At 63.6% G+C, this 55,073-nt stretch carries 58 protein-coding genes and 2 tRNA genes (1 of these 60 running past the window's edge); 37 read left to right on the forward strand and 23 right to left on the reverse strand.

Features of this window, described 5'->3' with window-relative positions; all coding sequences use genetic code 11:
* The 14 genes from AC07Z7_RS02940 to tatC form a co-directional block, all read left to right on the forward strand.
* Nucleotides 1-581: aminotransferase class I/II-fold pyridoxal phosphate-dependent enzyme (locus tag AC07Z7_RS02940; protein WP_494765273.1), on the forward strand; the 581-nt coding region annotated here is incomplete at its 5' end.
* Nucleotides 578-1,216: an imidazoleglycerol-phosphate dehydratase HisB gene (gene hisB, locus AC07Z7_RS02945; protein WP_094286521.1), complete on the forward strand. Its 639-nt coding sequence runs from the start codon at nt 578-580 to the stop codon at nt 1,214-1,216. The genes AC07Z7_RS02940 and hisB, both read left to right, overlap by 4 nt.
* 52 nt (nt 1,217-1,268) lie before the next feature.
* Nucleotides 1,269-1,937, forward strand: a complete 669-nt coding sequence (gene hisH, locus AC07Z7_RS02950) for an imidazole glycerol phosphate synthase subunit HisH (protein WP_252659300.1) — start codon at nt 1,269-1,271, stop codon at nt 1,935-1,937.
* 82 nt (nt 1,938-2,019) lie between these two features.
* Entirely contained in the window at nt 2,020-2,760 is a 741-nt protein-coding gene (hisA, locus tag AC07Z7_RS02955) for a 1-(5-phosphoribosyl)-5-[(5-phosphoribosylamino)methylideneamino]imidazole-4-carboxamide isomerase (RefSeq protein WP_094287966.1), read from the forward strand.
* Between the two features lie 41 nt (nt 2,761-2,801).
* Entirely contained in the window at nt 2,802-3,581 is a 780-nt protein-coding gene (gene hisF / locus AC07Z7_RS02960; RefSeq protein ID WP_094286525.1) for an imidazole glycerol phosphate synthase subunit HisF, read from the forward strand.
* On the forward strand, nt 3,581-4,159 hold the full coding sequence (locus AC07Z7_RS02965) for a hypothetical protein (RefSeq protein WP_494765274.1): 579 nt from the start codon (nt 3,581-3,583) through the stop codon (nt 4,157-4,159). The genes hisF and AC07Z7_RS02965 overlap by 1 nt, the downstream gene beginning before the upstream one ends.
* A 230-nt stretch (nt 4,160-4,389) precedes the next feature.
* Nucleotides 4,390-4,788, forward strand: a complete 399-nt coding sequence (gene hisI / locus AC07Z7_RS02970; RefSeq protein ID WP_199865931.1) for a phosphoribosyl-AMP cyclohydrolase — start codon at nt 4,390-4,392, stop codon at nt 4,786-4,788.
* Between the two features lie 5 nt (nt 4,789-4,793).
* Complete coding sequence (locus AC07Z7_RS02975) at nt 4,794-5,192, forward strand: phosphoribosyl-ATP diphosphatase (protein WP_094286530.1); 399 nt, start codon at nt 4,794-4,796, stop codon at nt 5,190-5,192.
* Entirely contained in the window at nt 5,189-5,575 is a 387-nt protein-coding gene (locus AC07Z7_RS02980; protein ID WP_094286532.1) for a DUF4870 family protein, read from the forward strand. The genes AC07Z7_RS02975 and AC07Z7_RS02980 overlap by 4 nt, the downstream gene beginning before the upstream one ends.
* The gene (locus AC07Z7_RS02985; protein ID WP_252659303.1) at nt 5,568-6,617 is read left to right on the forward strand and encodes a patatin-like phospholipase family protein; all 1,050 of its coding nucleotides are present in this window, start codon (nt 5,568-5,570) and stop codon (nt 6,615-6,617) included. The genes AC07Z7_RS02980 and AC07Z7_RS02985 overlap by 8 nt, the downstream gene beginning before the upstream one ends.
* A gap of 173 nt (nt 6,618-6,790) precedes the next feature.
* On the forward strand, nt 6,791-7,147 hold the full coding sequence (locus AC07Z7_RS02990) for a histidine triad nucleotide-binding protein (RefSeq protein WP_063459820.1): 357 nt from the start codon (nt 6,791-6,793) through the stop codon (nt 7,145-7,147).
* A 106-nt stretch (nt 7,148-7,253) separates the two neighbouring features.
* Nucleotides 7,254-7,493 carry a Sec-independent protein translocase subunit TatA gene (tatA, locus tag AC07Z7_RS02995; protein ID WP_094286536.1) on the forward strand — a complete coding sequence of 80 codons (240 nt, stop codon included), beginning with the start codon at nt 7,254-7,256 and terminating at the stop codon, nt 7,491-7,493.
* Nucleotides 7,494-7,555: 62 nt separating this feature from the next.
* The gene (tatB, locus tag AC07Z7_RS03000) at nt 7,556-8,017 is read left to right on the forward strand and encodes a Sec-independent protein translocase protein TatB (protein ID WP_094286538.1); all 462 of its coding nucleotides are present in this window, start codon (nt 7,556-7,558) and stop codon (nt 8,015-8,017) included.
* A 68-nt stretch (nt 8,018-8,085) separates the two neighbouring features.
* Entirely contained in the window at nt 8,086-8,880 is a 795-nt protein-coding gene (tatC, locus tag AC07Z7_RS03005; protein WP_494765275.1) for a twin-arginine translocase subunit TatC, read from the forward strand.
* Nucleotides 8,881-9,160: 280 nt separating this feature from the next.
* Here tatC and AC07Z7_RS03010 read toward each other — a convergent pair whose 3' ends face one another.
* Nucleotides 9,161-10,312, reverse strand: coding sequence for a S1C family serine protease (locus AC07Z7_RS03010; RefSeq protein ID WP_494765276.1), 1,152 nt, complete (start codon nt 10,310-10,312; stop codon nt 9,161-9,163).
* A 138-nt stretch (nt 10,313-10,450) separates the two neighbouring features.
* Here AC07Z7_RS03010 and AC07Z7_RS03015 point away from each other — a divergent pair, with 138 nt between their 5' ends.
* Both AC07Z7_RS03015 and pdxA read left to right on the forward strand, forming a co-directional pair.
* Nucleotides 10,451-11,212 (forward strand): Nif3-like dinuclear metal center hexameric protein, encoded by a 762-nt coding sequence (locus tag AC07Z7_RS03015; RefSeq protein ID WP_494765277.1) that lies wholly within the window; start codon nt 10,451-10,453, stop codon nt 11,210-11,212.
* A 120-nt stretch (nt 11,213-11,332) separates the two neighbouring features.
* Nucleotides 11,333-12,361, forward strand: coding sequence for a 4-hydroxythreonine-4-phosphate dehydrogenase PdxA (gene pdxA, locus AC07Z7_RS03020; RefSeq protein ID WP_494765278.1), 1,029 nt, complete (start codon nt 11,333-11,335; stop codon nt 12,359-12,361).
* A gap of 140 nt (nt 12,362-12,501) precedes the next feature.
* Here the strand turns inward: pdxA and mscL are convergent, their stop codons facing one another.
* On the reverse strand, nt 12,502-12,933 hold the full coding sequence (gene mscL, locus AC07Z7_RS03025; protein WP_094286547.1) for a large conductance mechanosensitive channel protein MscL: 432 nt from the start codon (nt 12,931-12,933) through the stop codon (nt 12,502-12,504).
* Nucleotides 12,934-13,084: 151 nt separating this feature from the next.
* On the opposite strand from mscL, the gene petA reads away from it, so the two are divergent.
* The 6 genes from petA to AC07Z7_RS03055 all read left to right on the forward strand — a co-directional run bounded on the left by petA (nt 13,085) and on the right by AC07Z7_RS03055 (nt 17,316).
* Nucleotides 13,085-13,684 (forward strand): ubiquinol-cytochrome c reductase iron-sulfur subunit, encoded by a 600-nt coding sequence (gene petA, locus AC07Z7_RS03030; protein WP_015012701.1) that lies wholly within the window; start codon nt 13,085-13,087, stop codon nt 13,682-13,684.
* A 14-nt stretch (nt 13,685-13,698) separates the two neighbouring features.
* Complete coding sequence (locus AC07Z7_RS03035; RefSeq protein WP_094287968.1) at nt 13,699-15,111, forward strand: cytochrome b; 1,413 nt, start codon at nt 13,699-13,701, stop codon at nt 15,109-15,111.
* 17 nt (nt 15,112-15,128) lie between these two features.
* Entirely contained in the window at nt 15,129-15,890 is a 762-nt protein-coding gene (locus AC07Z7_RS03040; RefSeq protein WP_494765279.1) for a cytochrome c1, read from the forward strand.
* 110 nt (nt 15,891-16,000) lie between these two features.
* On the forward strand, nt 16,001-16,612 hold the full coding sequence (locus AC07Z7_RS03045) for a glutathione S-transferase N-terminal domain-containing protein (RefSeq protein ID WP_005794209.1): 612 nt from the start codon (nt 16,001-16,003) through the stop codon (nt 16,610-16,612).
* Nucleotides 16,613-16,663: 51 nt separating this feature from the next.
* Complete coding sequence (locus tag AC07Z7_RS03050) at nt 16,664-17,191, forward strand: ClpXP protease specificity-enhancing factor (RefSeq protein ID WP_094286551.1); 528 nt, start codon at nt 16,664-16,666, stop codon at nt 17,189-17,191.
* A gap of 49 nt (nt 17,192-17,240) precedes the next feature.
* Nucleotides 17,241-17,316 (forward strand) — tRNA-Thr (locus AC07Z7_RS03055).
* 44 nt (nt 17,317-17,360) lie between these two features.
* Here AC07Z7_RS03055 and AC07Z7_RS03060 read toward each other — a convergent pair.
* Nucleotides 17,361-17,660 (reverse strand): hypothetical protein, encoded by a 300-nt coding sequence (locus AC07Z7_RS03060; protein WP_063459831.1) that lies wholly within the window; start codon nt 17,658-17,660, stop codon nt 17,361-17,363.
* A gap of 32 nt (nt 17,661-17,692) precedes the next feature.
* Between AC07Z7_RS03060 and AC07Z7_RS03065 the strand changes: the two genes are divergently transcribed.
* From AC07Z7_RS03065 to AC07Z7_RS03085, 5 genes are all read left to right on the forward strand, one after another.
* Nucleotides 17,693-18,655: a M23 family metallopeptidase gene (locus tag AC07Z7_RS03065; RefSeq protein ID WP_094286553.1), complete on the forward strand. Its 963-nt coding sequence runs from the start codon at nt 17,693-17,695 to the stop codon at nt 18,653-18,655.
* A gap of 126 nt (nt 18,656-18,781) precedes the next feature.
* Entirely contained in the window at nt 18,782-21,535 is a 2,754-nt protein-coding gene (gene secA, locus AC07Z7_RS03070; protein WP_252659311.1) for a preprotein translocase subunit SecA, read from the forward strand.
* 152 nt (nt 21,536-21,687) lie between these two features.
* Nucleotides 21,688-22,917 (forward strand): bifunctional glutamate N-acetyltransferase/amino-acid acetyltransferase ArgJ, encoded by a 1,230-nt coding sequence (gene argJ / locus AC07Z7_RS03075; protein ID WP_494765280.1) that lies wholly within the window; start codon nt 21,688-21,690, stop codon nt 22,915-22,917.
* A gap of 63 nt (nt 22,918-22,980) precedes the next feature.
* The gene (locus AC07Z7_RS03080; protein ID WP_252659312.1) at nt 22,981-23,853 is read left to right on the forward strand and encodes an ATP-binding protein; all 873 of its coding nucleotides are present in this window, start codon (nt 22,981-22,983) and stop codon (nt 23,851-23,853) included.
* Nucleotides 23,831-24,271 carry an NUDIX domain-containing protein gene (locus AC07Z7_RS03085; RefSeq protein WP_494765281.1) on the forward strand — a complete coding sequence of 147 codons (441 nt, stop codon included), beginning with the start codon at nt 23,831-23,833 and terminating at the stop codon, nt 24,269-24,271. The genes AC07Z7_RS03080 and AC07Z7_RS03085 overlap by 23 nt, the downstream gene beginning before the upstream one ends.
* Before the next feature lie 125 nt (nt 24,272-24,396).
* Here the strand turns inward: AC07Z7_RS03085 and AC07Z7_RS03090 are convergent, their stop codons facing one another.
* The 8 genes from AC07Z7_RS03090 to AC07Z7_RS03125 form a co-directional block, all read right to left on the reverse strand.
* On the reverse strand, nt 24,397-24,615 hold the full coding sequence (locus tag AC07Z7_RS03090; protein ID WP_494765282.1) for a DNA gyrase inhibitor YacG: 219 nt from the start codon (nt 24,613-24,615) through the stop codon (nt 24,397-24,399).
* Between the two features lie 65 nt (nt 24,616-24,680).
* Nucleotides 24,681-25,436: a cell division protein ZapD gene (zapD, locus tag AC07Z7_RS03095; RefSeq protein WP_094286576.1), complete on the reverse strand. Its 756-nt coding sequence runs from the start codon at nt 25,434-25,436 to the stop codon at nt 24,681-24,683.
* A gap of 28 nt (nt 25,437-25,464) precedes the next feature.
* Nucleotides 25,465-26,085 carry a dephospho-CoA kinase gene (coaE, locus tag AC07Z7_RS03100; RefSeq protein WP_494765283.1) on the reverse strand — a complete coding sequence of 207 codons (621 nt, stop codon included), beginning with the start codon at nt 26,083-26,085 and terminating at the stop codon, nt 25,465-25,467.
* A 13-nt stretch (nt 26,086-26,098) separates the two neighbouring features.
* Nucleotides 26,099-26,971: a prepilin peptidase gene (locus tag AC07Z7_RS03105; RefSeq protein WP_494765284.1), complete on the reverse strand. Its 873-nt coding sequence runs from the start codon at nt 26,969-26,971 to the stop codon at nt 26,099-26,101.
* Nucleotides 26,971-28,191, reverse strand: coding sequence for a type II secretion system F family protein (locus tag AC07Z7_RS03110; protein WP_494765285.1), 1,221 nt, complete (start codon nt 28,189-28,191; stop codon nt 26,971-26,973). The genes AC07Z7_RS03105 and AC07Z7_RS03110 overlap by 1 nt, the downstream gene beginning before the upstream one ends.
* 20 nt (nt 28,192-28,211) lie before the next feature.
* Complete coding sequence (gene pilB, locus AC07Z7_RS03115) at nt 28,212-29,951, reverse strand: type IV-A pilus assembly ATPase PilB (RefSeq protein ID WP_494765286.1); 1,740 nt, start codon at nt 29,949-29,951, stop codon at nt 28,212-28,214.
* A gap of 130 nt (nt 29,952-30,081) precedes the next feature.
* A tRNA-Pro gene (locus AC07Z7_RS03120) sits at nt 30,082-30,158 on the reverse strand.
* Between the two features lie 39 nt (nt 30,159-30,197).
* Nucleotides 30,198-31,127, reverse strand: a complete 930-nt coding sequence (locus AC07Z7_RS03125; protein WP_494765357.1) for a polyprenyl synthetase family protein — start codon at nt 31,125-31,127, stop codon at nt 30,198-30,200.
* 226 nt (nt 31,128-31,353) lie between these two features.
* Here AC07Z7_RS03125 and rplU point away from each other — a divergent pair, with 226 nt between their 5' ends.
* The 4 genes from rplU (at nt 31,354) to proB (ending at nt 34,427) form a co-directional block, all read left to right on the forward strand.
* Complete coding sequence (gene rplU, locus AC07Z7_RS03130) at nt 31,354-31,665, forward strand: 50S ribosomal protein L21 (RefSeq protein WP_005794184.1); 312 nt, start codon at nt 31,354-31,356, stop codon at nt 31,663-31,665.
* Nucleotides 31,666-31,681: 16 nt separating this feature from the next.
* The gene (rpmA, locus tag AC07Z7_RS03135; RefSeq protein ID WP_005794180.1) at nt 31,682-31,939 is read left to right on the forward strand and encodes a 50S ribosomal protein L27; all 258 of its coding nucleotides are present in this window, start codon (nt 31,682-31,684) and stop codon (nt 31,937-31,939) included.
* Between the two features lie 178 nt (nt 31,940-32,117).
* Nucleotides 32,118-33,188 carry an Obg family GTPase CgtA gene (gene cgtA / locus AC07Z7_RS03140; protein WP_094286588.1) on the forward strand — a complete coding sequence of 357 codons (1,071 nt, stop codon included), beginning with the start codon at nt 32,118-32,120 and terminating at the stop codon, nt 33,186-33,188.
* A 96-nt stretch (nt 33,189-33,284) separates the two neighbouring features.
* On the forward strand, nt 33,285-34,427 hold the full coding sequence (gene proB, locus AC07Z7_RS03145) for a glutamate 5-kinase (protein ID WP_494765287.1): 1,143 nt from the start codon (nt 33,285-33,287) through the stop codon (nt 34,425-34,427).
* Between the two features lie 91 nt (nt 34,428-34,518).
* Here the strand turns inward: proB and AC07Z7_RS03150 are convergent, their stop codons facing one another.
* The gene (locus AC07Z7_RS03150) at nt 34,519-35,193 is read right to left on the reverse strand and encodes an RNA pyrophosphohydrolase (RefSeq protein ID WP_494765288.1); all 675 of its coding nucleotides are present in this window, start codon (nt 35,191-35,193) and stop codon (nt 34,519-34,521) included.
* A 92-nt stretch (nt 35,194-35,285) separates the two neighbouring features.
* Between AC07Z7_RS03150 and AC07Z7_RS03155 the strand changes: the two genes are divergently transcribed.
* Together AC07Z7_RS03155 and AC07Z7_RS03160 are read left to right on the forward strand one after the other, a co-directional pair.
* Nucleotides 35,286-37,028: a proline--tRNA ligase gene (locus AC07Z7_RS03155; protein WP_494765289.1), complete on the forward strand. Its 1,743-nt coding sequence runs from the start codon at nt 35,286-35,288 to the stop codon at nt 37,026-37,028.
* Between the two features lie 2 nt (nt 37,029-37,030).
* The gene (locus AC07Z7_RS03160; protein WP_494765290.1) at nt 37,031-37,735 is read left to right on the forward strand and encodes a lytic transglycosylase domain-containing protein; all 705 of its coding nucleotides are present in this window, start codon (nt 37,031-37,033) and stop codon (nt 37,733-37,735) included.
* A 5-nt stretch (nt 37,736-37,740) separates the two neighbouring features.
* Here the strand turns inward: AC07Z7_RS03160 and paeA are convergent, their stop codons facing one another.
* From paeA to hemA, 6 genes are all read right to left on the reverse strand, one after another.
* Entirely contained in the window at nt 37,741-39,069 is a 1,329-nt protein-coding gene (paeA, locus tag AC07Z7_RS03165; RefSeq protein WP_494765291.1) for a polyamine export protein PaeA, read from the reverse strand.
* Nucleotides 39,070-39,187: 118 nt separating this feature from the next.
* On the reverse strand, nt 39,188-40,195 hold the full coding sequence (locus AC07Z7_RS03170; protein ID WP_291467404.1) for an AAA family ATPase: 1,008 nt from the start codon (nt 40,193-40,195) through the stop codon (nt 39,188-39,190).
* 156 nt (nt 40,196-40,351) lie between these two features.
* A complete protein-coding gene (gene grxD / locus AC07Z7_RS03175) occupies nt 40,352-40,675 on the reverse strand; it encodes a Grx4 family monothiol glutaredoxin (RefSeq protein WP_291467405.1) in 324 nt (107 codons plus the stop codon).
* A 63-nt stretch (nt 40,676-40,738) separates the two neighbouring features.
* Nucleotides 40,739-41,590 (reverse strand): peptide chain release factor N(5)-glutamine methyltransferase, encoded by an 852-nt coding sequence (gene prmC, locus AC07Z7_RS03180; protein WP_291467406.1) that lies wholly within the window; start codon nt 41,588-41,590, stop codon nt 40,739-40,741.
* A gap of 68 nt (nt 41,591-41,658) precedes the next feature.
* Nucleotides 41,659-42,744: a peptide chain release factor 1 gene (prfA, locus tag AC07Z7_RS03185; protein WP_494765292.1), complete on the reverse strand. Its 1,086-nt coding sequence runs from the start codon at nt 42,742-42,744 to the stop codon at nt 41,659-41,661.
* Nucleotides 42,745-42,859: 115 nt separating this feature from the next.
* Nucleotides 42,860-44,191 carry a glutamyl-tRNA reductase gene (gene hemA, locus AC07Z7_RS03190; RefSeq protein WP_494765293.1) on the reverse strand — a complete coding sequence of 444 codons (1,332 nt, stop codon included), beginning with the start codon at nt 44,189-44,191 and terminating at the stop codon, nt 42,860-42,862.
* 71 nt (nt 44,192-44,262) lie between these two features.
* Between hemA and AC07Z7_RS03195 the strand changes: the two genes are divergently transcribed.
* Together AC07Z7_RS03195 and AC07Z7_RS03200 are read left to right on the forward strand one after the other, a co-directional pair.
* Nucleotides 44,263-44,538 carry a hypothetical protein gene (locus tag AC07Z7_RS03195; protein WP_094286607.1) on the forward strand — a complete coding sequence of 92 codons (276 nt, stop codon included), beginning with the start codon at nt 44,263-44,265 and terminating at the stop codon, nt 44,536-44,538.
* Between the two features lie 167 nt (nt 44,539-44,705).
* Complete coding sequence (locus tag AC07Z7_RS03200) at nt 44,706-45,692, forward strand: Bug family tripartite tricarboxylate transporter substrate binding protein (protein ID WP_252659329.1); 987 nt, start codon at nt 44,706-44,708, stop codon at nt 45,690-45,692.
* A 97-nt stretch (nt 45,693-45,789) separates the two neighbouring features.
* Here the strand turns inward: AC07Z7_RS03200 and ugpQ are convergent, their stop codons facing one another.
* The 5 genes from ugpQ to ugpB all read right to left on the reverse strand — a co-directional run bounded on the left by ugpQ (nt 45,790) and on the right by ugpB (nt 50,946).
* Nucleotides 45,790-46,533, reverse strand: coding sequence for a glycerophosphodiester phosphodiesterase (gene ugpQ / locus AC07Z7_RS03205; protein WP_494765294.1), 744 nt, complete (start codon nt 46,531-46,533; stop codon nt 45,790-45,792).
* A 162-nt stretch (nt 46,534-46,695) separates the two neighbouring features.
* On the reverse strand, nt 46,696-47,703 hold the full coding sequence (gene ugpC / locus AC07Z7_RS03210; protein WP_494765295.1) for a sn-glycerol-3-phosphate ABC transporter ATP-binding protein UgpC: 1,008 nt from the start codon (nt 47,701-47,703) through the stop codon (nt 46,696-46,698).
* 71 nt (nt 47,704-47,774) lie between these two features.
* A complete protein-coding gene (gene ugpE, locus AC07Z7_RS03215; RefSeq protein WP_094286613.1) occupies nt 47,775-48,626 on the reverse strand; it encodes a sn-glycerol-3-phosphate ABC transporter permease UgpE in 852 nt (283 codons plus the stop codon).
* Between the two features lies 1 nt (nt 48,627).
* The gene (gene ugpA, locus AC07Z7_RS03220; RefSeq protein ID WP_094286615.1) at nt 48,628-49,509 is read right to left on the reverse strand and encodes a sn-glycerol-3-phosphate ABC transporter permease UgpA; all 882 of its coding nucleotides are present in this window, start codon (nt 49,507-49,509) and stop codon (nt 48,628-48,630) included.
* A gap of 120 nt (nt 49,510-49,629) precedes the next feature.
* Nucleotides 49,630-50,946, reverse strand: a complete 1,317-nt coding sequence (gene ugpB / locus AC07Z7_RS03225; protein ID WP_494765296.1) for a sn-glycerol-3-phosphate ABC transporter substrate-binding protein UgpB — start codon at nt 50,944-50,946, stop codon at nt 49,630-49,632.
* Between the two features lie 298 nt (nt 50,947-51,244).
* Here ugpB and serA point away from each other — a divergent pair, with 298 nt between their 5' ends.
* Together serA and AC07Z7_RS03235 are read left to right on the forward strand one after the other, a co-directional pair.
* The gene (gene serA / locus AC07Z7_RS03230) at nt 51,245-52,474 is read left to right on the forward strand and encodes a phosphoglycerate dehydrogenase (protein WP_094286619.1); all 1,230 of its coding nucleotides are present in this window, start codon (nt 51,245-51,247) and stop codon (nt 52,472-52,474) included.
* A 122-nt stretch (nt 52,475-52,596) separates the two neighbouring features.
* Nucleotides 52,597-55,073, forward strand: partial view of a DUF3683 domain-containing protein gene (locus tag AC07Z7_RS03235; protein ID WP_494765297.1) — the 5' portion only. It continues 1,441 nt past the right edge of the window; 2,477 of the gene's 3,918 nt are visible here — the first part of the coding sequence; the start codon lies at nt 52,597-52,599; its stop codon lies off the right edge, out of view.

Here is a 55,073-nt window from a genome sequence, read left to right on the forward strand (position 1 = left end):
AGGGTACGGTGCAGCGCATCATCGACGCTGCCGGTGCGCAGGGCGGCATCGTGGTGATGGATGAGGCCTACCAGCCCTTTGCCAGCCGCACCTGGATCGACCGCATGCGCGCCGAGCCCGCGCGCAACGCGCATGTGCTGCTCATGCGCACGCTCAGCAAGTTTGGCCTGGCAGGCGTGCGCCTGGGCTACCTCATCGGGCCGTCGGCGTTCGTGAGCGAGATCGACAAGGTGCGCCCGCCCTACAACGTGAGCGTGCTCAACTGCGAGGCCGCGCTGTTTGCGCTGGAGCACGCCGACGTGTTTGCCGCCCAGGCGGCCGAAATCCGTGCCGAGCGTACCCAGGTGATCGCAGCCTTGCGCCAGATGCCCGGTGTCGAAAAATGCTGGGACAGCGAGGCCAACATGATCCTCATCCGCGTGGCGGATTCCGCCAAGGCGTACGAGGGTATGAAAACCCGCAAGGTCCTCGTCAAGAACGTTTCTACAATGCACCCATTGCTGGCCAACTGCCTGCGCCTCACGGTAGGCGCCGCCTCCGACAACGCGCAGATGCTGGCCGCCCTGCAAGCCTCCCTATGACTTCCTCTGCACTCGTCCCCTCCGCTCCATCGGCCGACCCGATGGCCGACCGCATCGCCGAGGTCAGCCGCAACACCGCCGAGACGCGCATCAGCGTGCGCATCAACCTCGACGGCACCGGCCAGGCCAAGCTGCACACCGGCATCGGCTTCTTCGACCACATGCTCGACCAGATCGCCCGCCACGGGTTGATCGACCTCGACATCGACTGCGAGGGCGACCTGCACATCGATGGTCACCACACGGTGGAAGACGTGGGCATCACCCTGGGCCAGGCGTTTGCACGTGCCGTGGGCGACAAGAAGGGCATTCGCCGCTACGGCCATGCCTACGTGCCGCTGGACGAAGCGCTGTCGCGCGTGGTGGTCGACTTCTCGGGCCGCCCGGGCCTGCACATGGACGTGAAATTCACAGCGGGCAGCATCGGCCAGCTCGACACGCAGCTGGTCTACGAGTTCTTCCAGGGTTTTGTGAACCACGCGGGCGTGACGTTGCACATCGACAACCTCAAGGGCGTCAATGCCCACCACCAGTGCGAGACGATCTTCAAGGCCTTCGGGCGCACGCTGCGCGCGGCGCTGGAACGCGACCCGCGCTCGGCCGGTGTCATCCCGTCCACCAAGGGTTCCTTGTGATTTTTATGCATCAAATCGGGCCTCTGCGCCTGATGGGTAAGCGCTAGCAGCTATGAATATGGAAGCAAAAACAGTGGTCGTCGTGGACTACGGCATGGGCAACCTGCGCTCGGTGTCGCAGGCTGTGCAGGCCGCCGCCCAGGGCACGGGCTGGACGGTGCGGGTTACACAGCGCCCGGAAGACGTGCGCGCCGCAGCACGCGTGGTGCTGCCCGGCCAGGGCGCGATGCCCGACTGCATGCGCGAGCTGCGCGAGTCCGGCCTGCAGGAATCGGTGCTTGAAGCCGCTGCCAGCAAGCCCCTTTTTGGTGTGTGTGTGGGCATGCAGATGCTGCTGGACCACAGTGCCGAAGGCGACACCCCAGGCCTCTCCCTGATCCCTGGCGACGTGCGCAAGTTCGACCTGGCGGGCCGTACCCAGGCTGATGGCAGCCGCTTCAAGGTGCCCCAGATGGGCTGGAACCAGGTGCGGCAGATGGAACACGCGGGGGCTGTGCACCCCGTGTGGGCCGGTGTGCCCGACAACAGCTACTTCTACTTTGTGCACAGCTTCTATGCCGTGCCGCAAAACCCCGCCCACTGTGCGGGGCAGGCAGACTACGGCGGTGTTTTCGCTGCGGCCATTGCACGCGATAATATTTTTGCGACGCAATTCCACCCGGAGAAAAGCGCGGAACATGGCCTGGCCCTGTACCGCAACTTTCTGCACTGGAATCCCTGATTCTTTTCTTCTCCACCTTTCCTCCTCAACCACCCCGTTCGGGCAGCGCCGAGATTTGGCCGATCCCCTGAACCCCACCACCATGCTGCTCATCCCCGCCATCGACCTCAAAGACGGCCACTGCGTACGCCTCAAGCAAGGCGATATGGACCAATCCACCACCTTTGGCGAAGACCCCGCCGCCATGGCGCGCAAGTGGGTGGATGCGGGCGCACGCCGCCTGCATCTGGTGGACCTCAATGGCGCCTTCGCGGGCACGCCCAAGAACTACGGCGCCATCAAGTCCATCCTGAAAGAGGTGGGCGACGACATCCCCGTGCAGCTGGGCGGCGGTATCCGCGACCTGGACACCATCGAGAAGTACATCGACGGCGGCCTGCGCTACGTGATCATCGGCACGGCAGCCGTGAAGAACCCCGGCTTCTTGAAGGATGCCTGCAGTGCCTTCGGCGGCCACATCATCGTGGGCCTGGACGCCAAGGAAGGCAAGGTCGCCACCGACGGCTGGAGCAAGCTCACCGGCCACGAAGTCGTGGACCTGGCCAAGAAGTTCGAGGACTGGGGCGTTGAATCCATCATCTACACCGACATTGGCCGCGACGGCATGCTCTCGGGCATCAACATCGACGCCACCGTCAAGCTGGCCCAGGCGCTGACCATCCCCGTGATCGCCTCGGGCGGCCTGTCGAACATGGCTGACATCGAGCAGCTGTGCGCGGTGGAAGGTGAAGGCGTCGAAGGCGTGATCTGCGGCCGCGCGATCTACAGCGGCGACCTGGACTTTGCCGCTGCGCAAGCGCGGGCTGACGAGTTGAATGGGTAACAACCCCCGGGGCGGCAGCGCCGCCCCATTGGACATCTGACATGCTTGCCAAACGCATCATTCCCTGCCTCGACGTCACCGGAGGCCGCGTGGTCAAGGGCGTCAACTTTGTCGAACTGCGCGACGCGGGCGACCCGGTCGAGATCGCTGCGCGGTACAACGCGCAGGGCGCCGACGAACTCACGTTTCTGGACATCACCGCCACCAGCGATGGCCGCGACCTGATCCTGCACATCATCGAGGCCGTGGCCAGCCAGGTGTTCATTCCCCTGACCGTGGGCGGCGGCGTGCGCACCGTGGAAGATGTGCGCAGGTTGCTCAATGCGGGTGCCGACAAGACCAGCTTCAACTCGGCCGCCATTGCCAACCCCGACCTGATCAACGCCGTGTCGGCCAAGTATGGCGCGCAGTGCATCGTGGTCGCCATCGACGCCAAGCGCCGCCAGGGCGACGACCTGGCCGCGCGCGGCGAGGGCTGGGATGTGTACAGCCACGGCGGGCGCAAGAACACCGGCCTGGACGCCATCGCCTGGGCCACCGAAATGGCGCGCCGGGGTGCGGGCGAAATCCTGCTGACCAGCATGGACCGTGACGGCACCAAGTCCGGCTTTGACCTGGCCCTGACGCGTGCCGTGAGCGATGCCGTGAGCGTGCCCGTGATCGCTTCGGGCGGCGTGGGCAACCTCGACCACCTGGCCGATGGCGTGCAGCAGGGCGGGGCGGATGCGGTGCTGGCCGCCAGCATCTTCCACTACGGCGAATACACGGTGGGCCAGGCCAAGGCCCGCATGGCTGAGCGCGGTATCCCCGTACGGCTGTGATGGCTGTTCCGTTCGCAGGCCTGCGCCGGCTGCTGACGGTGGCGTTGGCTGGCGCGGCCACGGCGCTGCCTGCTGCGGCCCAGGTGCCACCCCCGTCGTACGCGAGCTTTTCCGAGCGCCTGCCTTGTGTGCACCGCATTGGCCGGTGTTTTGACGCCACCATCGGCGGCAAGCCGGTGGAGGTGATTGCCGACAAGGCCGAATTCGACAAGCTCAAGGCCCTGCTGCAAACGCTCAACAGCAATGTGCGCGATGTGCACTGGGTCGTGCGCGACCCCGTGCCGGGCGCCCAGGCGCTGGACGTGGCAACCCGCGCCACCACCCTGGGCCTGCCCCATGTGGGGGACGAGAAGGAAGAGCCCGACGTGATCGTCTATGCCCTGGATGGCCAGGACCTGGAGAGCGAGTCCGAACTGGTGGCGAATTCCAGCGTGCGCATCAATGGCCAGCCGGTGGTGACGCAGCAGGAAACCCTCACGCAAGACTTCCTGCCCCCGGGCCGCTACGCCTTCGCCATCAAGTACCTGGGCCGCAAGAACTGGGACCGCAAGTGGGTCTTCCTGACGGTCGCGCGGTGAGTGAGGAAAATCGGCTTCTCCGCGCTCTGGGTAAGCGTTTATAGCTATTGTTTTTGAGTGGATGTGCGGCAGGCAGCGCGGCAGCGCCAAGGGCCGCGTACCCACAGCCCGGTGGATTTCTATTGCTCATTTTTTAGTAGCTGCTTGCGCATGGTGGTCGCGCCCAAAGGGCCAAAATGACCTCAAACCCGCACCCTGGGCGCACGGGCTCTCCAGGCAAATCGCCGACAATCCCCGCCATGAACTGGCTCAACGAAGTGAAATGGGATGCGCAGGGCCTGGTGCCCGTGATTGCGCAAGAGCAGGGCACGGGCGACGTGCTGATGTTTGCCTGGATGAACCGCGAAGCACTCGAAAAAACGGCCGAACTCGGCCGCGCCGTGTACTTCAGCCGCTCGCGCGGCAAGCTGTGGTTCAAGGGCGAAGAGTCGGGCCATGTGCAGACGGTGCATGAGATCCGCCTCGACTGCGACAACGACGTGGTGCTGCTCAAGGTCACCCAGCTGGGCCACGAACCCGGCATTGCCTGCCACACCGGCCGCCACAGCTGCTTTTTCAGTGTGCTCAAGGACGGCGCCTGGACGCCGGTCGATCCGGTCTTGAAAGACCCCGAATCCATCTACAAGTAAGCCCCATGAGTTCCAACGATTCCCTCGCCCCCGCGTCGCAAGACGCGCTCGCGCGTTTGGCCGCCGTCATTGAAAGCCGCAAGCCGGCCAACGGTGGCGACCCCGAGAAGAGCTATGTCTCGCGCCTGCTGCACAAAGGGCCGGACGCGTTCCTCAAGAAGATCGGCGAAGAGGCCACCGAGGTGGTGATGGCGGCGAAGGACGTGGACCATGGTGCGGACAAGTCCACGCTGGTGTACGAGGTGGCCGACCTGTGGTTCCACTCCATGGTGGCGCTGGCCCACTACGGTCTTGCGCCCGCCGATGTGCTGGCCGAGCTGGAGCGCCGCGAAGGCACCAGCGGCATTGAGGAAAAAGCCTTGCGCAAGGCGGATGCGCGTGCCAGCCAGGAGGGTTCTTCATGAGCGATATCGTCGATGTGCAGACCAACGACCAGAAGGCCCAGAGCCTCAAGAACATCGGCTGGGTCAGCTATGTGCTGCACCTCATCGTGGCCGTGGGAGCGGTGCTGCCGGGTACGCAGGCCAGCGCACTGCTGCTGGTGATTGCGCTGGTGATCGATCTGGTCAAGCGCGGTGATGCAGAGGGCACCTGGCAGGCCAATCATTTCTCGTGGCGCATTCGCTCGACGATCTGGGTGGGCGTGCTGTACATCGTGACTGCGCCCCTGTGGCTGCTGCTGATTGCGCCGGGCTGGATTGCCTGGGGCATCATTTCGCTGTGGTTCCTGTACCGCATCGTGCGCGGAATGCTGGCCATGAGCAACAACCGGGCGGTCGATGCCTGAAGCCCCCGCAGCGCCGCTGTCGCGCCTGAACCTGGCCTTGCAGGGCGGTGGTTCGCACGGCGCGCTGACCTGGGGCGTGCTGGACGCGCTGCTCGAAGACGGGCAGTGGCACTTTGACGGCGTGAGCGGTACCAGCGCTGGCGCCATGAATGCCGTGGCCCTGGCATACGGTTTTGCCAAAGCCGCCAAGGAGCACAAAGACCCGCATGAGGCGCACCAGGCTGGTTGCCAGCAGGCGCGCGATACCCTCACCCGCCTGTGGGAGGGGGTGGGCACGCTGGGCAGCCTGATGTGGGGCTCGCCCCTGTCGGCCGCCAACCCGATGATGGGGTTGATGCGCCAGTGGCTCTCGCCCTACCAGACCAATCCGCTCGATATCAACCCGCTGCGCCGCTTGCTGGAGCGCGAGGTGGACTTTGACCTGCTGTGCTCCGAGCGCCGCGCCATCACTGCTGCGGGTGGGCCCAAGGTGTTTGTCTGCGCCACCAATGTGCGCACCGGGCGCGGCGAGATCTTCTCGGGCCCCCGCCTCAGCGCCGATGCGGTGATGGCCTCGGCCTGCCTGCCGCTGCTGTTCAAGGCGGTGGAGATCGACGGCCAGCACTATTGGGACGGCGGTTATTCAGGCAACCCGGCGCTGCACCCGCTGATCTACCAGACCGAAACCTCTGACATCCTGCTGGTGCAGATCAACCCCATCGAGCACCTGGAGCTGCCCCATTCCGGCCCTGAGATCATGGAGCGCATGAACGAGGTCACCTTCAACGCCAGCCTGCTGGCCGAGATGCGCGCCATCGAGTTCGTGCGCCGTCTGCTGGCCGAGGGCAAGCTGGACCCGCGCCGCTACAAGAGCGTGCGCATGCACCGCATCGACGGCGGTGCCGTGCTCGCGCCCTTTGGGGCCGACAGCAAGACCCGCGCGGACCTGCCTTTTGTGCGCAAGCTGTTCGCCCTGGGCCGCACGGCGGGCCAGGAATGGCTGCAGGCGCACCGCAAGGACGTGGGCGTGCGGCCCACCATCAAGATCGCTGAAAATGCGTGATGCTCCCCCTGAGCCGCTGCGCGCCTTCCCCCTCGCCTTCGGGAGGGGGACGCCGCCCGTGGCCTGGCAAAGCCAGTTCCACGGTGGCGCTGGCTTGGGGCGCGCCGGTTGCGACGGCTTTGGGTGGTGAGAAGCGGCCGGTGAACCATTAACTTCGTTCTGACATTTTTCCCATGCACGATCCGAACTGCCTCTTCTGCAAAATCATCGCGGGCCAGATTCCTTCGAAGAAGGTCTATGAGGACGAAGAAATCTTCGCCTTCCACGACATCCACCCCTGGGCGCCGGTGCACTTTTTGATGGTCCCCAAGCTGCATATCCCTTCGATGGCCCAGGTCACTGCCGAGCATGCGGGCGTGCTGGGGCGCATGATGGCGCTGGCCCCGAAGCTGGCGCTGGAACAAGGCTGCAACCCGTACCCCGAGGGTGGCTTTCGCGTCGTGGTAAACACGGGTCTGGAAGGCGGGCAGGAAATCCACCACCTGCACATTCATGTGATGGGCGGCCCCCGTCCGTGGCTCAAAGGCTGACCCAGACTGACGGCGCAAGCCGGTAGTTTCCCGCTGGGGAGCGCGTGCGCCGAACTCCGGTCACAGCCCCCGTCTAAAATGGTTGCAATTCGTTAGGAGATATTCCATGGGCTCTTTTTCCATCTGGCACTGGCTGATCGTGCTGCTGATCGTTGTGATGGTGTTCGGCACCAAGAAGCTCAAGAACATGGGCTCCGACCTCGGAGGCGCCGTGAAGGGCTTCAAGGACGGCATGAAGGACGGCTCTTCCTCCGACACCGCCGCAACGCCCCCGGCCGGCCAGGTGGCCAACAGCCAGGCCGCCGACAAGACCACCATCGATGTTGAAGCCAAGCAAAAAAGCTGAGCCGGCGTGTCTGCTGACCTGCACACGCTGTACTCTGTTGTGCCTTTGCGCCTGATCCATCCATGATTGATATCGGCCTGTCCAAGATGGCGCTGATCGGCGCCGTGGCGCTGATCGTCATCGGCCCCGAAAAGCTGCCGCGCGTGGCCCGCACCGTGGGCACGCTGCTGGGCAAGGCCCAGCGCTACGTGTCCGACGTGAAGGCCGAGGTCAACCGCTCCATGGAGCTGGACGAACTCAAGAAGATGAAGGACACGGTGGAGAACGCGGCGCGTGATGTGCACAACTCCATCCAGACCAGCGCCAGCGAGTTCGAGAAGGACTGGGCCGAAGCCACCGACACGGCCAGCGCGGCCCTGAACGAGCAGACCACCGTGGTGCCTGCCTACAAGCACCCGGGCAAGAACTGGCGCCTCAAGCGCGGCGCTGTGCCCCAGTGGTACAAGGCCAAAAGTGGTGTGCGCACCAAGGCGCAGTCGGGCGCTGCGCGCGTGGCCCGCTTCCGTCCCCAGAAATTCCATTGACGATGGCGCCGCGCGGCCCCCTGTGCGCGGCGCTGCATGGGCGCCCGGTGCGCCCCTGAAAACCCACCATGTCCGACACCCCCACCAAAGAAGACGAACTGGCCGGCACCGAGCAGCCGTTTGTGCAGCACCTGATGGAGCTGCGCGACCGGCTGGTCAAGGCGATCATCGCCATCGCCATTGCGGCGGCGATCCTGTTCTTCTTCCCCGGCCCCGGCGCGCTCTACGACTTCCTGGCGGCGCCCCTGGTGGCGCACCTGCCCAAGGGGGCCACGCTGATCGCCACCTCGGTGATTTCGCCGTTCATGGTGCCGCTCAAGATCTTGCTGATGTCGGCCTTCTTGCTGGCGCTGCCGTTTGTGCTGTGGCAGGTGTGGGCCTTTGTGGCGCCCGGCCTGTACTCGCACGAGAAGAAGCTGGTGCTGCCGCTGGTGATCTCCAGCACATTGCTGTTCTTCGTCGGCGTTGCGTTCTGCTACTACCTCGTGTTTGGCCAGGTGTTCGCGTTCATCCAGAGCTTTGCGCCCAAGAGCATCACGGCTGCACCTGATATCGAGGCCTACCTGAGCTTTGTGCTCTCGATGTTTCTGGCCTTTGGCCTGGCGTTCGAGGTGCCGATCGCTGTGGTGGTGCTGGCCCGCATGGGCGTGGTCAGCGTGCAGAAGCTGCGCGAGTTCCGCGGCTATTTCATCGTGATCGCGTTTGTGATCGCCGCCATCGTCACGCCGCCCGATGTGGTGTCGCAGCTGTCGCTGGCCATCCCCATGTGCATCCTGTACGAGGTGGGCATCTGGGCCGCGCAGATCTTCATCAGGCACACCAAGGCGCCGGAAGAAGCGGAAGAGTCCGCATCGGCTTCCTGATTCTTTCCCTGGCTTTCTGAAGCGTTTGTTCGTGCTGGCGGCGCGCAATGCACCAGCGGGGCAGGGCCATCAACAGCGAGAGAACCTGGTCTGCGCTTCTTGCGCGATCCTAATGGCCAGTTTCATGGGTGAAATTGGCTGCTTTCGCGCATCCATAAACGGATAGCTGCTATATTTTGTGTAGCGTTTTGGTGCGCTGATGGTATGGCTGTGACCACCTGTGCGACAGTGGGCGCCTTGGCGCGAAGCGAGCCCGAGGGCCCGCCCGCCACCTCTCCGTTTACCGCCGGATGTTCCGCTGCTGCGGCCGGGGGCGCACGCCGGGGTTGATGCTCAGCTCCACCAGCTTGTCCCCCCGCTGCACGTTGAAGGCCGAACTGGTACCCGGCTTGAGGGCGGCCACGGCGCTCAGCAGCTCGGACACATTGCCCACGTTCTTGCCATCCACCCGCACGATCACATCGCCGGGTCGCATGCCGGCCTGGGCGGCGGGGCCGTCCTGCAGCACGCCGGTGATGATCACGCCCTCGGTGGCCTTCTTCACGCCAAAGGTTTCGGCCAGCTCGGGCGAGAGCTCGTTGGGCTCCACACCGATCCAGCCGCGTTTGACCTGGCCGTCCTTCACGATACCGTCGAGCACCATGCGCGCCGTGGACACCGGAATGGCAAAGCCAATGCCCATGCTGCCGCCCGAGCGCGAGTAGATCGCGGTGTTGATGCCCATCAGGTTGCCGTTCACGTCCACCAGTGCGCCGCCCGAGTTGCCGGGGTTGATGGCCGCATCGGTCTGGATGAAGTTTTCAAACGTGTTGATGCCCAACTGGCTGCGGCCCAGCGCGCTCACGATGCCGCTGGTCACGGTCTGGCCCACGCCGAAGGGGTTGCCGATGGCCAGCACCTGGTCGCCCACGTCCAGGCCGTCGGAATTGCCCAGCACGATCACGGGCAGCTTGTCGAGTTCGATCTTGAGGATGGCCAGATCGGTGTCGGGGTCGGTGCCGATCACGCGCGCACGGGCGCGGCGGCTGTCGGTGAGAGTGACTTCAATCTCGTCAGCACCCTCGACCACATGGTTGTTGGTGAGGATGTAGCCATCGGGGCTCACGATCACGCCGCTGCCCAGGCCTGCCTGGGCCTGGCTGCCCTGGTCGCCAAAGAAGAACTGGAACCAGGGGTCGTTGCTGCGCGGGTGGCGCACTTCCTTGCTGGTGTTGATGCTGACCACAGCGGGCGCGGCCTTGCGCGCTGCAGCACTGAAGCTGCCCGCTGCGGGCTGGGAGGGCGGCGTGGCGGGCGCTTCCAGCAGCGCAATACCGGCCCCGGAGCGTGTGGTGCCCCGGCCCAGCCAGTCGGGTTGCAGGGTGGCAACAACAAAATAGGCCGCAACGAACACCGTCACGGTCTGGGAAAACAGCAGCCAGAGTCGTTTCATGAAATTCACGTCCCGATGAACGTACAGGTGGTGGGTAGGGAGGGGCCGGGGGGGCTTGCACCAGGGCAGCGCCAGGCCGTCTCCCTGGGCGGCATTGTCCCCCATGTGGGGGCATGGGCTGCGCGCGACAATAGCGGCATGAGCATTTCACGCCACCAACTTTTGCAGGCATTCGACGGCCTGCTGCAGCCCGAACGCTTCAAGGACTACGGCCCCAACGGCCTGCAGGTCGAGGGCAAGGCCGAGATTCAGCGCGTGGTGAGCGGCGTGACCGCCAGCCGTGCCCTGATCGAGGCTGCGATTGCGGCCCGCGCAGACGCCATCTTTGTGCACCACGGCTTGTTCTGGCGTGGGCAGGATGGCCGCATCACGGGCTGGATGAAGCAGCGGCTGCAACTGCTGCTGGCGCACGACATCAACCTGTTTGCCTACCACCTGCCGCTGGATGCCCATGCCGAACTGGGCAACAACGCGCAACTGGGCCGCGTGCTGGGTTTTGCCGCCGATGCGCGGTTTGGCGAACAAGACCTGGGCTTCTCCGCCCCAGCGGTTTTTGACGACGGCCAGGCCCTGGCCGACCATGTGGCGCAGGCGCTGGGCCGCGCCGTGACGCTGGTGCAGCCCGAGCCGGACGGCGCTCAGCGGCCCATCCGCCGGGTAGCCTGGTGCACAGGGGGCGCCCAGGGGTACTTCGAGTCGGCGATTGCAGCGGGTGCCGATGCCTTTATCACCGGCGAAATCTCCGAACCCCAGGCCCACCTGGCGCGCGAGATGGGTGTGAGCTTCATTGCCGCCGGGCACCATGCCACCGAGCGCTACGGTGCCCCTGCCATGGCCGCCCATGTGGCGGCGCAGTGCGGTCTGGAGCACCAGTTCATCGAAATCGACAACCCTGCGTAGGCGCTCGCCCCGCCCTGTACCCCTGTCGGTGCGATACGCTGTGCGGGGTTTTGCTCACTAATTCATAGCTACTCGGGCTTGCTGATAGCGCGGTAGTGGCACAAAAGGCTTCAGAAAACCATGCACACCATCGCCATCACCCAGGGAGACCCCGCCGGTATCGGGCCTGAGATCGTGGCCAAGGCCTTCCGCGACGCGCCCGAGCTGCTGCGCCATTGTTTTGTGGTGGGCGACGTGGCCACGCTGCGGCGTGCGGCCCAGGCCATTGCGCGGCCGGGTGTCGGGGGCTTGCCGGTGGCGCAGATCAGTGCGCCACACGAGGCACTGGCCATGCCCCCGCGCTGCGTGCCCGTGCTGCCGGTGCCGGGCATTCCGGGCCCCCAACCTTGGGGCCAGGTCAGTGCTGCAGCAGGCCGGGCCGCAGCCGACGCGGTGGTCTGGGCGGCCCGTGCGGCCTTGCGCGGCGACGTGGCGGCGTTGGTCACTGCGCCCCTGCACAAGGAGGCGTTGTCTGCTGCGGGCGTGGATTTTCCGGGGCACACCGAGCTGCTGCAGGCCGAGGCCGCCGCCCACCAGGGCGTGCCGCTGGCCCGCATGCCCGTGCGCATGATGCTGGCCAACGACGAGCTGCGCACCGTACTGGTCAGCATCCATGTGTCGCTGCGCGACGCGATTGCGGCGGTGACGCTGGACAACGTGCTGCAGACGCTGCAGATCACCCACGCCGCACTGTTGCGCAGCCTGGGCCATGTGCCGCGCATGGCGGTGGCGGGGCTCAATCCCCATGCGGGCGAGGGCGGCCTGTTTGGCCGCGAGGAACTGGAGGTGATCGCCCCGGCCATCGCAGCTGCGCGCGCCCAGGGGCTCGATGTGCATGGCCCGTTTGCGCCTGACACGGTGTTCATGCGCGCGCGCAACACGCCGCAGCGTGTGGGCGAATTCGATGTGGTGATCGCCATGTACCACGACCAGGGGCTGATCCCGGTGAAGTACCTAGGCGTGGACAAGGGGGTGAATGTGACACTGGGGCTGCCCCTGGTGCGCACCAGTCCCGACCATGGCACGGCCTTTGACATTGCGGGGCAGGGCGTGGCCGATGCCGCCAGCCTCATCGAGGCGGTGCGCATGGCGCGCCAGCTGTCCGCTTAGCGCTCCTGCACCTGTTTTGCAGTGACCCATGGGCTGCTAGCCGCATGCAGCCTATGCCACTGGCGCGGCCAAGGCGAGTGCCCCCGCGCAAGGGCCGCCCCGCCGCGCCGGGGGGAGGCGCGAAGCGACCCAGGGGTTGTTTACTTCTTCAAGCTGTCCCGGATCTCGCGCAGCAGCACGATGTCCTCTGCGGGAGCGGCGGGTGCCTCGGGAGCAGGGGCGGGGGTTTCGCGCTTGAGGCGGTTGATCTGCTTGATCATCATGAAGATGATGAACGCCAGGATCAGGAAGTTGACGGCCACCGTCAGAAAGTTGCCATAGGCAAACACCGGCACGCCGGCTTTCTTGAGCGCATCCAGCGTGGTGCCCGTGCCCGGCGGAATCGTGCCCAGCACTACAAACAGGTTGGAAAAATCCAGCTTGCCGAACACCAGGCCCACCACCGGCATGATGAGGTCGGACACCACCGAATCCACAATCTTGCCGAAGGCGCCGCCGATGATGACGCCCACGGCGAGGTCCACCACATTGCCCTTGACCGCGAATTCCCTGAATTCTTGCATCATCCCCATGTTGTTGCTCCTTGTATGAACGGATGTTGATGCGGGAGTATTGCTCAGCTCAATGGGCTGTCAAGACAGGCGGTCGCGTTGAAATAACCATTTTCACTCCGCTACAATTCGCGGTTGACCCCAATCTAGCGATGATCAATCGAGGATCCCCATGAGTGACACTCCAATCGACTCCAGCAAGCGGACGTGGATCATCACGTCAGCATGTGCTGGTGCGGTGGGCGGCGTGGCAACTGCCGTCCCTTTCGTGAGTACCTTCCAGCCCTCCGAGCGCGCAAAAGCCGCCGGGGCTGCGGTAGAGGTGGATATCTCCGCCCTCAAGCCGGGAGAAAAAGTCACCGTGGAGTGGCGCGGCAAGCCCGTCTGGATCATCAAGCGCACCCCCGAACAGCTGGCCGAGTTGCCCAAGCTCGACGGCCAGCTGGCTGACCCCAAGTCCGAACGCAAGCCGTCCGAACTCACCCCGGAGTACGCTCGCAACGAAGCGCGCTCCATCAAGCCCGAGATTTTTGTGGGTGTGGGCATCTGCTCGCACTTGGGTTGCTCGCCCTCCGATAAGTTCCAGCCCGGTGCCCAGCCTTCGCTGCCCGACGACTGGAAGGGCGGCTTCCTGTGCCCTTGCCATGGCTCCACGTTTGACATGGCTGGCCGCGTCTTCAAGAACAAGCCCGCACCCGACAACCTCGAAGTGCCCCCCCATATGTACTTGTCCGATACGCGCCTGCTGATCGGTGAAGACAAGAAGGCTTGAAGGAGCACGACGACATGGCTGAATTCAAGGAAATCTCTCCCAACGCCTCGGCGGGCGCCAAGGTCACGAACTGGTTCGAGAACCGCTTCCCGACCGCGTTCGACGCCTACAAGGTGCACATGTCGGAGTACTACGCTCCGAAGAACTTCAACTTCTGGTACATCTTCGGCTCGCTGGCATTGGTAGTGCTGGTGATCCAGATCGTGACGGGCATCTTCCTGGTCATGCACTACAAGCCCGACGCCAACCTGGCGTTCGCGTCGGTCGAGTACATCATGCGCGATGTACCCTGGGGCTGGCTGATCCGCTACATGCACTCCACAGGCGCCTCCGCGTTCTTTGTGGTGGTGTACCTGCACATGTTCCGTGGCCTCATTTACGGCAGCTACCGCAAGCCGCGCGAGCTGGTCTGGATTTTCGGCTGCGCCATCTTCCTGTGCCTGATGGCCGAGGCTTTCATGGGCTACCTGCTGCCCTGGGGGCAGATGTCCTACTGGGGCGCCCAGGTGATCGTGAACCTGTTTGCCGCCATCCCCTTCATCGGCCCCGACTTGGCGCTGCTGATCCGTGGCGACTACGTGGTGGGCGATGCGACGCTGAACCGCTTCTTCAGCTTCCACGTGATCGCCGTGCCACTGGTGCTGCTGGGTCTGGTGGTGGCGCACTTGCTGGCGCTGCACGATGTGGGTTCCAACAACCCCGATGGCGTGGAAATCAAGGGCCCCAAGGCGCCCAAGGATGCCAATGGCAAGCCGCTGGATGGCGTGCCTTTCCATCCCTACTACACGGTGCATGACATCTTCGCGCTGAGCATGTTCCTGATGGCATTCACGGCCGTGGTGTTCTTTGCACCCGAGTTCGGTGGCTACTTCCTCGAATACAACAACTTCATCCCTGCGGATCCGCTCAAGACTCCCGCGCACATTGCCCCGGTCTGGTACTTCACGCCTTTCTATTCGATGCTGCGTGCCATCACCACCGAGATGATGTACGTGCTCGTGCTGTGCGTTGTCGCTGGCGCTGGTTTCGGCGTGCTCAAGGCCAAACTGCCCAGCTTCGTGAAGGCGGGCATCGCCGGTGCGGCTGTGGTGGTCATCGCCATGATGCTGTCCATCGACGCCAAGTTCTGGGGTGTGGTGGTGATGGGTGGTGCTGTGGTCATCCTGTTCTTCCTGCCCTGGCTGGATCACAGCCCCGTCAAGTCGATCCGCTATCGTCCTGACTGGCACAAGTACCTGTATGGCATCTTCGTGATCATCTTCCTGATCCTGGGCTACCTCGGTGTGCAGCCGCCATCGCCGATTGGCGAGCGTGTGTCGCAAGTGGGAACGCTGTTTTACTTCGGCTTCTTCCTGCTGATGCCCTGGTGGAGCCGCATCGGCGAAGCCAAGCCCGTGCCCGACCGCGTGACCTTTGTGGCGCACTGAGCCTGGAGACAACAACAATGAAGAAAATCATCCTCACGTTGATCGCCGCTGTGGGCTTGGTCGCTGGTGCAGCCCAGGCTGCTGGTGGCGACACCATCGCCTGGGACAAGGCGCCCAACAAGACCAATGACCTGGCTTCGCTGCAAAACGGTGCCAAGGTGTTCGTCAACTACTGCCTGAACTGCCATTCGGCAGCCTTCATGCGCTTCAACCGCCTGCGCGACATCGGTTTGACCGAGCAGCAGATCAAGGACAACCTGCTGTTCACGACCGACAAGGTCGGCGAAACCATGAAGGCGTCCATCGATCCCAAGCAGGCCAAGGAATGGTTTGGTGCCAACCCGCCTGACCTGACCGTGATCGCACGTTCGCGCGCCGGCCACGGCGGCACGGGTGCCGACTACCTCTACACCTTCCTGCGCACCTTCTACCGCGACGAAACCAAGGCCACGGGCTGGAACAACCTGGCCTTCCCAAGCGTGGGCATGCCCCATGTGCTGTGGGAAATGCAGGGTGACCGCCGTCCCGTGTTTGAAGAGCGCGAGAGCCACGGCCACAAGACCCAGGTCTTCAAGGGCTGGGAGCAGATCAAGCCCGGTACGATGACCCCGCTGCAGTTCGACCAGACCGTGGGTGATCTGGTGAACTATCTGCAATGGATGGGCGAACCTGCCCAAAACACCCGCGTCCGAGTGGGCGTGTGGGTGCTGATCTTCCTGGGTGTTTTCACCGTCATTGCCTGGAGGCTGAACGCAGCCTTCTGGAAGGACGTGAAGTAAACAGCACGAGCCGCAAATCCTTGACAAGGCGCCCCCCGGGGTGCCGCTGGATTGTTTGCAGAGTGGGCGCTTTGGGCTCCCACTCTTTTGATTTTTAGGAGCCTCCCACCATGATGGTGCTTTACTCGGGTACGACCTGTCCCTTCTCCCACCGCTGCCGCTTTGTCCTGTTTGAAAAGGGCATGGACTTTGAAATCCGCGATGTGGACCTGTACAACAAGCCCGAAGACATCAGCGTGATGAATCCGTATGGCCAGGTGCCTATCCTGGTCGAGCGGGACCTGATCCTGTATGAGTCGAACATCATCAACGAGTACATCGACGAGCGCTTCCCCCATCCGCAGCTGATGCCTGGCGACCCGGTGGACCGTGCCCGTGTGCGCCTGTTCCTGCTGAACTTCGAGAAAGAGCTGTTCGTGCATGTGAACACGCTCGAATCGCGTGCGACCAAGGGCAACGAAAAGGCCCTGGAGAAGGCCCGCGCCCATATCCGCGACCGCCTCACGCAGTTGGCTCCCGTGTTCCTCAAGAACAAGTACATGCTGGGTGACAACTTCTCCATGCTGGACGTGGCCATCGCGCCGCTGCTGTGGCGCCTGGACTACTACGGCATCGATCTGTCGAAAAATGCGGCGCCGCTGCTCAAGTACGCCGAGCGCATCTTCTCGCGTCCGGCCTACATCGAGGCGCTGACGCCTTCCGAGAAGGTCATGCGCAAGTAATCTGCGGCCTGCCTACTTCCTTTTCTACCCACGCAGCAGCCATCCATTGACATGACCGCACAGGAATCGACCTCCACGCGCCCTTATCTCATTCGTGCCCTGTACGAGTGGTGCACGGACAACGGGCTCACGCCCTATGTGGCCGTGCGCGTGGACGACTCCGTGCAGGTGCCGCGCGAGTATGTGAAGGATGGTGAGATTGTCCTGAACATCAGTTTTGATGCCACGAGCGCGCTGCAGCTGGGCAATGATTTCATTGAGTTCAAGGCCCGCTTCGGTGGCAAGCCCCGTGAAATCCTGGTGCCTGTGGGCCGGGTGATCGCGATCTATGCCCGTGAAAATGGCCAGGGCATGGCCTTCCCTCCGCCGGTGGATATGTTGGCGGGTGGGGATGTTTCCCCCGTGCTCGCATCGGCGCCTGTGCCAGCGGGTCCTGCGGCTGCAGCGACCGCATCGCCAGAGGACCGGGTGGTTCAGCTGGTGGGCAGTGACGATGGCGCCAAGGATGACGGGGGCGATGCCCCCAGGCCACCCCCGGCAGCGGGCGGTGGACGTCCCTCCCTCAAGCGCGTCAAGTAGCGCTGCTTTCGATTTTGAGGTGGCATTTACAGGATAGAATGCCGCCTTCGCCGGTTTAGCTCAGTTGGTAGAGCACCCGCCTTGTAAGCGGTAGGTCGTCAGTTCGATTCCGACAACCGGCACCATTTTTCTTGCTTTCTTCTGCATTCCCTGGTTCTGGCGGCCGCCGTCAGGTTTGAACTTTCAGGCGAATCGCGTTAACCTCCCACCCCCGACTGCGCAGATGCGCCTGCAACGCAGGCAGCAGTTGGCGTATTTTTGCCGCTGCGGCATTGCTCTTGACCAGCAGGCACCAGCTGTCTCCATCGATGGGGCCGGCCTGGATGGCTGGACGCAAGGTTGCAGGTATCAGCAATTCAATGGCCTTGAGCCGATCACTGGAGTCGCGTGTCAGTGCTGTAAGCCTGGCCAGCGTGGGGGATTCCGCGCTGGCTTGCTGCACGGTGACAGCGTGGTGGCGGCGATTCATGGTGTGGCGTCTTCGGGCGTGGGGAATTCGTAGTGCATTTGATTATCACGGACGCCCGGCTGGCGCGCAGCAGGGCCATTCATCTGTCCGGCACCCGTCTGCTCTTGGCGGGCTTGGCGCTGTCGTTGTGCCTCATGCTGGTGGCGGCCACGCTGTACCACTGGGTTTTTCTGAAGGGCGCGCGCGAAGGCTGGCCGATTGTCGGCTCCCTGGTGCGGCTGGTGGTCAAGGACGAGTTTGCGGAACGCGACCGCTTCATGCGCGCCAATCTGGATGCCATGGCGCGCCGCGTGGGCGAGATGCAGGCCCGCATGGTGCAACTGGAGTCGCTGGGGGAGCGTGTGCTGGGCCTGGCGGGCATGGCACCCGGGGATATCCAGAAGGCTGACGCACGCGGCGGAGCGCTGGTGAGCGCCCACAACCTGTCCATGGAAGAGCTGCAAACCACCCTTGACGAGCTGGAGCGGCTGACCAACCAGCGAGTGGACTTGATGACGGTGCTCGAATCCCGTTTGTTCGACCAGCACATCCGCAAGAAGATGGTGCCGACCCATGCACCGGTCACCGGGCGGTCTGCGGGATCGGGCTTTGGCTGGCGCCTGGACCCGATCACCGGCCAGTCGGCCCTGCACACCGGGCTGGATTTTCAGGCCGACACGGGAACGCCTATTCTGGCGGCTGCAGGGGGGGTCGTCGTGACGCAGGAGTACCACCCCGCTTACGGCAACATGATCGAGGTGGACCATGGCAACCAGCTGGTGACGCGTTATGCCCATGCCTCCCGTACCCTGGTGAAGCAAGGGGACATCGTGCGCCGGGGGCAGAAGATTGCAGAAATCGGGACGACCGGACGTTCCACGGGACCCCATCTGCATTTCGAAGTGCTCGTGCAAGGGGTTTTTCAGGATCCTCAGAAGTTCCTGAGCGCCGGGGGCACCACGACCAATGCGCAGGTGGCGGCTGCGCAAGGGGCTGCCCCCACACCGGGCAGGTAAAATCGCGGGTCCGGTGTTCATTGCCTGGGTTGCAAACCTGGCCAAAGGACCCACCTGAACTCAATTCATCTTAGGGATTTCGGTCGCTTGGCGCGCTGATTGCAGCGGGCAAGCGGTCCTGTTCGCATGGCCACCAACTTCCTCACCAAAATATTCGGCAGCCGCAATGACCGGCTTCTCAAGCAGTACCGCAAGACGGTGTCCCGCATCAATGCGATGGAGCCCGAGTACGAAAAGCTGTCGGACGAGCAGCTCAAGGCCAAGACGCAGGAGTTCAAGGAGCGCGTAGCCAAGGGCGCGTCGCTGGACGACATCCTCCCCGAAGCCTTTGCGGTGGTCCGCGAAGGGTCCAAGCGCGTCATGAAGATGCGCCACTTCGATGTGCAGATGCTGGGCGGCATGGCACTGCACTACGGCAAGATCTCCGAAATGCGCACGGGTGAGGGCAAGACGCTGACCGCCACGCTGCCGGTGTACCTCAATGCCCTGTCGGGCAAGGGCGTGCATGTGGTGACGGTGAACGACTACCTTGCCAACCGCGATGCGCAGTGGATGGGGCGTCTGTACAACTTCCTGGGCCTCACGGTGGGCATCAACCTGCCCAACATGCCCCGCGAGCAGAAGCAGGAGGCCTACCGCGCCGACATCACCTACGGCACGAACAACGAATACGGCTTCGACTACCTGCGCGACAACATGGTCTATGAGGCGCAGGACCGCGTGCAGCAGGGGCTGAACTTTGCCATCGTGGACGAGGTGGACTCCATCCTGATCGATGAGGCGCGCACGCCCCTGATCATCAGCGGCCAGGCCGAGGACCACACGGCGACCTACGTCGCCATGAACAAGGTGGTGCCCCTGCTGGTGCGCCAGGAAGGCGAAGCCGACCCCCGCACGGGCGAGGGCGTGACCAAGCCCGGCGACTTCACGGTGGACGAGAAGAGCCACCAGGTGTTCCTGACCGAACAGGGCCACGAGACCGCCGAGCGCGTGCTCGCCAGCCATGGCCTGATTGCCGAAGGCGCCTCGGTGTACGACCCGGCCAACATCACGCTGATGCACCACCTGTATGCAGCGCTGCGTGCCAACCACCTCTACCACCGTGACCAGCACTACGTGGTGCAGAACGGCGAGATCGTGATCGTGGATGAGTTCACCGGCCGCCTGATGTCGGGCCGCCGCTGGAGCGAAGGACTGCACCAGGCTGTCGAAGCGAAAGAAGGCCTGAAGATCCAGGCCGAGAACCAGACGCTGGCGTCCATCACCTTCCAGAACTATTTCCGCCTCTACAGCAAGCTCGCTGGCATGACCGGCACGGCCGACACCGAGGCCTATGAATTCCAGGAAATCTACGGTCTCGAAACCGTGGTCATCCCACCCAACCGCCCAAGCAAGCGCGACGATCAGCTGGACCGTGTGTACAAAACCACACGCGAGAAGTACGAAGCCGCCATCAAGGACATCCGCGAATGCCACGAACGTGGCCAGCCGGTGCTGGTGGGCACCACGTCGATCGAGAACTCCGAGATCATCGACCAGCTGCTGAACAAGGAAGGCCTGCCGCACCAGGTGCTCAATGCCAAGCAGCACGCCCGTGAGGCCGACATCGTGGCCCAGGCGGGCCGTGCCGGCATGATCACCATCGCCACCAACATGGCCGGCCGTGGTACTGACATCGTGCTGGGCGGCAACATCGAGAAGGATGTGGCGGCCATTGAGGCCGACGAGTCCTTGTCCGAATCCGACCGTGCTGCCAAGGTGGCCGCGCTGCGCGAGCAGTGGAAGGTGGACCATGAGAAGGTCAAGGCCCTGGGTGGTCTGCGCATCATTGCCACCGAGCGCCACGAATCCCGCCGCATCGACAACCAGCTGCGTGGCCGCTCGGGCCGCCAGGGCGATCCTGGCTCGTCGCGCTTTTACCTGAGCCTGGACGATTCGCTGATGCGCATCTTCGCGGGCGACCGCGTCAAGGCCATCATGGACCGCCTGAAGATGCCCGATGGTGAAGCCATTGAAGCGGGCATCGTGACGCGTTCCATCGAGTCGGCCCAGCGCAAGGTGGAAGCCCGCAACTTCGACATCCGCAAGCAATTGCTGGAGTATGACGATGTGGCCAACGACCAGCGCAAGGTCATTTACCAGCAGCGCAACGACATCCTCGACGCCTCCGATCTGTCGGACGTGATTGCCGCGATGCGCGAGGACTGCATGACCGACCTGGTGCGCCAGTACGTGCCGGTGGAGTCCGTGGAAGAGCAGTGGGATCTGCCTGCGCTGGAAAAGGTGCTGGCTGAGGAATGGCAGGTGGCGATTGCGCTGCAGCAGGAAGTGCAGGGCGCGAGCAGCGTCACCGACGACGAAATCCTGGAGAAGGTGCTGCAGGCTGCCAATGCCTCGTTCGATGCGAAGGTGGAACAGGTGGGCCGCGACAACTTCACGCAGTTCGAGCGCGTGGTGCTGCTGCAGAACTTTGACTCCAACTGGCGCGACCACCTCTCTGCGCTGGACTACCTGCGCCAGGGCATCCACCTGCGCGGCTATGCACAAAAGCAGCCCAAGCAGGAGTACAAGCGCGAAGCCTTTGAGCTGTTCCGCCAGTTGATCGACCAGGTCAAGAACGAGGTCACCAAGATCCTCATGACCGTGCAGATCCAGTCCCAGGCCCAGCTGGACCAGGCCGCACAGGACATGGAAAGCCGCGCCGAGAGCATCGCCAACGTCACGTACACCGCCCCCACCGAAACGGGCGAGGTGGAAACCACGGTGGATGCACAAACGGTGGGCCAGGCCCTGCCGGAGGGCATCCGCGTGGGCCGCAACGACCCCTGCCCTTGCGGCAGCGGCAAGAAGTACAAGCAGTGCCACGGCAAGCTCGCTTGATTTCCTGATCCACACAACACGGGCTTCGGCCCGTGTTTTCATTGGCGCGCCACGGTTTTCCGGATAATCGGCCGCAATCTTCTTTGACGGATGCAGAGGCTGTGTAGCCACCATGCATCTGACCCCTCCCTCCGATAGAAAGGCCCCGTCCCATGCCTGTGAATCTTGTTGCCCCCGTTGCCGCCGACCTGCACCCGATTGCCGGTGTTCGGATTGGTGTGGCCGAAGCCGGTGTCCGCAAGGCCAACCGCAAGGACCTGACCGTGTTCCTGCTGGACGAAGGCGCCAGCGTGGCGGGCGTGTTCACCCAGAACCGCTTCTGCGCGGCCCCGGTGCAGATCAGCCGCGACCACCTGAGCAGCGGTCAGCCGATCCGAGCGATGGTCATCAACACCGGCAACGCCAATGCAGGCACGGGCGCGGATGGTCTGGCGCGTGCGCGCTCCACCTGTGTTGCGCTCGCACGCCAGCTGAGCGTGGCGCCCGAGCAGATCCTGCCGTTTTCCACCGGCGTGATCATGGAGCCCTTGCCCAATGACCGCATCGAGGCAGGCCTGCCCGCTGCGATTGCCGATGCCCAGCCCGGCCACTGGGCCCGCGCCGCTGAAGGCATCATGACCACGGACACCCTGCCCAAGGCCTTCTCGGCGCAGGCGCAGATCGGCGGCACCACGGTGTCCATCACCGGCATCAGCAAGGGCGCGGGCATGATCCGCCCCAACATGGCCACCATGCTGGGCTTTCTGGCCACGGACGCCTGTGTGGCACCTGCTGTGATGCAGCAGCTGGCGCGCGAGCTGGCCGATGGCTCCTTCAACCGCGTGACCATCGACGGCGACACCTCGACCAACGACTCCTTCGTGGTCGTGGCCACCAACAAGGCCGCGCATGCGCCCATCACTTCGCTCGACAGCGCCGAGGGCCAGGCCCTCAAGGCGGCGATGCTGGCGGTGTCGCAGAAACTGGCCCAGGCCATCGTGCGTGATGGTGAGGGCGCCACCAAATTCATCACCGTGCGGGTGGAGGGCGGCAAGACCGGCGACGAATGCCGCAAGGTGGCCTATGCGATTGCCCATTCGCCCCTGGTCAAGACCGCCTTCTTTGCCAGCGACCCGAACCTGGGCCGCATCCTGGCCGCTGTGGGTTATGCGGGCATCGACGATCTGGACCAGACCGGCATCGACCTGTACCTGGACGACGTGCATGTGGCCGTGCAAGGCGGTCGCAACCCCGCCTACCGCGAGGAAGACGGCCAGCGCGTGATGAAGCAGGCCGAGATCACCGTGCGTGTGCTGCTGGGCCGTGGTGATGCGGTGGACACGGTATGGACCTGCGATTTCAGTCATGAATATGTGACGATCAACGCGGACTACCGCTCCTGATTCACTGCAATACTCCTGATTTGATAGCTACTGACGCATGATGGACGCGCGGTAGATGCCAAAATGAACCAGAAATTTGAACATCTGATCGAGCGTGCCGAGCAGCTCATCGCCCGCATCGAATCCGTGCTGCCTCAGCCGCTCTCTGCGCCCGACTGGTCGGCCGCCATTGCCTGGCGCTACCGCAAGCGCAGCAGCGGCCACGGCACCCTGGAGCCGGTGCGCCATGTGGCCGCGATGGCGCTGGCGGACCTCAAGGAAATCGACCCCCAGAAGGAAAAGATCGAGCGCAACACGCAGCAGTTTGTGCGAGGCTTGCCCGCCAACAACGTGCTGTTGACCGGCGCACGCGGCACCGGCAAGTCCTCGCTCATCAAGGCCTGCCTGAACGCCTATGCGGCGCAGGGCCTGCGCCTGATCGAGGTGGACAAGGCGGACCTGACCGATCTGCCCGACATCGTGGACGTGGTGTCCGCACGGCCGGAGAAATTCATCGTCTTCTGCGACGACCTGAGCTTTGAAGATGGCGAGCCCGGCTACAAGGCGCTCAAGTCCATCCTCGACGGCTCGGTGGCGGCTGCCACGCCCAATGTGCTGATCTACGCCACCAGCAATCGGCGCCACCTGCTGCCCGAGTACATGAAGGAGAACCTCACCTACACCCACACCGAGGACGGCGAGGTGCACCCCGGTGAAGTGGTGGAAGAGAAGATCTCCCTGTCAGAGCGTTTTGGTCTGTGGGTGAGCTTCTACCCCTTCAGCCAGGAGGAGTACCTGACCATCACGGCGCAATGGCTGTCGTCGCTGGGGGTTTCTGCTTCGGCCATCGCGGCTGCGCGGCCCGAGGCCCTGGTCTGGGCGCTGGAGCGGGGTTCGCGCAGCGGCCGCGTGGCCTACCAGTTTGCGCGTGACTATGCGGGGCGCCACAGTGGCTGAAACAACACGCAAACACACCGAGGTGGCGGTGGGCATCCTGCTGCGCGAGGACGGTGCCATGCTGCTGTCCACCCGCCCGCCGGGCAAGCCGTACGCGGGCTACTGGGAGTTTCCGGGCGGCAAGCTGGAGGCGGGCGAAACGGTGGAAGAGGCGCTGCGCCGTGAGCTGATCGAGGAACTGGGCGTGACCATCGGCCCGGCCACGGTCTGGAAGGTCACGGAGCACGACTATCCCCATGCCCTGGTGCGTCTGCACTGGTGCAAGGTCTGGGCGTGGACGGGGGAGTTCGAGATGCGCGAAGGCCAGTCCATGGCCTGGCAGCAGATGCCGTTGACGGTGGAGCCGGTGCTGCCCGGCGCTTACCCGGTGCTGCAGTGGCTGGCCGAGGAGCGGGGCCTGGAATTCACGCCCGAATAAACCGTCGCGGCTGCTTGCTGTCGGCGCGGCGGAGACAGTTTGCTATTAAATATATAGCTTGAAAGTGTTTGCTGTCAGGCGGCAGCGACCATTTTTGGTCAATGTTTTGGCTGGGTGCCGGCGTATCAGTGCTGCTGGCGCGGGTCGCCGTATTGGGCGTCCGCAGGCGGAGCTTCGGCGGGCATGCGGAAGTCCTCGCTGGCCCAGGCGCCCAGATCGACCTGCTTGCAGCGCTCGCTGCAAAAAGGGCGGTAGGCATTGGCGGGGCTGTATACGCTGTCGCCCCCACAGCTGGGGCAGACCACGGTGCGTGCAAAGGATGTGGTGGATGTGGAGCGGGTCATGCTTGTGGGCGAATCAAGGTGGTGCTCGCCTGGTCACCAGGATGGTTCACTGAAAGTATCCGGACTCAGGCGCACAGCGTGAGTTCAAACGCTGCATCCTCGTTGCAGGCGTGCAGGCGGCCATCCCCTTCGAGCCGCATGAGCCGCACCGAAACAATCAGCCGGTTTCCGCTGATCTCGGGAATCAGGTTCAGGCCCGGGTCCATGCGCAGCCGCAGCAGCTGGAAGGTGCGGCCTTGCGGCAGGTTCTGCTGGAACTGGCCACGTTCTGCTGCCACCTTCTGGGGGACACCCGAATCGCGCAGCAGCTTGAGCAGCACATAAATCGATTCGGCCAGTGGCGCGAGCGTGGACGCCCATTGCTCCAGCGCCTGCTGCCGCACGTCGGGGGCGTGGTGTTGCCATGCATAGTAGGCCGGCAGATCGAACCCGCAGGTGCCGCCGGGAATGCCGATGCGGCTGCGGATGCTCATCAGCCAGTCGTTCTCGGTCAGTGCATGGCCTGACTTTCCATTTTGCCCATTCAGTGCGGTGAAGCACCGGTCGAGCTGGGCGATCACTGCATCCAGCGCGGCCTCGGAGATGGAAGGGTTGCCACGGTAGCTGTCGAGCTGGTGCTTGTGTTTTTCGATGTCCTTGAGCACGTCCGACTTCAGGTCGGCCCGGGCTGCCACATCCATGATCTCGAAGATCGTGACCAGCGCAAAGTGGTGGTCGAGTGCATGGGCGCGGGGGATCAACTCCCCCAACCGGCGGAACAACTGCTCAAGCCGCAGATAGGTTCTGAGACGCTCGTTAAAGGGGTATTCGTAAAGGATCACGCTGGCGGGTTCCTGGGGCTCTTGTGCATCATAGCCCGAACAAGGCGGCTACCTGCCGCACCTGGGCCTGCAATGCGGGCAAGGTGTTGTGGGGCCCGTTGGCAATCACGATATCGGCGACCGCACGGCGCGCGTGCCGGGTGGCCTGCGATGCAATGATGCCCCGCACCACGTCAGGGGCGAGGCCACTGCGGTGCATGACACGCTCAATCTGGGTCTCCACAGGGCAGTCCACCACCACCACGGCATCCAGCTGGCGGGCCCACCGGCCGGACTCCGTCAGCAGCGGAATATCGTGCACGATCAGGCGGGAACCTGCCGCAATGGCCTGTTGCGTCTGCACAAGGCTGTGGCGGGTTACCAGCGGGTGCACGATGGCCTCCAGCTGCGTGCGTGCCTCAGGCTGGTTGAAGGCCAGCTCGCGCATGCGCGAGCGGTCCAGCGCCCCTGAGGCATCCACGAAGGCCGCACCGAATGTGCTGCGGATGGCGTCCATGGCATCCCCGCCGGGGCCGGTAACCGCGCGCGCTATCTGGTCTGCGTCGATCATCGTGGCGCCCAGCGAGGCGAACATGCCGCCCACGGTGCTTTTGCCACTCCCAATGCCGCCGGTCAGGCCCAGGCGCACCGGGCACCTTTTGTTTGCCATGGTCGGGAAGGGGCTACAGGCCCAGGAGATTCAACACGGTGTTGAGGATGGCATTGGGGCCAAACACCATCGCCGTCAGCCCTGCACCCACGAGGAAGGGACCAAACGGTATGTAGCCCCCTTCGCGCAAGCTGCTGAAAATTTTCATCGCGATACCGATGACGGCGCCAATGATCGACGACATCAAAATGATGGGCACCAGCGCCTGCCATCCAAACCAGGCGCCGAGTGCCGCGAACAGCTTGAAGTCGCCATACCCCATGCCCTCCTTGCCCGTGGCCAGCTTGAAGCCCCAATACACCAGCCACAACGACAGGTAACCGGCCGCAGCTCCTGTCACGGATGCGTGCAGCGGGACGTTCGTCCACTGGAATGCCGCCGAGAGCAAGCCCGCCCAGAGCAAAGGCAGGGTGATATCGTCCGGCAACAGGGTGGTGTCCCAGTCGATGAATGCCAAGGCCACGAGTGCTGCGGAAAAGCCGCACCACGCAAAACCGACAGGGGTCACCCCCCAGCGGTATATGCAGAAGAAGAACAGCGCCCCGGTGAGCAACTCGACCAACGGGTAGCGGGCGCTGATCGGTGCTTTGCAGGCCGAGCAGCGGCCCCGTAAAAAGAGATAACTCAGGACGGGGACATTTTCATACCACTGAACCACATGTCCGCAAGCGGGGCAGCGTGACCGCGGGGTCATCAGGTTGAAGGGGGCCTGCGTGCCTGCAGGAGGCTCCTTGCCCTGTTTCTCTGCCTCCAACTGGGCCAACTCCGCCGCCCACTGCTGCTCCATCATCTTGGGCAACCGGTAAATGACCACGTTCAGAAAACTGCCGATCAGCAAGCCCAAGACGCCGCCCAGGCAGGCGCCCCCCCACACCTCGAACTCCATTACACGACCTGACCGAGCTTGAAGATGGGCAGGTACATGGAAACCACGATTCCGCCAATCAAGGTGCCCAGGAACACGATGATGATGGGTTCCATCAGACTGGACAGGCCAGCCACCATGTCGTCCACTTCCGACTCGTAGAAATCGGCCGCCTTGCCGAGCATGTGGTCAATGGAGCCGGATTCTTCCCCGATGGCGCACATTTGCAGCACCATGGACGGGAAGATATTGGCATTGCCCATCGCGGCGGTCAGGCTGGTGCCGGTGGAGACTTCCTGCTGAATCTTGTCGGTGGCCATGGAATAAACGGAGTTCCCTGCGGCGCCTCCTACCGAGTCCAGCGCTTCGACCAAGGGAACGCCTGCCGCGAACATGGTGGCCAGGGTCCGGGTCCAGCGTGCAACGCAAGACTTGTCGATAAGTGCTCCGAAAATGGGCATGCGCAGCAGCAGGCGATCCATGAACATTTGCATCTTTTCATTGCGTCGCCACGCCTGCATGAAGAAGAAAAAGCCACCGCCTATAACGCCAAAAATCAACCACCACCACTTCACGAAAATCTCGCTGATAGCCATCACAAACAGTGTAGGGGCGGGTAAATCTGCGCCGAATGACGTGAAGACCTCTTTGAATGCGGGAATCACAAAAATCATGATCACTGTTACAACGACAAAGGCAACAATGATCACGGATATCGGGTACATCAAGGCCGATTTGATTTTCGACTTGATGGCCTCAGTTTTCTCCATGTAGGTGGCGAGTCGATCCAGAAGCGCTTCCAGAATACCCGCAGCTTCCCCCGCCTCGACCAAATTGCAGTAGAGGCTGTCAAAATACATTGGATACTTGCGGAAGGCCCCATTCAGCGATGTGCCTGTCTCAATGTCTGCACGAATATCGTTCAATAATTTGGTAACGCTGGCATTGGTGTTGCCTCTTCCAACAATATCGAAAGCCTGCAACAGAGGAACACCAGCCTTCATCATGGTTGCCAGCTGCCTGGTGAAAAGCGCAATGTCTTTGGGCTTGATTTTCTTGCCAGAACGCATCCGGCGTTTTTTGATCTTTGTCGGGAAAACGCCTTGGCGTCGCAAGGTGGCCTGAACCTGATTTTCTCCCACCGCACGGATTTCCCCACGCACGATTTTTCCATGGCGGTCTTTGCCCTCCCACTCGAAGACAAAATCCTTGATATCTCTTTTTGATGCTACGGTAGCCATACTGCCCTCGTCAGTGGGTGCTATTCGTTGGTAACTGCCAAAACCTCTTCGAGAGAGGTCAGGCCGAGCTTGGCTTTGTGGAGTCCGGATTCGCGCAGCGAACGCACACCTTCAGCCCGGGCTTGCTCCGCAATTTCCAGGGCACTTCCATCGCGAAGAATGATGCGCTGTATATCTTCAGACACTGGCATGACCTGGTATATACCTACCCGGCCTTTGTACCCGTTGTTGCAGGCAGAACAGCCAACAGGGCGGTAGGTGACCCAAGAGCCATCGAGGTCCTCTTCTTTGTACCCTGCCTCCACGAGCGTTTCGTGGGGAATATCAGCAGGTGTCTTGCAGGCTGGGCAGAGCCTGCGCGCCAGTCGCTGTGCCGTGATCAAGATCACGCTGGATGCGATATTGAAGGGCGCTATGCCCATATTGCGCATGCGTGTCAGCGTCGTGGGTGCGTCGTTGGTGTGCAGGGTGGACAGGACCAAGTGACCGGTCTGGGCCGCCTTGATCGAGATGTCGGCAGTCTCCAAGTCCCGGATTTCCCCCACCATGATGATGTCGGGATCCTGGCGGAGAAAGGATTTGAGCGCGACTGCAAATGTCAGGCCGGCCTTCTCATTCACATTGACCTGGTTGACGCCAGGCAGATTGATTTCAGAAGGGTCTTCGGCGGTCGCAATATTGACGCCCGGCTTGTTGAGCAGATTCAGGCAGGTATAAAGAGAAACGGTCTTGCCAGAGCCCGTGGGCCCAGTCACCAAGATCATGCCGTAGGGGCGACCAATGGCCTGAAGAAGTCGCTCCTTCTCGACAGGCTCGTACCCCAATGCGTCAATGCCCAGTTTTGCACTGCTCGGATCCAGAATACGGATCACAATTTTTTCACCAAACAAGGTGGGCAACGTGCTGACGCGGAAATCAATGACTCTGTCGGGGCCGACCTTCAGCTTCATCCGACCATCTTGCGGAACCCGCTTTTCCGAGATGTCCAGGCGCGAAATCACTTTGATGCGCGAAGCCAGCTTGTCCTTGATCGCAATCGGGGGTGATGCTATTTCGCGCAACTCCCCATCAATTCGGAAGCGGACACGATACTGATGTTCATAGGGTTCAAAGTGCAAATCGGATGCCCGCATATTGAAGGCATCCAATAGCATCTTGTGAAGGAACTTGACGATAGGTGCGTCTTCGACCTCTGTGATGCCAGTATCGGCTTCCTCGGGGGCGTCTTCAATCGAGACATCGTCAAACTCGAAATCACCGCCTCCACTCACCAGCGTTTCCATGGACTCGCTGGTGGATTTGGAGGTCACATCTACCAGGCGACTCAGTTTGTCATACTCGGCGATAATCCAATCCACCCCCATCTGGGTGGTAAATTTGATTTTTTCTGCAGCTTCTTGATCGGTGGGATCTGCAGTCGCAACAATCAGCCGGTTGTTGCGCTTGCTGAGCACTACAACGCGATAAGCTTGGCAGATTTTGTTGTCCAGCAGTTCCTTGGGCAGGCGCAATGGATCAATTGCATCCAGATCAAGCAGTGGTGCGCCAAAGACGGCAGAAACCGTGTGCGCCAAATCGGCCGCCGATACCGCACCAGAACCTGTCAATTCGGCGATAAAACTGGTGCGGCTGATTTGTGATTTTTTGTAAATGTCCTCGGCTGACTTTTGCGTCAGCTTGCCGGCAGACATCAACGCCCGACCCAGTCCGGGGAGGGCGACTGCAGAGGCTTCTTTAGGGACAGTATCAACAGCGGCCATGTAACCGGTAATGTGTTAGGTTTGGAAAAGAAACCATCCTATCATCACCGATTGCGCAGGGGGTGTACAGCGCTGGATATTGGTAACTGCGCCACAGGCAGCGCGAATGTGTGTTTGGGTGGTGGATTTATGGTCGGGGTGAGAGGATTCGAACCTCCGGCCTCTACGTCCCGAACGTAGCGCTCTACCAGGCTAAGCTACACCCCGTTGATTGCATAGCACCCATCTGCGGGTGTAATGCGCACCTCAGTTGCGCCGCGCGAGCAACTGAGCGGCCAATTCTAGCAAGCCCTTTGCATAGGCATTGGCGGGAAGCTGCTCAGCGGCGGCCATGGCCCGACGGGCCTCTGCAAATGCAGCTGCCCGAGTAACGTCCAGGGCGCCAGTGGCGCGGACGATTTGGATGATTTCGCTCAACTGTTCTGTTGATCCCTGTTCGATGGCTCGGCGAACAATGAGTGCTTGGCTGGGGGTGCCTCGCTCCATGGCAGCAATCAATGGCAGCGTGGACTTCCCCTCCCGGAGGTCGTCCCCCAGGTTCTTGCCCATTTCAGCTGCGTCACCGTCGTAGTCAAGGACGTCATCAATGATCTGAAAAGCAGTGCCGAGAGCTTGTCCGTAGGTGGAGCATGCTTCCTCGATCTCAGATGTGCTGTTGGCCAACACAGCTCCCAGTCTGGCGCTGGCTTCGAACAGCTTGGCGGTTTTGGAGCGGATCACGCGCAGGTAGCCCGCCTCATCCAGGGAGGCGTCGTGCATGTTCATGAGCTGAAGCACCTCCCCCTCGGCGATCACGTTGGTGGCTTCGGAGAGGATTTCCATGATCCGCATGCTTCCCGCTTCCACCATCATCTGGAAGGAGCGGGTGTGCAGGAAGTCCCCTACAAGCACGCTGGCGGGGTTGCCGAATGTCTCATTGGCCGTAGGGCGTCCCCGGCGCAGTGTGGAGGCGTCCACCACGTCATCGTGCAGCAGCGTGGCCGTGTGAATCAGCTCGACCACCGCTGCGAGGCTGAACCGGTGGTCGCCGCGGTAGCCCAGGGCGCCGCATACCATCAGCAGCAGCGCAGGCCGCAGCCGCTTGCCGCCAGCAGCGATGATGTACTGCGATATCTGGGCAACCAGCGGCACGCTGGACGTCAGGCGCCGCTCAATGACCTTGTCGACCTCGTGCATGTCCTGGGCAACGAGCGTGAGGGGAGAGGCTGCGGGGGCGGTATGGTCAGTCAAGATGGCGGTCACAGAAAGTGCCCGGATTATAGGAAGACCTGACAGGGGCCATCGCTGTCTGACTGGCGCGCGTTGCGCCAGGCTTCAAGAGGGCTGGACCTGCGATGCGTGATGCGCTACAATCTCTGGCTCTGCAGAAATCCGTCTGCGGAACTCATATCAAGAGGTCAACATGTACGCGGTCATAAAAACCGGCGGCAAGCAGTATCGCGTTGCTTCCGGCGAAAAAATTAAAGTAGAACAGATTGCTGCGGACGTAGGCCAGGAGATCGTGATCGACCAGGTTCTGGCTGTCGGCAACGGCGCTGAACTCAAGGTTGGTACGCCCCTGGTGTCCGGCGCAACCGTGAAAGCCACTGTTGTGGCCCACGGCAAGCACGACAAGGTGCACATCTTCAAGATGCGCCGTCGCAAGCACTATCAGAAACGCCAAGGCCATCGCCAGCAGTTCACCGAACTGCAAATCGGTGCGATTGCTGCTTAAGCGAAGGAGCTAAGTCATGGCACAGAAAAAAGGCGGCGGCTCTACGCGAAACGGGCGCGACTCCAAGCCAAAGATGCTGGGTGTCAAGGCGTTCGGTGGTGAATTGATCAGCGCTGGCTCGATCATCGTGCGCCAGCGTGGCACACGTTTCCACCCTGGCACCAACGTTGGCGTCGGCAAGGACCACACCTTGTTCGCCCTGGTGGACGGCCATGTGTCGTTTGGCACCAAGGGTGCATTGTCCAAGTCCACGGTCAATGTGACTCCCGCCTGAGGATTTTTCCTCCGGCAAGCAACGAAGCCCCGCTTTGCCGGGGCTTTGTTGTTTGGTCTGTACGGGTGGCTCTCGCATGCCATCTGCCTGCGGCGCCTGGAAGGCGTTCCGCTGTTCCGCCACAATCGGCGGTTGGTTGCCGGTTTGCACGGCGGCCCTTTTGTAAACTGGATATTCCATGAAGTTCGTCGATGAAGCCTTTATTGACATTGCAGCCGGTGACGGCGGCAATGGCTGCGTGTCGTTTCGGCACGAAAAATACAAGGAATTTGGCGGACCCAATGGCGGTGACGGGGGGCGGGGCGGGCATGTGTTTGCTGTTGCCGACCCCAACCTGAACACCCTGGTGGACTTTCGCTACTCGCGCCGGCACGAGGCCAAGCGCGGTGAGCATGGCATGGGCTCGGACATGTTCGGCGCCGCAGGGGCCGACATCACCTTGAAAATGCCCGTGGGCACCATCATCACCGACGCGGAAACGGGGGAGGTGCTGTATGAGTTGCTCACCCCGGGCGAAGTGATCACCATCGCCAAGGGCGGGGATGGCGGGTTTGGCAACCTGCGCTTCAAGAGCGCCATCAACCGTGCGCCCCGCCAGAAGACGCCGGGCTGGCCGGGTGAAAAAAAGAACCTCAAGCTGGAGCTGAAGGTGCTGGCCGATGTGGGTCTGCTGGGCATGCCGAATGCTGGCAAGTCCACCTTCATCACGGCGGTTTCCAATGCGCGTCCCAAGATTGCGGACTACCCCTTTACCACCCTGCACCCGAATCTGGGTGTGGTGCGCGTGGGGCCCGAGCAAAGTTTTGTGGTGGCAGACATCCCTGGCCTGATCGAAGGCGCGTCGGAGGGGGCGGGACTGGGCCACCAGTTCCTGCGCCACCTGCAGCGCACCCGCCTGCTCTTGCACATCGTCGATCTGGCGCCGTTCGATGATGCGGTGGACCCGGTGGCGCAGGCCAAGGCCATCGTCAACGAGCTGAAGAAGTACGACCAGCAGCTTTACAACAAACCCCGCTGGCTGGTGCTGAACAAACTGGACATGGTGCCGGACGACGAGCGCGAGGCGCGTGTCAAAGATTTTGTGAAACGCTTCAAGTGGAAGGGGCCGGTGTTTGAGATTTCTGCGCTGACGCGCGAGGGCTGCGAGTCTCTGATCCATGCGATCTTCCGCCATGTGCAGTCGGAGCAGCGAACGGAAAACGAGCCCGTGGAAGTCGATCCCCGTTTTGCTGGAGACGCGCCCGCGTGATGCAAGAGGCTTCTGGGTCTTTTGCCTGATTGCTATATTTTTAATAGCTGCTAGCGCTTGATGGGTGCGCGGTAGTAGCCAAAAATGATTCAAACAATGGTTTCCAGCGTATTGCGAGATGCCCGCCGCATCGTGGTCAAGGTGGGCTCCAGCCTTGTGACCAATGAAGGTCGTGGCCTGGATGAAACGGCCATCGGTGAATGGAGCCGCCAACTGGCGGCCTTGGTGCGCGGCGATGGCGGGGTGGCGCGTGAGGTCGTGATGGTGTCCAGCGGCGCGATCGCCGAGGGCATGAAGCGCCTTGGCTGGACCACACGACCGCAGGAAATCCACGAGCTGCAGGCCGCCGCCGCCGTGGGGCAGATGGGCTTGGCGCAAATGTACGAAACCAAGTTGCGCGAAGAGGGCATGGGCAGCGCCCAGGTGCTGCTCACCCACGCCGACCTGGCTGACCGCGAGCGCTACCTGAACGCGCGCTCCACCTTGCTCACGCTGCTGCGCCTGGGCGTGGTGCCGGTGATCAATGAGAACGACACGGTCGTCAACGACGAAATCAAGTTTGGCGACAACGACACCCTAGGGGCGCTGGTGGCCAATCTGGTCGAGGCCGATGCGCTGATCATCCTCACGGACCAAAAAGGGCTGTACACCGCCGACCCGCGCCGGGACCCTGCAGCGCAATTCGTGCACGAAGCCAAGGCAGGGGATCTGGCCCTGGAGGCCATGGCCGGAGGCGCGGGGTCGAGCATCGGCAAGGGCGGCATGATCACCAAGATACTGGCGGCCAAGCGTGCCGCAGGCTCGGGCGCGTCCACCGTGATCGCCTGGGGGCGGGAGCCTGATGTGCTGCTGCGCTTGGTCAAGGGCGAGCCTCTGGGGACCCTGCTGGTTGCACAAACCCAGAAAAAACAAGCGCGCAAGCAATGGATGGCGGACCACCTGCAGCTGCGCGGCTCCGTGGTGGTGGATGCCGGGGCTGCTGCCAAGGTGCGCGACGAAGGCAAGAGCCTGCTGCCGATTGGCATGACGGCGGTCGAAGGGGACTTCTCGCGCGGCGACGTGATTGCTGTGCGGGATGCCTCCGGGGTCGAGATCGCGCGGGGCTTGGCCAACTATGCGGCCGCCGAAGCGCGCCTTCTGTGTCGCAAGCCTTCGACCGAATTTGAAAAACTGCTGGGCTATGTGGCCGAGCCGGAGATGGTGCACCGGGACAACCTGGTGCTGGCCGTGGGCGCGTGATTGCCGGATTGCTTTAGCGTTGTGCGCACAGTCGCCCAAGCCATAAAAAATGCCTGCTCATTGCAGGCATTTTTGTTGATGGACGCGGAGATCAGCGGGGTGTGGTGGTCAGCGGTGGAATCCCGTCCAGTTCACCCGGCATGCTGTTTTGCGGGTCGGGGTCAAAACTGGCGCCAGGGGGGAGTTCCATGCCCGGGTTGATCAGCATGGACCCCGTGCGGTACATGCCCGTCCCCGTATGCTCACCTTCTCGTGTCCGCATGCCGCTGCGCAAGTAGCGGTTGCGCTGTTCATGCCGAGGCAGGTAGCGTGCCAGCTCGGTCAGGGCCATTTCATAGACCCCCCGCTTGAACTCGACGACCACGTCCAGAGGCACCCAGTAGTCATTCCAGCGCCAGGCATCGAACTCGGGGTGGTTGGTCGCTCGGAGATTCAAGTCCCAGTCGTGGCCCACCAGTTGGAGCAGATACCAGATTTGTTTCTGGCCCTTGTAATGTCCGCGCGCGTCGCGGCGGATGTACCGGTCAGGCACCTCATAGCGCAACCAGTCCCGTGTGCGGGCCACCACGCGCACGTGGTCAGGCAATAATCCCACCTCTTCGTGCAGCTCCCGGAACATGGCTTGCTCGGGGGTTTCGCCCCGGTCAATGCCACCCTGCGGAAACTGCCAGCTGTGGGTGCGTATGCGCTTGCCCCAGAACACCTGGTTTCTCTGGTTGAGCAGGATGATGCCGACGTTCGGCCGAAAGCCGTCCCGGTCAAGCATAATCAAACCCCAAATTTTTAAACTGTGTCCATTATGCACGGCGCCTAGCGCGCAGCAAGTGGACTGCTCTGATCCGCCCGAAATCGATCCCGATGAAAGCCTCCCAATTCTTTATCTCCACCCTCAAGGAAGCCCCGGCCGACGCAGAAGTGGTCAGCCACAAACTCATGATGCGGGCAGGGCTGATCAAGAAGCTGGGCGCTGGCATCTATAACTACATGCCTCTGGGCCTGCGCGTGATCCGCAAGGTGGAAGCCATCGTGCGCGAAGAGATGAACCGCGCGGGCGCCGTGGAGCTGACCATGCCCGTGGTGCAACCTGCCGAGCTGTGGCAGGAAACAGGCCGCTTTGACAAGATGGGCCCCGAGCTGCTGCGCATCCAGGACCGCCATGGCCGCGACTTCGTGGTGCAGCCCACCAGCGAAGAAGTGATCACTGACATCGCGCGCCAGGAACTCAAGAGCTACAAGCAGCTGCCGAAGAACTTCTACCAGATCCAGACCAAGTTCCGCGATGAGCGCCGCCCACGCTTTGGCCTCATGCGCGGCCGCGAGTTCATCATGAAGGACGCCTACAGCTTCGACCGCGATCAGGCGGCCGCCAAGGCCAGCTACCAGGTGATGGCCCAGGCCTACCGCCGCATTTTTGACCGCTTCGGCCTGACCTACCGTGCCGTGGCGGCCGACAGCGGTGCCATCGGTGGCGACCTGTCCGAAGAGTTCCAGGTGATCGCCGCCACGGGTGAAGACGCCATCGTCTACTGCCCGCAGAGCGATTACGCCGCCAACATGGAAAAGGCCGAGGCCCTGGCGCCTGCCGGTCCACGCCCAGCGCCCGCCAAGGCCATGGAAAAGACGCCGACGCCTGGCAAGAGCACCTGCGCCGACGTGGCCGAGCTGCTGGGCGTGCCTTTGAGCACCACCGTGAAGTCGCTGGTCCTGGCCACGGACGAAACCAACGAGGCCGGCGAGATCGTCAAGAGCCAGGTCTGGCTGCTGCTGCTGCGTGGCGACCATGACATGAACGAGATCAAGGTCGGCAAGGTGCCCGGCTTGGCGGGTTTCCGGTTTGCCACGCTCTCCGAGATCGAGGACCACTTTGGCTGCAAGCCCGGCTACCTGGGCCCCATCGGCCTTCAAAAGCCGCTCAAGATTGTGGTGGACCGTGAGGTGGCCGTCATGGCCGACTGGATCTGCGGCGCCAACGAGGTGGATTTCCATATCACCGGCGTGAACTGGGGCCGCGACCTGCCCGAGCCCGATGCCGTGGCCGACCTGCGCAATGTGGTGGCGGGCGACCGCTCCCCCGATGGCAAGGGCGAGTTGGCCATCGAGCGCGGCATCGAAGTGGGCCATGTGTTCTACCTGGGCACCAAGTACAGCAAGGGCATGAATGCCACCTTCCTGGGTGACGATGGCAAGCCCGCTTTCTTTGAGATGGGCTGCTACGGTATTGGCGTCACGCGCCTGCCCGCCGCCGCCATCGAGCAGAACCACGACGAGCGCGGCATCATCTGGCCCGACGCGATCGCACCTTTCACGGTGGTGGTCTGCCCCGTGGGCATGGACCGCAGCGAGGCCGTCAAGGCTGCGGCCGAGCAGCTTTATGCCGACCTGCTGGCCGCCGGTGTGGATGTGATCCTGGACGACCGTGGCGAGCGCCCCGGCGCCATGTTTGCCGACTGGGAGCTGATCGGTGTGCCGCACCGCGTGACCATTGGCGACAAGAGCCTCAAGGAAGGTGTGGTCGAGTACCAGCACCGCCGTGACACGGCCGCGACCAAGGTGGCGGTGGCTGACATCCTGGCCCATGTGAAGGGCCGCATGGTGGTATGAGCATGAGCGAGGAGCGGAGCGCCAACGCATCCCCCACGGCCCGCCCCGTTGCGGTGGCTGGCCTCTCGCGGCGCACGTGCCTGGTTTCAGCAGCCTCGATCGCGGCACCTGCAGCCTGGCTGGCCGCGCCGCAGGCGGCACATGCGGGGGGGCAGCTTGAAGAGCCCCTGATGGACTCCGTGCGCACGGCGCTTAGTTCGGCTATTGCCAACCAGGCACCACCCGAGCCCGAGTTCTTCACCACCGAAGCCCGTCTGCACTACCTGCGCTGGCTGGGTACCCAGAGCGACCGGCTGCGCCGCCGCAAGCCCGAGTGGGAGGTGCGGCGCGATTTTCTGCAGACGGTCTGGTACGAGTCCAAACGTGCGGGGCTCGATGTATCGCTGGTCCTTGGGCTCATCCAGGTGGAGAGTGGGTTCCGCAAGTTTGCCGTGTCCAGCGTGGGCGCGAGGGGCTACATGCAGGTCATGCCGTTCTGGACGCGGGTGATCGGCGATGGCGATGCCAGCAAGCTGTTCCACATGCAGACCAACCTGCGTTTTGGCTGCGTGATCCTGCGCCACTATATCGACCGCGAGCAGGGCGATCTTTTCATGGCCCTGGGGCGCTACAACGGCAGCCGTGGCCGCTCGCCCTACCCCGATGCGGTGTTTGGCGCCCAGCGCAACTGGGCGTTCATTGACAGGCCCACAGCGCCTGCCGCCTGACGGGGTTACGCCTGAGCCGCAGGCGGGCTGCTGCTATTGCTGCCGGTGGGGCTCAAGCGTGAGACCATGACTTGGTCGATGCGGTAGCTGTCCACATCCAGCACCTCGAATTTATAGCCGCCCCAGCTCACGCTGTCGGTGCGGCGCGGTACGCGGCGCAACATCACCATCAGGAAACCTGCCAGGGTTTCGTACTCCCCGGTGTGCGGCAGTTCGTCGAGCGACAGCGCGTGCAGCACGTCCTCAATGGAGGTGACGCCGTCGATGAGCCACGAGTCCTCATCGCGCCGCACGATCTGTTCTTCGTCTGCGGGGCCCACCAGATCGCCCATCACCGTGCTCATCACGTCGTTCAGGGTCACGACTCCCACCACCAGGCTGTATTCGTTCACGATGACGGCAAAGTCCTCGTGTACCTGGCGGAACTGCTCCAGCACCTCGGACAGGGTGAGCCGGTCGGGCACGATGAGCACCTTGCGCACCAGGCTGTCGTCGGCCAGCGAAATGGGCTGGTTGTTCAGCACGCGCTGGAACAGGTCCTTGGCGTCCACATAACCCACCACATGGTCGATGTCGCCCTCGCACACGGGGTAGGTCGAAAAGGGCTCGGCCGCAATGCGCAGCCGGATGACGGAGTCGGGCTCATCGCGCAGGAAGAAGGCCACCCGGTCGCGCGGCGACATGGCGCTGGACACGGTGCGTGTGTCCAGCTCGAACACATTGGTGATGACCTGCTGCTCCCGCGCGGCCAGCACCCCGGCACGGGCACCGGCCTCCATCATTGCCAGGATGTCGTCGGAGGTGATGCGGTCGTCGCGCAGCGACGACAGCCCCAGCACGCGGAACAGCGCATCTGCCCCGCGGCTGTAGAACCACACCAGTGGGCGCAGCAGCGTGGTGCACCAGGCCATGGGCTGCGCCAGGCGCACCACCAGCCGCTCGGGCTCGGCCATGCCCAGGCGCTTGGGGAACAGGTCGGCAAACAGGATGAACAGCGAGGTGATGACCAGGAAGGACACCAGGAACCCCGCCTTCTCTGCGGTCGATTCGGACAGCCACAGCCTGAGCAGCGCGGTGAAATGGGGGCTCAGCGCCCCCTCGCCCACGATACCGCCCAGGATGGCCACGGCGTTCTGGCCCACCTGCACCACCGTGAAATAGTCTCCCGGCTGCTCCTGCATGCGCAGCACGCGGTCTGCGCGTGCATCGCCTTCGTCGGCCATCTGCCGCAGCCGCAGGCGGCGGGCGGCCGCGAGCGAGATCTCGGCCATGGAGAAGAAGGCACTGGCTGCAATCAGCAGCCCGATGACGAAGAGGCTTTGGGACAGGGTCATGGGAGGGACGGGCGGCGCAGGCTAGGGCACAGCGGCCACCCGAGTGTATCTGCGCGCCCTGCGGGCGGACACCGGCTGCGCACCGCCCGTGAAGGCGGCCGGCAACCACGGGCAGCCGCTACTGCACGAAGCCGATGCGGCTGCGGCCCGAGGCCGCCTTGGGCAGATCGGTAATCTCCACCGTGCTGCGCCGGTCCAGCCGCGCATTGCCAAAGCCCGTCATCAGTGCCCTGCGCATTTCGCGCGGCGGCATCTGGGCCAGGTGGTCCAGCACGTCGTCCAGGGGTTCCGGGTCCAGCAGGCGGCCCCAGTCATGCCCCGCGCGGATGCCGACGTACAGGTTGCGGGCGATGGTGCGCGCCTGCTCCAGCGTGGGCGCCTCCACCTCGAACACGTTCATGCGGTTCAGGATGGGGTCGGGAATGCCACGCGTGTCGTTGGCCGTGGTGATCCAGATCACCTGGCTCGCGTCGATGGCCACCTCGGCAAACTCATCGGTAAAGCTCTGGGCGGTGTCGTATTCGAGCAGGCTGTACAGCGCGCCCAGTGGGTCATACTGCGCATCGGTGCTGGCCTTGTCGATCTCGTCCACCACGATGACCGGGTTGGCATACTCGCCCTCCACCAGGGCCTCGAACACCTTGCCCGGGCGGGCTCCTTTCCATTGCGCCGACGACCCCGACAGCAACCAGCCAGCGGTCATGGAACTCATCGGCAGCAGGTTCATGCCCGTGCCCAGCAGCTCGGCCAGGTGGCGTGCAAAGTGCGTCTTGCCGATACCGGGCGGGCCCAGCAGCAGCATGGGCGTGACCTCCAGGCCATCACTGCTGTCCTGCGCCAGCGCCACATGGCGCTTCACATCGTCCAGCACCTCGGTGAAGTTGGGCAGCTGCTCGTACAGGCTGGCCATGTCGGGCACGCCCGAGGGTTTGACCTGAAAACGCTCCGGGCCACGCTCCAGCATGCGTTCGTACACGGTGCGCAGGGTTTCGTATTCGCGCTGATTGCCGGACTCTTGCAACCGGGCCAGCTTGCGTTCCACATCACCCGGATGGAACACATTGCGCATCTGGGCCACCGGCAGGCGCAGGGCGGGGGACTGGGGAACAAGGCTATGGCTGGTCATTGCATGCTCCTGTGATGGTTACGTCACGCAACCATTCAAGCACACAACATGCCCGCTGCTCCACCGGAAAAGCCCCCGATTGGTGCAGCTGTTGCAGGCAAACAAAAAGGCCGCCCGAAGGCGGCCTGATGGCGGGTGGTGCAATGGCCGTGTCGATCAGCCTTCGGTGCCCAGCACCTGCTTGAGTTCGCCCGACTCGTACATCTCCATCATGATGTCCGAGCCGCCGATGAACTCACCCTTCACGTACAGCTGCGGAATCGTGGGCCAGTTGCTGTATTCCTTGATGCCCTGGCGGATTTCGTCGTCTTCGAGCACGTTGACGGTGACCACGCTCTTGGGGTCCACGCCGCAGGCCTTGAGGATCTGGATCGCGCGGCCCGAAAAACCGCACATGGGGAAGCTGGCGCTGCCCTTCATGAACAGCAGGATGTCGCTGGATTTGACGAGGGCGTCGATGCGTTGTTGGGTGTTGCTCATGGGTAAAACTCCTTGAATGGGGCTGGCGGGCAGAGGGTGGCAGGGTGCCCGCAATGGGATGGATTATTTCACTGTCTGCGCCAAGGGCCACTGCCCCCCTGTGCAACGCGCAATGCCAGCGAGGTCATTGCGGCTTTGCACCTGGGCAAAGCCCTGGGCGGCCAGCAGCGCTTGCACCGCCGCTGCCTGGTCGTAGCCATGCTCCAGCAGCAGCCAGCCGCCGGGGCGCAGGTGGGCGGGCGCCTGGGCCGCGATGGCTTGGATGTCGTCCAGCCCGTCGGCGCCGCTGGCCAGGGCCTGCAGCGGCTCGTGCGTCAGCGCTGCCAGGTGCGGATCGGCGCTGGGGATGTAGGGGGGGTTGGAGACGATGGCGTCGAACGGGCCCTGCACGCCCGCCAGCCAGTTGGCTTGCTGGAACTGCACGGACAAACCCAGCCGCTGGGCGTTGGCCTGGGCCACGGCCAGTGCATCGGCGCTGGCATCCACCGCCAGTAGCTGGGCGTTGGCGCACTGGCTTTGCAGCGCCAGCGCAATGGCGCCGCTGCCGGTGCCCAGGTCCGCCACGCGCGGCGATGCCAGTGGGGCGATGATTTCCAGCGCCCAGTCCACCAGGGTTTCGGTGTCAGGGCGTGGGTCCAGAACGCGGGCGTCTACCTGCAGCATCAGCCCATAAAACTCCTTGCGCCCCGTCAGGTAGGCCACGGGCTCGCCCACTGCGCGGCGCTGGCACAGGGCGATGAAAGCGTCGTGGGTACCGGGCTCCAGCGTGTCGGTGTCATGCGCCAGCAGCCAGGCGCGGCCAGCGTCGGGGCGGCCCAGGGCGTGCAGCAGCAGTAGCTGGGCGTCAATGCGCGGCAGTCCCAGCGTGTGGGCCTGGGCCAGGGCTTGTGCCAGGGTGGGGGTTGTCTGGTTCACTATGAATTTAATAGCTGCCTGCGCTTGCTGGATAAGCGCGGGAGGCCCTTTTTTTTAAAGATCTGTGGTCACGCCACACTCATCTCCAGCTCTTCCAGTTGTTCCGCCTCGCGCGCATGTTGCAGCGCCTGCAGCACGTCGCCCAGGTCGCCTTCCATCACCTGCAGCAGTTTGTACAGCGTGAGGTTGATGCGGTGGTCTGTGAGCCGCCCCTGAGGGAAGTTGTAGGTGCGGATGCGGTCGCTGCGGTCGCCGCTGCCGATCAGGCCCTTGCGCAGCGCGGCTTCCTTGGCGGCGCGCTCGCTGCGTTCTTTCTCCTGGATGCGGGCCTGCAGCACCTGCAACGCCTTGGCCTTGTTGCTGTGCTGGCTGCGGCCGTCCTGGCACTCGGCCACGATGCCGGTGGGCAAGTGCACCACGCGCACGGCCGAGTCGGTCTTGTTGATGTGCTGGCCGCCCGCGCCGCTGGCGCGGAAGGTGTCGATGCGCAGGTCGGCCGGGTTGAGCTTGATGGCCTCGTGCTCGTCGGGTTCGGGCATCACTGCCACGGTGCAGGCGCTGGTGTGGATGCGGCCTTGCGTCTCGGTGGCGGGCACGCGCTGCACGCGGTGGCCGCCGGATTCGAACTTGAGCGCGCCATATACGTGGTCGCCCTCGATGCGCAGCACGATTTCCTTGTAGCCACCCAGCTCGGCGGCGTTCTCGCTCACCACCTCCACCCTCCAGCCCACGTTGGCGGCGTAGCGGGTGTACATGCGTGTGAGGTCGCCCGCGAACAGGGCGGATTCGTCGCCGCCCGTGCCCGCGCGGATTTCGACGAAAGCGTTGCGCGCATCGTCCGGGTCCTTGGGCAGCAGCAGGCGCTGCAGTTCGTCTTCCAGCTGCAGAAGTTCGGCCTCGGCACTGGTGATTTCTTCCTGCGCCATCTCGGCCATGTCGGGGTCGGCCAGCATCTCGCGCGCGCCGGCCAGGTCGGCCTCGCGCTGCTGGTAGCGGGCGTAGCGGCCCGCCACCTGCGTGACCTCGGCATGCTCGACGGAGATGCGCCGGTACTGCGCCATGTCGCTCATGATGTCTTCGCGCGAGAGCAGAAAGTCCAGCTCGCCCAGGCGCTGTGCGTAGCGCTCCAGCTGGCTTCGGAGGAAAGGTTTCATGGAATTCTGGAGAAAATGGGTGCTACCAGTTTGGTAGCTATTGACGCTTGTATATCAGGCGCCAGGGGCCGATTTGGCTTGAAATCGGGGCGGGCAGGGGAGCGGGCGAGCGCCGCTACAGCCCGTTGTTGTTGGGGGTCTTGCTCTGCGCGCGCAGGAACAGGCGCGAGACGGTCTGGGCTGTCTGGGCGCGCATCTCGGCGTCACCCGCGCGCAACTCGGCCAGGGTGCCGTGCAGCATCTTCTGCGTGAGGCCGCGCGAGAGTGCTTCGAGCACGGCATCCACATCCTCGCCCTTGGCCAGCAGCTTCTTGGCGCGGGCGATCTCCAGCGCGCGCCACTCGTCCGTCTGGGCGTTGAGCTGCTGGATCAGCGGCACCACGCCCCCCTCGGCAGCGGCGGGGCTGCGCAGCTCCATCCAGTGCATGAAGCTCTGCACGCCGGCGTCGATGATGGCTTCGGCTTGGGCCACGGCGGCCTGGCGGTTGGCCTGCGCTGTCTGCACCACGGTGGCCAGATCGTCTACGGTGTACAGGTACACGTCGCCCAGGGCTTTCACCTCAGGCTCGATGTCGCGTGGCACGGCCAGATCGACCATGAAGATGGGGCGGTGGCGGCGCTTCTTGAGTGCGCGCTCCACAGCGCCCAGGCCGATGATGGGCAGGCTGCTGGCGGTGCAGCTGATGACGGCGTCGAACTCGTGCAAACGCTCGGGCAGGTCGGCCAGACGCATCACCTCGCCGCCAAAACGGGTGGCGAGCTTTTCGCCGCGCTCCAGCGTGCGGTTGGCAATGGCGATGGCCTTGGGGTTCTTCGCGGCGAAGTGCGTGGCGCACAGCTCGATCATTTCGCCCGCGCCGACGAACAGCACGCGGATCTTGGAAAGGTCTTCAAACAGCTGCCCCGCCAGGCGCACGGCGGCGGCGGCCATGCTGATGCTGTGTGCGCCGATTTCGGTGCTGCTGCGCACCTCCTTGGCCACGGCAAAACTGCGCTGGAATAGCTGGTTGAGCGTGGTGCCCAGGGCGCCAGCCGTTTCGGCGGCACGCACAGCGTCCTTCATCTGACCCAGGATCTGGGCTTCGCCCAGCACCATCGAATCGAGCCCGCTGGCCACGCGAAAGGCGTGGCGTGCGACCAAGCTGTCTTCGAGCGTGTAGGAGTGCGAGCGCAGCAGTGCGGGGCTTACGCCGCCGCTGTGGGCCAGCCAGCCCAGCGTGTGGTCCATGGCAGGCTCGTCGCCCGCGCAGTAAATTTCGGTGCGGTTGCAGGTCGAGATGATGGCGGTCTCGACCCCGGGGTGGCGGCTGGCACCGCCGCCAGAGTGGCCCAGCGACTGGCGCAAACCGTGCAACGTGGGAGCGATCTGGTCGAGCGCAAACGCGAACCGGCCGCGCAGGTCGAGCGGCGCGGTGGTGTGGTTGATGCCGAGGGCCCAGACTGCCATAGCCGCCAATTATAAAATTGTTGGCCCGGACAGGTGGCCTTGCCTGTTCATGCCTTGATTTGGGTCAATTCATGGGTCCCCTCGACATCCTCAACCATCTGCTGAACTTTGTGGCGCCCGCCGCCTTTGTGGCCCTGCTGCTGGTGCTGGGCGGGCGGCTGCTGGGCGCCAAGGGGGGCGCCCTGGCGGGCTGGCGCCAGTGGGCGGCGGTGTTTGTGGTGGGGCTGGTGGTGCTGGCCGCAGGCTTGGCGCTGTGGGGGCGCGACGGCAAGATGCTGACCTATGCCGCGCTGGTGGTGGCCACCGCCACCTGCCAGTGGGTGCTGGTGCGGGGCTGGAAGGGCTGACTGCCCTGGGTGTCCTGCCGGGCCGTGGGGCCGCAAATCGTGGCTTGGGATGCCCGTGTTTTCAGGGAGTTTGCAGGGGCCGAATGCCGATGAGAATCGGGGCGTAGCCCGAGGGCGCGCGCAACGCGCGGCAGGCACTTATTTCCCCCAACCCTGGAGACACCCCAATGAAATCGAAAATCGCGCTGAAAACCTGCTGGGCCGTGGCGGCTGGCCTGCTGCTGTCGGTGGCGGCATCGGCGCAGACCGCTGCCAGTTTTCCCTCCAAGCCGGTGCGCATCGTGGTCGGCTTCCCGGCGGGTGGTCCGTTGGACCAGCATGCACGCCTGCTGTCTGACCGGCTGCAGGCCGTGCTGGGCCAGCCGGTGGTGATGGACTACAAGGCAGGTGCGGGTGGCACCGTGGGGGCGCAGGATGTGATGAAGGCCCCTGCCGACGGCCACACCCTGATGCTGGCGAACACGGGCGTGATGGTGATCAACCCGGCGCTCTACAGCCGCCTGCCTTATGCCACGCTCAAGGACTTCACGCCGATTGCGCGCACTGCCATGCAGCCGCTGGCGCTGCTGGTGAACCCCAGCGTGCCTGCCAAGAACCTGCAGGAGTTCATGGCGTACGCCAAGTCGCGGCCTGGCCAGGTCAACTTTGGCTCGGCGGGCAACGGCGGCATCAGCCACCTGGTGCCCGAGATGTTCAAGACCGCCACGGGCCTGTTCATGGTGCACATCCCCTACCGGGGCAGTGCGCCCGCGTTCACCGACCTGATGGGTGGGCAGGTGCAGTTCATGGCCGAGAGCATTCCGCAGGCTGCTGCGTACCACAAGCAGGGCAAGGTGCGCGCCCTGGCCGTGACCAGCAAGGAGCGCAACCCCGCGCTGCCCGATGTGCCAACGGTGATCGAGAGCGGCATCAAGGGCTTCGAGGTGGTGGGCTTTTACGGCTTTCTGGCCCCGGCAGGCACGCCCAAGGACGTGGTGGCCAAGCTCAGCGATGCCTTCGGCCAGGTGATGCAGTCGCCCGATGTGAAAAGCCGCATGGTGAGCCAGGGCGCCGACCCAGCGTTTCTGGGCGCGGATGATTTTGCGAAGTTCCTGGCCGCCGAGATGCCGCGCTGGGCGGATGCGGTGAAGAAGTCAGGCGCGAAGCTGGACTGACCCCCTGAGGCGCTGCGCGCCTTCCCCCTGAAGGGGGACGCCACCCCTGGCCCGGCGAAGCCGGTTCCACGGTGGCGCTGGCTTGGGGTGGGGTTCTTTAAGCCGTGGCGGGAGAGAAGAAGTCCACGCGGTCGGTGATGATGCCGTCCGTGCCCAGTGCGATGAGCCGCTGTGCGGCCCAGTCGTCGTTGACGGTGTAGCTGAGCGTGCGCATGCCCAGGCCCTTGACCTGGGCTACCAGGGCTGTGTCCCACAGCGCGTGGTTGCAGACGATGGCCACGCAGCCCAGCCGCTGGGCCACGTCGGCCCAGCCGTCCCACAGGGTGTCGAGCAGCAGTGCGCGCGGGATGTGCGGCGCGGCGGCCTTTGCACCCTCCAGCGCCTCGGGCTGGAAGGAGGAGAACAGCGGCGGCACGGCCTGGCCTTGCCACAGGCGGGCCGCGGTTTCGCCCACCACCTGACCGGTGGTGGCTTCCGTCCCCGGCGTGGGCTTGATCTCGATGTTCAGCAGGAACCCGTTGGCGATGCAGTAGCGCGCCAGGTTCTCCAGTGTGGGCAGGGGCTCGCCCGCGTGGCTGCGCGAATGCCAGCCGCCCGCGTCCAGCTGGGCAAGCTGGCTCCAGGGCAGGTCGCCACCCGTGCCACGGCCATTGGTCGTGCGGTTGAGTGTGGCGTCGTGCATGAGAAAAGGCACGCCATCGCTGCTGAGCTTGGCGTCACACTCGAACATGCGGTAGCCGTGCTGCGCGCCCAGGCGGAACGCGGCCAGGGTGTTTTCGGGGGCCAGCTTGCCAGCGCCTCGGTGGGCGATCCAGCGGGGGTAGGGCCAGGGGGCGGTCATCGTGGTGTCTTCCTTGGTGCGGTTGCGCTGCACGCGCACTTTGAAACTGGCGCGAACCAGGCCAGTGCCACCGTGGAACTGGCTCCGCCAGGCCACGGGTGGCGTCCCCCTTCCCGGCGAAGCCGAGAGAAGGGGGAAGGTGCGAAGCGCCTCAGGGGGATGTCACATCCTCCGCTTGCCTGTCGTGGCGTCAAACGCGTGCAGGCGGTCGGCGCGCGGCTGCACGTGGATCACGGTGTCTGGGGCCGGAGCGTGCGTGCCTTCTTCCACGCGCACGATGATCTGTTCGCCGTTGATGCGGCCATAGATCAGGCGCTCGGCGCCCAGCAGTTCCACGGTTTCCACCGTCACGGCCCAGCCTTCGCTGCGCACATCCAGGTGCTCGGGGCGGATGCCCAGGATGGTGCCGGGCTGTGCACCGGGAGCGTTCTTGAGCAGGTTCATCGGCGGCGAGCCGATGAAGCTGGCCACGAAGGTGGTGGCGGGCGTGTGGTAGACCTCTTCGGGCGTGCCGAACTGTTCCATGTTGCCGGCGTTCATCACGATCATGCGCTGCGCCAGCGTCATGGCCTCGACCTGGTCGTGCGTCACGAACAGGCTGGTGATGCCCAGCTCGCGGTGCAGTTTCTGGATTTCGAGGCGGGTCTGGGCGCGCAGCTTGGCGTCCAGGTTGGACAGGGGCTCGTCAAACAGGAACACCTGGGGCTGGCGCACGATGGCGCGGCCCATGGCCACACGCTGGCGTTGGCCGCCGGACAGCTCACGGGGCTTGCGCTCCAGCAGGTGGCCCAGTTCGAGGATCTTGGCGGCCTTGTCCACGCGCGCTTTGATTTCTTCCTTGGGCACCTTGGCGATCTTCAGGCCATAGGCCATGTTCTCGAAGTTCGTCATGTGGGGGTAGAGCGCGTAGTTCTGGAACACCATCGCGATATCGCGCTGGGCGGGTTCCAGGTCATTCACCACGCGGTCGCCAATGCGCAACTCGCCGCCGGAGATTTCCTCCAGGCCCGCGACCATGCGCAGCAGCGTGGACTTGCCGCAGCCCGAGGGGCCCACGATCACGACGAATTCACCGTCCTTGACCTCGGCGTTCACGCCATGGATGACCTGGTTGGCCTTGGGGCCGTGCCCGTAGCGCTTGATGATGTTGCGAAGAGAGAGAGATGCCATTTTGCTATTAAATTAGTAGCTGCTAACGCAGATGGATAAGGCGGTAGGGGCTTGTTTGGCTTGTGTTTTTGTCACTTTTCCGTGTCTACCAGGCCCTTGACGAACCAGCGCTGCATGACCACGACCACAAAGGCCGGGGGCAGCATGGCCAGAAGAGCCGTGGCCATCACGATGTTCCACTCGTTGCCTGCATCGCCACCGGCAATCATGCGTTTGATGCCGATCACCACGGGGTACATGTCTTCGGACGTGGTCACCAAGAGCGGCCACAGGTACTGGTTCCAGCCGTAGATGAACTGGATCACGAACAGCGCGGCAATCGAGGTGCGCGACAGCGGCACCAGGATGTCCTTGAAGAAGCGCATCGGGCCTGCGCCGTCCACACGCGCGGCTTCGACCAGCTCGTCGGGCACGGTGAGGAAGAACTGGCGGAACAGGAAGGTGGCCGTGGCCGAGGCGATCAGTGGCACCGTGAGGCCCGCGTAGGTGTTGAGCATGCCCAGGTTGGACACGACCTCGTAGGTGGGGCCGATGCGCACTTCCACGGGCAGCATCAGGGTGATGAAGATCAGCCAGAAGCAGATGCCCTTGAAGGGGAAGCGGAAGTACACGATGGCAAACGCCGACAGCAGCGAGATCGCGATCTTGCCCACGGTGATGACGATGGCGGTGACAAAACTCACCCACATCATGCGCGCCACAGGCGCGGTGGAGCCTGCGCCCGAGCCGCCGCCAAACAGCGTGTCGTGGTAGGTGTTCCAGAAATTGCCGCCGGGCACCATGGGCATGGGCACCTGCACGATGTCCTGCGCGGTGTGGGTGGAGGCCACAAAGGCCAGGTACAGCGGGAAGCCGACGATGATCACGCCCAGCACCATGATGAGGTGCGAGAACGCGGTGAGATAAGGACTACGTTCAACCATTTCAGTACTGCACTTTCTTCTCGACGTAGCGGAATTGGATGACGGTGAGCACGACCACAATGGCCATCAGCACTACCGATTGCGCCGCCGATCCGCCCATGTCCATGGCCTTGAAGCCGTCGTGGTAGACCTTGTAGACCAGGATGGCGGTGTCGCGCCCCGGGCCGCCCTGCGTGGTGGCGTCCACGATGGCGAAGGTGTCGAAGAAGGCATACACCACGTTGATCACCAAAAGGAAGAAGGTGGTGGGCGAGAGCAGCGGGAACTGGATGCTCCAGAACCGGCGCCAGGGGCCTGCTCCGTCGATGGCGGCCGCTTCAATCAGCGACTTGGGGATGGACTGCAGCCCTGCCAGGAAGAACAGGAAGTTGTAGGAAATCTGCTTCCACACCGCCGCGATCACGATCAGCCCCATGGCATGGTCGGAGTTGAGCATGTGGTTCCAGTCAAAGCCCGACTGGCGCAGCAGGTAGGCCACCACACCCAGCGAGGGCGAGAACATGAACATCCAGAGCACGCCGGCCACGGCAGGTGCCACGGCGTAGGGCAGCAGCAGCGCGGTCTTGTAGACCATGGCGCCCTTGATGATGCGGTCGGCAAAGATCGCCAGGATCAGCGACAGGCTGATGCCCACCGCCGCCACCAGCACCGAGAAGAAGGCCGTCGTCTTGAACGAGGCGAGGTAGCCCGGGTCGTCGAACAGATGCTTGAAGTTGTCCAGCCCCACCCATTCGGTGGACATGCCGAAGCTGTCCTGCATCTGGAAGGACTGCACCAAGGCCTGGCCTGCAGGCCAGAAAAAGAAGACGCTGATGATGACCAGCTGGGGGGCCAGAAGCACCCAGGGCAGCCACGCAGAGCGAAAAAGTACGCGTTTTTCCATGTCGGAACTCTCAAAAAGAAAACCCCGCCGCCCCGTGAACCATGCTGGTTGACGGGGCGGCGGGCTTTCGATGCCACCGGGCGGGGCAGCCAGGCAACATCATCAGGCGCTAGGCAGCGCTTACTTGTTGGCGCGTGCGAAACGGGCCAGTTGCTCGTTGCCGCGTGTCACGGCGGTGTCCAGGGCTTCCTTGGGCGACTTCTTGCCCGACCAGATCTGCTCGGTTTCCTCGTCGATGATGGAGCGGATCTGCACGAAGTTGCCCAGGCGGATGCCGCGCGACTTTTCGGTGGCCTTCTTGATCATCTGCGTCACGGCCACATCGGTGCCGGGGTTCTTGGTGTAGAAGCCCGATGCCTCGGTCAGCTGGTAGGCGCCCATGGTCACAGGCAGGTAGCCCGTGCGCTGGTGGCTGGCAGCCTGCACCTTGGTGTCGTTCAGGAAGTTCAGGAAGTCGGCCACGCCCTTGTACTCATCGGCCTTCTTGCCAGCCATCACCCACAGGCTGGCGCCACCGATGGCGGTGTTCTGCGGCGCGCCCTTCACGTCAGGGTAGTAGGGCAGGGTGGAGATGCCATAGGCGAACTTGGCTTCCTTGGCCACGCGGGCGTACAGGCCCGAGGAGCCGGTGATCATGGCGCATTCGCCCGAGGGGAACGAGGCATCTGGCACATTGCCCCGGCCCTTGTAGACGAAGCTGCCTTCCTTGGAAGCCTTGGCCAGGTTTTCGAAGTGGCGCACATGCAGCGGCGAGTTCAGCTGCAGCTGGGCATCCGTGCCGTCAAAGCCGTTGTTCTTGGACGCGAACAGCGTGTTGTGCCACAGCGAGAAGCTTTCCAGCTGCGTCCAGCTGATCCAGCTGGTGGTGAAGGGGCAGCTGTGGCCGCTGGCCTTGAGCTTGGAGGCGGCGGCAAACACTTCGGGCCAGGTCTTGGGCGGCTTGTCGGCATCCAGGCCCGCCTTCTTGAAGGCGTCCTTGTTGTAATAGAACACCGTGGTGGAGCTGTTGAGCGGGTAGCTCAGCATCTGGCCGTTGGGGGCGGTGTAGTAACCGGCCACGGCCGACACGTACTGGGTGGGCTCGAACTTGAAGCCGCCGTCGTTCAGCACCTTGGCGGCGGGCACGATGGCGCCCTTGCTGGCCATCATGGTGGCCGTGCCCACTTCAAACACCTGCAGGATGTGGGGCGCGTTGCCTGCACGGAAGGCGGCGATGGCGCCTGTCATGGATTCGTCATACGTGCCCTTGTAGGTGGGCACGACCTTGTACTTGGTCTGGCTGGCGTTGTACTGCTTGGCCAGGTCGTTCACCCACTCACCAAGCGCTGCGCTCATTGAGTGCCACCACTGAATCTCGACTGGCTGTGTCTGGGCTTGCACAGGTGCGCAGACCGACAGGGCAATGGCAGCGCAGACCGCCAGATGCTTCGTTTGCATGAATATTTCCTCCGAGGATGACGAAAAGCACAAAGGCTGGATGCTATGCAGCCGATGTGACATTGATATGTCGTTGTCGCATACCGCTAGCGCTTGCAACAACCGGGGAAACCCCTTGGGGGTCCCGCAAGGGGAGCGATTGTGACTCTTTTGTGACAATGTGTGGCGCAATTGCCGAGGCTTGCAAGGTTTTGTGCGATGCACCATGCTGGTGACTGCTTGCTGGTTTCCGTTCTTCCGGTTCGTTCGCGCCGCAGCGCGCCGGAGTCTTTCCTCTCTCACCTTCATTCTTATTGCCATGGCCCTCAATTCGCTTGACAAGAACAAGATCAAATTTTTGTTGCTGGAGGGCATCCATTCCTCTGCGGTGGATGTGATCCGTGCGGCGGGCTACACCCAGATCGAGACGGTGTCCGGCGCGCTGCCGGACGAGGAACTCAAGCGCAAGATCGCCGACGTGCACTTCGTGGGCATCCGCTCGCGCACCCAGCTCACCGAAGAGGTGTTTGCCCAGGCGCACAAGCTGGTGGCGGTGGGCTGTTTTTGCATCGGCACCAACCAGGTGGACCTGAACGCGGCGCGCGAGCGGGGCATTGCGGTGTTCAACGCGCCGTATTCCAACACCCGCTCCGTGGCCGAACTGGTGCTGGCCGAGGCTATCCTGCTGCTGCGCGGCGTGCCCGAGAAAAACGCCGTGGCGCACCGGGGTGGCTGGCTCAAGAGCGCCGACAACGCCTACGAGATCCGGGGCAAGACCTTGGGCATCGTGGGCTATGGCTCCATCGGCACGCAGCTGTCGGTGCTGGCCGAGGCGCTGGGCATGCAGGTGGCATTTTTTGATGTGGTCAACAAGCTGCCCCTGGGCAACGCGCGCCAGGTTCAGCACCTGCACGACCTGCTGGGCCAGAGCGACATCGTGAGCCTGCATGTGCCCGAGCTGCCGTCCACCGAAGGCATGATCGGCGCGGCCGAGATTGCCGCCATGAAACCCGGCGGCATCCTCATCAACGCCGCGCGCGGCACGGTGGTGGATATCGAAGCGCTGGCCGGGGCGCTCAAGGCTAAAAAACTGCTCGGCGCCGCCATCGACGTGTTCCCGGTGGAGCCACGCACCAACAAGGACGAGTTTGTGTCGCCCCTGCGCGGGCTGGACAACGTGATCCTGACCCCGCACATCGGCGGCTCCACCATGGAGGCGCAGGCCAACATCGGCCTCGAAGTGGCTGAAAAGCTGGTGAAGTACAGCGACAACGGCACCAGCACGTCGTCCGTCAACTTCCCGGAGGTGGCTTTGCCCGCCCACCCCGGCAAGCACCGCCTGCTGCACATCCATCGCAACGTGCCGGGCGTGTTGTCCGAGATCAACCGCATCTTCTCGGACAACGCGATCAACATCTCGGCCCAGTACCTGCAGACCAACGAGAAGATCGGCTACGTGGTGATCGACATCGACGCAGCGTCGTCCGATCTGGCGCTGGACAAGCTCGCGCGGGTCACCGGCACGCTCAGAAGCCGCGTGCTTTTCTGATCCCGGCCATCGGTCGCTGTTGCCTTGCCGCTGCCCCGGGCCCGGCAAGGGGAGGGCCAGTGGCTTAAAATCGCCCCCCCGAGGCTCATGGGCGCGCGGCGCCCACCCCAGGTAGATCCCCCATGAATGTTCCGATTGCGTTGGCTGCCTTGCAGGCGCAGGCTGCCGAGCCCGCCCGTCTGCGCGAGATTCCCTACAACTACACCTCGTTCTCCGACCGGGAGATCGTGATCCGCCTGCTGGGCTCCGCCTCCTGGGACGTGCTGGACCAACTGCGCAAGGAGCGCCGCACGGGCCGCTCGGCCCGCATGCTGTACGAAGTGCTGGGCGACATCTGGGTGGTGCAGCGCAACCCCTACCTGCAGGACGACCTGCTGGACAACCCGGCCCGCCGCAAGCTGCTGGTGGAGGCCCTGCACCACCGCCTGGCCGAGATCGAAAAGCGCCGCACCCCGGCCGATGACGCCGGGCGTGACCGCCTGGTGGGCGAGCTGGTGGTGGCCGCGCGCCGCGCTGTGACTGAGTTCGATGCCAAATTCGAGCAGGCCGCGCAGCTGCGCCGCCAGATCCAGCGCACGCTGGGCCGCCTCACAGCCAAGGACAACATCAAGTTTGATGGCCTCTCGCGCGTGTCCCACGTGACGGATGCGACCGACTGGCGCGTCGAGTATCCATTTGTGGTGCTCACCCCCGACACCGAGGCCGAAATGGCCGGCCTGGTCAAGGGCTGCATCGAGCTGGGCCTGACCATCATTCCGCGGGGGGGCGGCACGGGCTACACCGGCGGAGCGATCCCGCTGACCTGGAAGAGCGTGGTCATCAACACCGAAAAGCTCGAAGCCATGACCGAGGTGGAGATGCGCCGCCTGCCTGGCATGGACAGCGAAGTCGGCACGGTGTGGACCGAAGCCGGCGTGGTCACCCAGCGCGTGGCCGACGCGGCCGAGCGTGCGGGCTTTGTGTTTGCCGTGGACCCAACCAGTGCCGAGGCCTCGTGCATTGGCGGCAACATTGCCATGAACGCGGGCGGCAAGAAGGCCGTGCTGTGGGGCACGGCGCTGGACAACCTGGCCAGCTGGCGCATGGTCACGCCCGATGCCCAGTGGCTGGAAGTGACGCGCCTGGACCACAACATGGGCAAGATCCATGACGTGGAAGTGGCCACTTTCGAGCTGCAGTATTTCGAGGCCGATGGCAAGACGCCCGTGCGCACCGAGACCCTGGCGATCCCGGGCAAGACCTTCCGCAAGGAAGGCCTGGGCAAGGACGTGACGGACAAGTTCCTCTCGGGCCTGCCGGGCATCCAGAAGGAAGGCTGCGACGGCCTGATCACCAGCGCGCGCTGGGTGGTGCATCGCATGCCTGAGCACACGCGCACGGTGTGCATGGAGTTCTTCGGCAACGCCAAGGACGCGGTCCCGAGCATCGTCGAGATCAAGGACTACATGTTCGCCGAGCAGAAGCGCTCGGGCGTGCTGCTGGCCGGCCTGGAGCACCTGGACGACCGCTACCTCAAGGCCGTGGGCTACGCCACCAAGAGCAAGAAGGGCAACGGTGGTTTGCCCAAGATGGTGCTGATTGGCGACATCGCGGGCGACAACGCCGACGAGGTGGCCCGTGTGACCAGCGAGGTGGTGCGCATTGCCAACTCACGCAGCGGCGAAGGCTTCATCGCCATCAGCGCCGAGGCGCGCAAAAAATTCTGGCTGGACCGCAAGCGCACGGCAGCCATCAGCCGCCACACCAACGCCTTCAAGATCAATGAAGACGTGGTGATCCCGCTGCCGCGCATGGCCGAATACACCGACGGCATCGAGCGCATCAACATCGAGCTCTCCCTGCGCAACAAGCTCAAGCTGTGCGACGCGCTCACCGAATTCTTCGAGCGCGGCAACCTGCCGCTGGGCAAGCAGGACGATGCGAACGAAATCCCCTCGGCCGAACTGCTGGAAGACCGCGTGGCCCAGGCCATTGCGCAGGTCGCCGAGGTGCGCGCGCTGTGGGCGGGCTGGCTGCGGGACGTGGCCACGCTGTTCCCGCAGTTGCAGGACCATACCCTGCGCGCGAGCTGGAAGACCCAGCTGCGCGCCCCGCTGCAGAGCATTTTTGCGGGCGCGGCCTTCAAGCCCATCCTGGACGAGGCCACCGCCATCCACAAGCGCGTGCTCAAGGGCCGCGTGTGGGTCGCCCTGCACATGCACGCGGGCGACGGCAATGTGCACACGAACATCCCCGTCAACAGCGACGACTACGAGATGCTGCAGACCGCGCACGAGGCGGTGGAACGCATCATGGTGCTGGCGCGCAGCCTGGACGGTGTGATCTCAGGCGAGCACGGCATTGGCATCACCAAGCTGGAGTTTCTGACCGACGAGGAGCTGCGCCCGTTTGCGCAGTACAAGCAGAAGGTGGACCCGGAAGGCCGCTTCAACAAGGGTAAGTTGCTCCGAAATCAGGAGCTGCAGGGCCATGATGGACGGGCGGTAGAGGCCAATTTTTCTTCGAATTCTGGCGTGATGCACGCCGACCTGACCAACGCCTACACGCCGAGCTTCGGCCTGATGGGCCACGAGTCGCTGATCATGCAGCAGAGCGACAT

The organism is Acidovorax sp. GW101-11A03, assembly GCF_059424825.1.

Coding starts and splice junctions, on each gene's coding strand:
- hisB (WP_094286521.1), top strand. CDS start 578: ATGACTTCCTCTGCACTCGTCCCCTCCGCTCCATCGGCCGACCCGATG.
- hisH (WP_252659300.1), top strand. CDS start 1,269: ATGAATATGGAAGCAAAAACAGTGGTCGTCGTGGACTACGGCATGGGC.
- hisA (WP_094287966.1), top strand. CDS start 2,020: ATGCTGCTCATCCCCGCCATCGACCTCAAAGACGGCCACTGCGTACGC.
- hisF (WP_094286525.1), top strand. CDS start 2,802: ATGCTTGCCAAACGCATCATTCCCTGCCTCGACGTCACCGGAGGCCGC.
- AC07Z7_RS02965 (WP_494765274.1), top strand. CDS start 3,581: ATGGCTGTTCCGTTCGCAGGCCTGCGCCGGCTGCTGACGGTGGCGTTG.
- AC07Z7_RS02975 (WP_094286530.1), top strand. CDS start 4,794: ATGAGTTCCAACGATTCCCTCGCCCCCGCGTCGCAAGACGCGCTCGCG.
- AC07Z7_RS02980 (WP_094286532.1), top strand. CDS start 5,189: ATGAGCGATATCGTCGATGTGCAGACCAACGACCAGAAGGCCCAGAGC.
- AC07Z7_RS02985 (WP_252659303.1), top strand. CDS start 5,568: ATGCCTGAAGCCCCCGCAGCGCCGCTGTCGCGCCTGAACCTGGCCTTG.
- AC07Z7_RS02990 (WP_063459820.1), top strand. CDS start 6,791: ATGCACGATCCGAACTGCCTCTTCTGCAAAATCATCGCGGGCCAGATT.
- tatA (WP_094286536.1), top strand. CDS start 7,254: ATGGGCTCTTTTTCCATCTGGCACTGGCTGATCGTGCTGCTGATCGTT.
- tatB (WP_094286538.1), top strand. CDS start 7,556: ATGATTGATATCGGCCTGTCCAAGATGGCGCTGATCGGCGCCGTGGCG.
- tatC (WP_494765275.1), top strand. CDS start 8,086: ATGTCCGACACCCCCACCAAAGAAGACGAACTGGCCGGCACCGAGCAG.
- AC07Z7_RS03010 (WP_494765276.1), bottom strand. CDS start 10,312: ATGAAACGACTCTGGCTGCTGTTTTCCCAGACCGTGACGGTGTTCGTT.
- AC07Z7_RS03015 (WP_494765277.1), top strand. CDS start 10,451: ATGAGCATTTCACGCCACCAACTTTTGCAGGCATTCGACGGCCTGCTG.
- pdxA (WP_494765278.1), top strand. CDS start 11,333: ATGCACACCATCGCCATCACCCAGGGAGACCCCGCCGGTATCGGGCCT.
- mscL (WP_094286547.1), bottom strand. CDS start 12,933: ATGGGGATGATGCAAGAATTCAGGGAATTCGCGGTCAAGGGCAATGTG.
- petA (WP_015012701.1), top strand. CDS start 13,085: ATGAGTGACACTCCAATCGACTCCAGCAAGCGGACGTGGATCATCACG.
- AC07Z7_RS03035 (WP_094287968.1), top strand. CDS start 13,699: ATGGCTGAATTCAAGGAAATCTCTCCCAACGCCTCGGCGGGCGCCAAG.
- AC07Z7_RS03040 (WP_494765279.1), top strand. CDS start 15,129: ATGAAGAAAATCATCCTCACGTTGATCGCCGCTGTGGGCTTGGTCGCT.
- AC07Z7_RS03045 (WP_005794209.1), top strand. CDS start 16,001: ATGATGGTGCTTTACTCGGGTACGACCTGTCCCTTCTCCCACCGCTGC.
- AC07Z7_RS03050 (WP_094286551.1), top strand. CDS start 16,664: ATGACCGCACAGGAATCGACCTCCACGCGCCCTTATCTCATTCGTGCC.
- AC07Z7_RS03060 (WP_063459831.1), bottom strand. CDS start 17,660: ATGAATCGCCGCCACCACGCTGTCACCGTGCAGCAAGCCAGCGCGGAA.
- secA (WP_252659311.1), top strand. CDS start 18,782: ATGGCCACCAACTTCCTCACCAAAATATTCGGCAGCCGCAATGACCGG.
- argJ (WP_494765280.1), top strand. CDS start 21,688: ATGCCTGTGAATCTTGTTGCCCCCGTTGCCGCCGACCTGCACCCGATT.
- AC07Z7_RS03080 (WP_252659312.1), top strand. CDS start 22,981: ATGAACCAGAAATTTGAACATCTGATCGAGCGTGCCGAGCAGCTCATC.
- AC07Z7_RS03085 (WP_494765281.1), top strand. CDS start 23,831: ATGCGGGGCGCCACAGTGGCTGAAACAACACGCAAACACACCGAGGTG.
- AC07Z7_RS03090 (WP_494765282.1), bottom strand. CDS start 24,615: ATGACCCGCTCCACATCCACCACATCCTTTGCACGCACCGTGGTCTGC.
- coaE (WP_494765283.1), bottom strand. CDS start 26,085: ATGGCAAACAAAAGGTGCCCGGTGCGCCTGGGCCTGACCGGCGGCATT.
- AC07Z7_RS03105 (WP_494765284.1), bottom strand. CDS start 26,971: ATGGAGTTCGAGGTGTGGGGGGGCGCCTGCCTGGGCGGCGTCTTGGGC.
- AC07Z7_RS03110 (WP_494765285.1), bottom strand. CDS start 28,191: ATGGCTACCGTAGCATCAAAAAGAGATATCAAGGATTTTGTCTTCGAG.
- pilB (WP_494765286.1), bottom strand. CDS start 29,951: ATGGCCGCTGTTGATACTGTCCCTAAAGAAGCCTCTGCAGTCGCCCTC.
- AC07Z7_RS03125 (WP_494765357.1), bottom strand. CDS start 31,127: ATGCACGAGGTCGACAAGGTCATTGAGCGGCGCCTGACGTCCAGCGTG.
- rplU (WP_005794184.1), top strand. CDS start 31,354: ATGTACGCGGTCATAAAAACCGGCGGCAAGCAGTATCGCGTTGCTTCC.
- rpmA (WP_005794180.1), top strand. CDS start 31,682: ATGGCACAGAAAAAAGGCGGCGGCTCTACGCGAAACGGGCGCGACTCC.
- cgtA (WP_094286588.1), top strand. CDS start 32,118: ATGAAGTTCGTCGATGAAGCCTTTATTGACATTGCAGCCGGTGACGGC.
- proB (WP_494765287.1), top strand. CDS start 33,285: ATGGTTTCCAGCGTATTGCGAGATGCCCGCCGCATCGTGGTCAAGGTG.
- AC07Z7_RS03150 (WP_494765288.1), bottom strand. CDS start 35,193: ATGCTTGACCGGGACGGCTTTCGGCCGAACGTCGGCATCATCCTGCTC.
- AC07Z7_RS03155 (WP_494765289.1), top strand. CDS start 35,286: ATGAAAGCCTCCCAATTCTTTATCTCCACCCTCAAGGAAGCCCCGGCC.
- AC07Z7_RS03160 (WP_494765290.1), top strand. CDS start 37,031: ATGAGCGAGGAGCGGAGCGCCAACGCATCCCCCACGGCCCGCCCCGTT.
- paeA (WP_494765291.1), bottom strand. CDS start 39,069: ATGACCCTGTCCCAAAGCCTCTTCGTCATCGGGCTGCTGATTGCAGCC.
- AC07Z7_RS03170 (WP_291467404.1), bottom strand. CDS start 40,195: ATGACCAGCCATAGCCTTGTTCCCCAGTCCCCCGCCCTGCGCCTGCCG.
- grxD (WP_291467405.1), bottom strand. CDS start 40,675: ATGAGCAACACCCAACAACGCATCGACGCCCTCGTCAAATCCAGCGAC.
- prfA (WP_494765292.1), bottom strand. CDS start 42,744: ATGAAACCTTTCCTCCGAAGCCAGCTGGAGCGCTACGCACAGCGCCTG.
- hemA (WP_494765293.1), bottom strand. CDS start 44,191: ATGGCAGTCTGGGCCCTCGGCATCAACCACACCACCGCGCCGCTCGAC.
- AC07Z7_RS03195 (WP_094286607.1), top strand. CDS start 44,263: ATGGGTCCCCTCGACATCCTCAACCATCTGCTGAACTTTGTGGCGCCC.
- AC07Z7_RS03200 (WP_252659329.1), top strand. CDS start 44,706: ATGAAATCGAAAATCGCGCTGAAAACCTGCTGGGCCGTGGCGGCTGGC.
- ugpQ (WP_494765294.1), bottom strand. CDS start 46,533: ATGACCGCCCCCTGGCCCTACCCCCGCTGGATCGCCCACCGAGGCGCT.
- ugpC (WP_494765295.1), bottom strand. CDS start 47,703: ATGGCATCTCTCTCTCTTCGCAACATCATCAAGCGCTACGGGCACGGC.
- ugpE (WP_094286613.1), bottom strand. CDS start 48,626: ATGGTTGAACGTAGTCCTTATCTCACCGCGTTCTCGCACCTCATCATG.
- ugpA (WP_094286615.1), bottom strand. CDS start 49,509: ATGGAAAAACGCGTACTTTTTCGCTCTGCGTGGCTGCCCTGGGTGCTT.
- ugpB (WP_494765296.1), bottom strand. CDS start 50,946: ATGCAAACGAAGCATCTGGCGGTCTGCGCTGCCATTGCCCTGTCGGTC.
- serA (WP_094286619.1), top strand. CDS start 51,245: ATGGCCCTCAATTCGCTTGACAAGAACAAGATCAAATTTTTGTTGCTG.